Source organism: Enterobacter sichuanensis, from assembly GCF_002939185.1.
GTDB lineage: Bacteria > Pseudomonadota > Gammaproteobacteria > Enterobacterales > Enterobacteriaceae > Enterobacter > Enterobacter sichuanensis.
In genome coordinates, this window is record NZ_POVL01000042.1 from 1 (window position 1) to 46,688 (window position 46,688).

Genomic DNA, 46,688 nt, shown 5'->3' on the forward strand with positions numbered 1-46,688 from the left:
CTAACAAAGCCGCGCTGTTCCAGGAAACGAAATCCATTTTACAGCCGGAGAAACTCACCGCGTTCCTGATCGAGAAGATGAAGTCGCTCGGTACTGCAGCCTGTCCTCCGTATCACATTGCCTTTGTGGTCGGCGGCCTCTCTGCCGACCAGGCGCTGAAGGTCGCGAAGCTGGCTTCAACAAAATATTATGACAATCTGCCCACCAGCGGGAACGAGCTGGGTCAGGCGTTCCGCGACACGGCGCTGGAAACCACGCTGCTCAACGCCAGCCGCGAATTCGGCATCGGCGCCCAGTTTGGCGGCAAGTACTTCGCCCACGATATTCGCGTCATCCGCCTGCCGCGACACGGCGGTTCCTGCCCTGTCGCCATGGCACTTTCCTGCTCCGCTGACCGAAATATCAAAGCGAAAATCAACAAGCAGGGTATCTGGCTGGAGAAGCTGGAACATAACCCAGGGAAATACATCCCGGACGCCTGCCGTGAGGAAAACGACGCCCGGACCGTACAGATCAACCTGAACCGCCCGCTGCGCGAGATCCTGCGCGATATGTCCACCCTGCCGATCGGCACCCGGTTGTCGTTAAGCGGCCCGATCGTGGTCGCCCGCGATATTGCTCACGCCAAAATTAAAGCGCGGCTGGATAACGGCGAACCGATGCCAGAGTATATGAAAAACCATATCGTTTATTACGCTGGCCCGGCGAAAACACCGGAGAATCAGGCCTGCGGTTCCCTCGGTCCGACCACCGGCGGGCGCATGGATGGCTACGTCGATGCTTTCCAGGCCGCGGGTGGAAGCCTGATCATGCTTTCCAAAGGCAACCGCGGCCAGCAAGTCACCGATGCCTGCCATAAGCACGGCGGCTTCAACCTCGGCAGTATCGGCGGTGCGGCGGCTCTGCTGGCGCAGCAGTATGTGAAAAGCCTGCGCTGCCTTGAGTATCCCGAACTGGGCATGGAGGCAGTGTGGATGATGGAGGTCGAAAATCTGCCCGCGTTTATGCTGGTTGACGACAAAGGAAATAATTTCTTCAGCCAGTTTGAGCAGCAGCATCGCTGCGCATCCTGCCCTGCCGGACATTAAGGAGCCATTATGGAAGCGCGAGCTAACGCAGACAGACACCGCCAACGGCAGCAAAAGCGTAAAGAGCAGGTTGAGAGCCGCGTAGCGGCGGCAACGGAGAAGAGAGGCATTCTGATCGTCTTCACCGGCAACGGAAAAGGAAAGTCCACCGCCGCCTTCGGCACGGCGACGCGTGCCGTCGGGCACGGTAAAACCGTTGGCGTCGCGCAGTTTATTAAAGGTCAGTGGGATAATGGCGAATACAACACTCTGCATCCGCTCGGCGTCGAATTTCACATTATGGGCACCGGTTTTACGTGGGAAACACAAAACCGGGAAACGGATATTCAGGCCGCAACGGCGGTGTGGCAGGAGAGCAAACGCATGCTGGCTGACCCACGTTATGACCTGGTGGTTCTGGATGAGCTCACCTATATGCTGGCTTATCACTATCTGGACAGTCAGGAGGTGATCGCGGCGGTGGAGAACCGTCCGGTACAGCAGACCGTGATTGTCACCGGACGCGGCTGTCACTCGCAATTACTGGCGCTTGCCGACACAGTCAGCGAAATGCGCCCGGTTAAACACGCATTTGACAGCGGTATCCAGGCGCAGGAGGGCATCGACTGGTAAGCGTGTCTGCACCGGATGGCGCGCTGCACTGCCGCCATCCGGCATTATGACTCAACCGGGGATACCACTGATTTTTGTAACAGCCACTCGCGGAAGACTTGTAACGGCTGTGCCTGAGACTTTTCTTCCCGCCATGTCATGATAAAGCGGTTGCCGGTGCGGATAGGCACATCACAGGGGATTACCATCTCGCCGCAGTCCAGGTCATGCTGGATGGCGAAGCGGGGAAGCAGCGCAACCCCAAGATTCGATCGTACTGCGGCAATCAGCATCGAGAGGAGGTCAAAACGCGGTCCCAGATTCACGTCCGGACTGGTAATACCGGAAAGCACAAACCACTCCTGCCAGCCATTGATGCGAGTGCTTTGATGTAACAGCGGGAACTCCCTTAGCAACTCCTCAACCCCCAGCTTCTGCTCCGCATGAGGAAGCAAGCTTCGGCTGCAGACCGGCAGGATCTCCTCTTCAAATAAATAATCGACTTCCGACCACGGAGAACAAAAATCTGCGCGCATAATAGCCGCATCATATTCACGATTCAAAAAATCGCCGATATTGGCCAGCGAGTGAATATTAACAATAATATCAGGATTTAATTTATTAAACTCCCATAAATTGGGGATCAGCCAATGCGTACTGAAGGTGGGATTGACCGCCAGTTCCACTACCTGAACAGCAGGCTGCCAATTCATTATCATATTTGTATCGCGTTCCAGCTTATTCAGCGTCTCTTTGACGATATTCAGATAATGCTTTCCTGCCGCATTCAGAAAAATCCGTTTTTTGGCATGGTTAAATAATGAGGTGTGTAAAAACTCCTCCAGGGCCGTCACCTGTCTGAACACTGCACTCTGCGTTAACGCCAGCTCTTCTGCGGCGCGGGTATAGCTTTCATGACGTGCCACCACTTCGAACGTCACCAGCAACTCGCTCTTGGGGATTTTTCCTCTCATCATGTCTTCCATTCATGGTGGGTAACAGTATTTTTTTGAAGCGAATAAACCCTGCTTCAGAAGGATACCGCCATTATATTTTAGTTAGGCTTTGTCGGCAGTGATCCATACCATGATTTAATCAGTTTTGCGGCTCAGGCCAAACTACTTGCAGAAAATGAAATGAAACATGAAAGATTATTAAGAACCTGTTCACTTTTGTGTCTCGGGTAATGGAGGCAGCGGTTTATTATACGAAAAAACGTATGGCCATTAAAATCAGGAATAACCAGGGACTGGATGTTAAAAAATATAAAACAAAACGTTGAGCTATAAATAGAGCAGGGTTTTGTGTGTCCTGCTGATAACGCTTTTCGCTCCCTGACAGCGCCAGCGTGACGGGTGTCAGAACGCCGTTCCTGCGCCTCATCAGCATGCATGCTGAAGCCGACAGAAAACAAAAAACCCAGGTCGCATAACGACCTGGGTTTCGAATTTGGCGGAAGCGTAGAGATTCGAACTCTAGAACCCTTTCGGGTCGCCGGTTTTCAAGACCGGTGCCTTCAACCGCTCGGCCACGCTTCCAAAGTGAGGCGCACTATAAACATCTATTAGCGCCTTGTAAAGCAGGAATTTTTCTATTTTTGACTACGGAGGGTTGATTGCTCAAAAAGCCACCGAGCCGGGGTCCCCGTTCTTTCTTCGCCCCCTTGTACATACCGTTACACAGCAACGCTCATCCTTTTAAAACACTCTGGTATAGAATGCCAAAAAAAATAGACCGCCATTTGTTGTGTAATTGTTATGAATTTGATTACCCACAGATTGTAGAAATTACTGCCATGTAGTCTTACTGGTTGATGATGAAAATCAAAAATACGCTTTGCTTACATATCCTGATGGCGACCCTGGCCATGTTGTTCCTTTGTGTTCATCCGTTCGTGTCGGGCGTTAATCCGCCCCTCACCTTCCAGCCGCTGATTAAATCAATGGCGGGCACGCCGAAAGAACAAGCGGAAAAAAAAGCGACTATTTCCCATGCCTTAGAAGGGAATGCGATTTTTTTCATTGGTGCGTCTGAGGTTGCAACCTCGGAAGATGAACATTACGCGGTATATAATTACTTTAATAAGCAATTGCATCAACCCGTTGTGGCGTATGGCGATGCCTTTGTCGATGACGAAACGCAATTTTTGCTGCTCTCACGTTTTAAAAATAGCCTTAACGCAAACAGTAAAGTTGTTTTGCTTCTGGCACCGGACAGCTTTTATTCAAAAGGTTTGCCTCCTGCTATCTATGCCGATAATTTCCCGGCCTCTGTTTTTAATCCGCTGATGCAGGATCCGCAGGCGCGCCCGTTGCTGGTAAATTACTTAAAGCATATTGATGCTCAAGAAATAAGTCATTTAACCTTTGGTCAAATGCGCGTCTTTGGCTGGCACCCCGGTCTGATGTGGGACGAGCTGAGTTACCAGTTTGCCAATATCTGCACCCTGATTAAAAACGACTGGCTGACGCTGCTCCACGTCACGCCCGGGACGGTGCAGCCCTGGCCGCAGCAGCCCACAACCCACATCACCCCGGACTGGGATAAAGAGCTGGCTCATGCACGCGAGCTCAATAAAAAACGCCAGCAGAGCGCGGCCACTCTGTGGATGGACAAAACGATTTACGAGGAGGACGGTACGCGACAGCAGTGGGATGACACGCCGGTCGTACCTGCGCAAATCGCCGCGTTCAGAAAAACTGTCCAGTTGCTGAAAGACCGTCACGTACAGGTGATTGCTATCGTCGACCCGGTGAATCCCTGGGCGCTTTACCATACCGATACCTTCCGTCCGGTTGATAAGCAAATTCAAACCATTCTGGAAGCGAACCAGATCCCTTATTTCGATATGTACGCCATGCCTTATCAGAATGGCTGGAACTGGGATCGTTTGCACCCTTCCGAGCTGGCCTGGGTTCCTATGATTCGCTTTATTGCACAGAGTTTTAAATAATGAAAATTGCGATCCGTCTTTTTTTCCTTTATCTCCTGCTGGCGATCACCATCGTCGCGTGGACCTCTGTCGATGACAGCATGAGTATGCAGCTGCATTTTGAATATCAAAAGTTCTGAGGCCGAATGATGTACAGCTCAGGCATGTTTTTTGTCTATTTATTTTCATCCGCCCTGGCGTTTGCGCTGATCAATCGCGTATTACGTCATCGCCTGACGTATTTATCGGCGTTATCCGTCCTCGCTGCATTAGGCTGGGGCTATATTTTTCAGGGTGATTACCGTGTTCCCGCGGTCGTTTTTTTCAGTTTTTACCTTGTCGCCACGTTAAAAGAAAAAGGCTGGTTAAAAACCTGGCAGGCGATTGTGTTAACGCTGCTGCCTTTATTTTTGGTGAAACTGCATCTTAATCATCATCTCGGCATGATCGGCCTCTCTTTTATGACGTTCCGCGCGGTGGACGTGCTGCTCTATCGCAGTAAAAAAGAAGGACAGAATTTCCTGCATTATTTCTGTTATCTGTTTATGCCCTTTATTATTCTGGCGGGCCCAATGTACCGCTGGCGGACATGGATGAGCGATGTCAGTAAGCCCGTCTTTGCCCTTAACCGCGAACAGTTTTTAGTGGCGCTGGAGCAAATCATTACCGGCATTGTCCAGAAGTTCCTGTTTGCCATGCTGGTTGATTCACTTGTCGTGCAGCCCTGGAGCCATAAGCCGTTTACGCTGACCGTGAGCGTGGTGATGTCACTGGCCTATAGCGCCTATCTCTATTTTGATTTTGCGGGTTACAGCAATATGGCCATCGGCGCAGGCCGCCTGTTTGGGTTGAACATTCCGGCAAACTTCAATATGCCGCTTCTGGCAAAGAATCCACAGGATTTCTGGCGTCGCTTCCACATCAGCCTGTCTGAATGGCTACGCGACGTGGTGTTTATGCCCGTCTATATGAACCTGATGAAGTTTACTTTTTTCCGTCAGAACAAAACGCTGGCGCAAAATATCGGCATTTTTTGCACCCTGTTCTGCATGGGCGCGTGGAATGGCCTGGAACGCCATTATGTCATCAGCGGCGCGCTGTTTGGCGCGATTTCGGTGGCCCATAACATGCTGTTGTGGTCAGCCAAACGCAGCCCGGCATTACAGCGCGGATTGCAGTATCCGGCTGTTGCTTTTTTGGGGCGAATTCTGACGCTGGGAAGCGCGGCAGGGTCCCTTTACATCTTTAGTGGAATGTCACCTCTATGAAAAATCACGCCGACCTTCAGGCACTGCAGGATTTCTTACGTGCGGCATTATGCGATCCCGCGCGTCCGCAACAGCTGGCCATCAGCGGCAGCGACGAATCTCTAAGCTGGGAACAGCTTTCCGCAGCCGTGACGGACTGGGCGCAGCGCTATCAGCGCTGCCGGCCTGTTGCAGGTACGCCGGTCGTCTTGTACGGACACCAGCAGGCGGAATTTGCCGTGGCGATTTATAGCTGCCTGCTGCATAACATTCCGTATATCCCGGTCGACTGCATCTATCCGCAGGAAAGGCTGAAGGAGATCTGCCATCTGGCCAGTGCCCCTTACTATTACGACGTGGCGACCCGGCAGTTCACCGCCACCGGTGAGACAGGCAAGGTGCTGGAGGAGCAAGATCTGGCCTATATCATGTTTACCTCGGGCAGCACCGGCAAGCCTAAAGGCGTGCAGATTGGGCGTGAGAGCGTATGGCACTTCATGAAATGGGTCAGCAAAGATTTTTCACTGCCGGAACAACCGGTGCTGATGAACCACGCGGTATTCAGTTTTGACCTCTCCCTGATCCCGTTACTGGCGAATCTGGCGATGGGGGGACACATCGTACTGAACGCCAAAGAGGATATTCAGAAAGCGAACTGGCTGGCGCGGCTGAAAAGCAACGCGGTTTCCGCCTGGGTTTCCACCCCCTCTTTTGCTTACCAGCAGCTGCTGTCCCCGCAGTTTAACAGCGAGTATTTGCCAGCACTCAAGGTCTTTATCTTCATTGGTGAGGTGTTAAATAAAGCGCTGGTTAAGCAGCTACGCCGCCGTTTCCCGCAGGCCAACATCATTAACGCTTATGGCCCGACGGAAGCGACCATTGCGACAACCGTGGTGGAAATAACGGATGAGATCCTCAACAGCGACAGCGCCGTGCTGCCGGTGGGGGTCATGATGCCAGAGAGCAAAATGGAAATTACCGCCGAGGGCGAGCTGATTATCTGGGGTAAGAACGTTATGCGCGGCTACCTCGGCCTGCCGCAGGAGAACGCGGCAAAATTGCTCCACCGTGAAAATGAAGCCTTTCGCGGCTACCGGACCGGCGATCTGGGTTATGAAGCGGGGCTCATCTATTGTCAGGGCCGCAATGACAGCCAGATCAAACTGAATGGTTACCGTATTGAAATCAACGAGATCGAAAACCGTCTGCTGGCCATGTCCGGCATCAACGAAGCGGTGGTACTGCCGCTGAAGAAATCCTGTGGCAGCGTACTGCGCATTGCCGCCTTCTGCGTGACGGAGCTGGCACCGGATACGATCAAAACCGCCCTGTCGAAGGTGGTTCCACCCTATATGGTACCGTCACAAATTATCGTCAAAGACGCTTTACCGTTGAATCCTAACGGCAAAATTGACCGCAAACTGCTGGACGCTTACGCCCGCACACATTAATGACACCAGGAAAAAATGATGGAACAAGAAATTCTCGCCCTGTTCGAAAACGTATTATCCCGTAAGGTCGGTTTCCACGATGAACTGATTGACTCAGACATTCTCGACTCCATTCTGGCTGTCGATATGGTACTGGAAGTGCAGGACGTTTACGGCTGTATGATCCCGCCAACAGACGTGGCGACGGTGCTGAAAACCCCGGCGGACCTGGCCCGCTATATTGAAGAACACCGTTAACAAAAATGAAACCGCCTGCTTTTACACTTTATCCTACACTTTAGGAGTACTGTCGGTACGGGAAACAGAAAAAAGCCAACTTAATTAAGGCATTACTGATCTGCACTGCGTTCAGTCGGCACGCGTTTTGCCTTTAACAGAGGAGTCAGCGGTATGGCATTCGTTACCACGAAAGATGGCGTCAACATTTACTACAAAGACTGGGGTCCAAAAGAGGCGCAGCCCATCGTCTTCCACCACGGCTGGCCGTTAAGTGCCGATGACTGGGATAATCAGATGCTCTTCTTTCTTGCGCAAGGCTATCGCGTTATCGCGCTCGATCGCCGCGGTCATGGACGTTCGGATCAGGTGAGCGAAGGGCATGATATGGATCACTATGCGGCCGATGCGTCAGCCGTTGTTGAAAGCCTGGACTTACGCAATGCCGTGCACGTCGGTCACTCCACCGGCGGCGGTCAGGTCGCCCGCTATGTGGCGAAGTACGGCCAGCCGCAGGGACGCGTCGCCAAAGCGGTGCTTGTCAGCGCCGTCCCTCCTCTGATGGTCAAAACGGACGCTAACCCCGGCGGCACGCCGATTGAGGTTTTCGATGGTTTTCGCCAGGCGCTCGCGGCTAACCGCGCCCAGTTTTACCTCGACGTCGCCAGCGGTCCTTTCTACGGTTTTAATCGCGATGGCGCCGAGGTTTCGCAGGGAACGATTCAGAACTGGTGGCGTCAGGGCATGATTGGCAGCGCCAAAGCGCACTACGAAGGGATCAAGGCGTTTTCAGAGACCGACCAGACGGAAGATCTGAAAGCCATTACGGTTCCCGTTCTGGTGATGCAGGGCGACGACGATCAGGTCGTGCCGTATAAAAATGCCGCCCTTCTGCAGGACCAGTTGCTGGCGAACAGCGTACTGAAAATTTATCCGGGCTTCCCACACGGGATGCATACCACCCACGCGGATACCATCAACGCGGATATTCTGGCTTTTATCCGCTCTTAACGCCGCGTTTCTTGCCGGGTGGCGCTGCGCTTACCCGGTCTACATTCCGTTCAATGTATGAACGCCACCCGAGGGTGGCGTTATTTCTTCCGCTTAGCGATTGTCCAGCTGGGCGCGAACGTTATTCAGCCCGGTGGTATTGATGCGGTAAGGCTGCCCGTTCACGGAACGGATCAGCTTTTTAGTGCGGAGTTTTTTGAAGACACTGAGCGTGCAGTCGCTCAGCACCAACCCTTCACGGGTATAACACTCAACGGACGTGACGCGGCCAGAACTGTCGCGGACGTGCACAATACGTCCACCTTTGGCGAGAACGTGTAAGGTACGTTGTTCCTGACGGGATAAATTCATACTGGAAAACCTGTGTAATCATCATGCGTAAAAACGAGCCCACACCAGCAGGTGCGTGCGTAAGGTTTAAGCGCAGCGATAACCAGTCCGTCCTGAGAAGGGCGGGAAGCTGATTATCTGATGAAAACATTCTCCAGCATCAAAGCCTCGGTAAGAGTTGAAAAGGTATTTACGGGGTGAATGATAACGCCTGATTTTGACCGGGAAACAGCGGAACCTGAAAAGTGTGACCTGAATCATTCAATCCAAAAGAAAAACCCCAGGTTAACAAGTAACCTGGGGTTTATATCTGGCGGAAGCGCAGAGATTCGAACTCTGGAACCCTTTCGGGTCGCCGGTTTTCAAGACCGGTGCCTTCAACCGCTCGGCCACACTTCCTGAGTGAGGCGAACTATAAACACCTCACCGCGCGCTGTAAAGAGTCGCGGCATTCGTTCGCTGTAAAAATAGTCAAAACGTGTTTAATCGGTTGAACTGACAACACATCGACGATTTTATCAGCACAGGCTTAGTGTTTTTTGGTGTACATGTCCTTCGTGTAATAGTACCCCAGCTTATCCGGCGTAAATCCGCCCACCCACGGTTTGACCAGATGCGTACGGACGTAGTGATACACCGGAATGGCGGGCACATCACGTCCCAGCAGATCTTCCGCCTGCTGGTAGAACTTACCCCGCTCTTCCGTTGTTTTGGCTTTTGCGGCATTCATCAGCGCCTGGTCGTATTCCGGATTGCTGTACTGACTGGTGTTTTCGCTGTCGCCGGTGCGGAAGTTGTTCAGGAAGGTCGCCGCGTCGTCGTAGTCGGCAATCCAGGCGTAACGCACCGCGTCAAAGTTGTGGGTATGCATGGTATCCAGCATGGTTTTCCACTCCTGATTTTGCAGCTTCGCCTCCACGCCGAGGTTCTTTTTCCACATGGAGCTGGCCGCAATCGCAATACGCTGGTGCGATTCAGAGGTGTTATAGAGCAGGTTGAAGCGCAGAGGATGGCTGGCGTTATACCCGGCCGCTTCGAGCAATTTTTTCGCCTCAGCGATGCGCTTGTCCTGCGGCCAACTGGCGTAATCCGGGTTCTGTAACTTAACGCCACCGATATCCGGCTGGCTGATGAGCCACGCCGGACGCTGCCCCTGCCCTAAAACTTTCCCGGCAATGATGTCTTTATCGAGCGCCATGTTCAGCGCCTTGCGCACGCGGACGTCGTTGAACGGCGGCCGGGTGGTATTAAATTCGTAGTAATAGGTTGCCAGCTGCGGAGAGACATCCAGCTCGCTGCCGAGCGTTTTTTTGAGCTGAGCGAACTGGTTGATCGGCACCGTGTAGACAATATCAATTTCGCCCGCTTTATAGCGGTTCACATCTGCGGCCTCGGAGGTGATAGGCAGATACGTCACCTTATTAATCACGGTATGGTCATTATCCCAGTAGCGCGGGTTGCGCTCCGCCACAATGCGTTCGTTGACCACCCACTGGGACAGCTTATAGGCCCCGCTGGTGACGATATGTTCAGGCTTGGTCCACTTGTCGCCAAAGCGGCCAATCAGCACTTTGTCCACCGGTACCAGTGACGGATGCGCCAGCATGGCCAGGAATGCCGCATTAGGCTGTGTCAATGTGACTTCCAGCGTGGTGTCGTTTATCGCTTTCACGCCCAGCGTATCGGGGGCTTTTTTCCCCTGCGCAATATCCGCACCATTCACAATGTGCATGTTGCCGGGATAGCTGGCATACGGTGAAGCGGTTTTAGGATCAACCAGACGCTGCCAGCTCCAGACAACATCTTCCGCGGTGATGGCAGTGCCGTCGCTCCAGGTGATACCCGGGCGCAGATGGAACGTCCAGACGGTGTTGTCCTTGTTCTCCCATTTTTCCGCCAGCCGTGGCTGAATGTCCCCCGCCGGGGAGACACTGACCAGCCCATCGAATAAATCACTGATAATATTGAATTCGACGTCGCTTTCGACTTTATGCGGGTCGAGCGAGGCCGGCTCATTACCGTTGTTCCTGACCAGTTCCTGCTTATCTGCCAGCTGCGTTCCTGCCGGCACGTTCGCCGCCCAGGTTGCCGTGCTGGCGCACAGGATCCCTGCGGTAAGTAAAGAGAGCGTAAAGCGCGTGCGTGTTTGTGGTTTCATTTCCTTCGCCTTATTGTCTGTTTTTGTGACGATCCGGAAATAACTCTTAGCGGCCTTATGGTAATAACGCAATAATTTTCAGTAACCTATAAGAGGTTGATCTGATTAATCGCGTCAAACCGCTGTTCATACTGGTGAAACGTATTTATGCAGAAGAAACAACCAGCTTCCGCCCTAACCTGCTGAGTAAAGATGGGTAAAACCACTTTGAGAGTGACGCGCCGTTTCCTATTCTTTCCGTTAATTACATCTGTCATAAGAGAGTGACTCATGGATCGTATAATTACTTCTTCGCGCGACCGCACATCGCTACTCAGCACCCACAAGGTGCTGCGCAATACCTATTTCATGCTCAGCCTGACGCTGGCGTTTTCGGCGATCACCGCCACTGCCAGCACCGTGCTGATGCTGCCGTCCCCGGGGCTGATCCTGACGCTGGTGGGGATGTATGGTCTGATGTTCCTGACCTACAAAACCGCTGATAAACCGGTCGGTATTCTTTCCGCGTTCGCCTTCACCGGCTTCCTGGGCTACATCCTGGGGCCAATCCTGAACGCGTACCTGTCCGCCGGCATGGGCGATGTGATTGGTATGGCGCTGGGCGGAACCGCGCTGGTGTTCTTCTGCTGCTCGGCCTACGTGCTCACCACCCGCAAGGACATGTCCTTCCTCGGCGGTATGCTGATGGCGGGTATCGTGGTGGTGCTGATTGGTATGGTGGCTAACATCTTCCTGCAGCTCCCTGCCCTGCACCTGGCGATTAGCGCGGTGTTTATCCTGCTGTCATCCGGCGCAATCCTGTATGAAACCAGCAACATCATTCACGGCGGTGAGACCAACTATATCCGCGCCACCGTGAGCCTGTATGTCTCGCTGTACAACATCTTCGTCAGCCTGCTGAGCATCCTGGGCTTTGCCAGCCGGGATTAAGCCGCAACGCTGTGAACCTGGCCCCGCTTATGCGGGGCTTTGTTTTTTGCTACACTGCAGCGTTTTTGACTGACGCGTGAATGACTATGTTGAGTTTTGAAGGCAAAGAGATCGAGACCGATAACGACGGTTATCTTAAAGAAAGTGGCCAGTGGAGCGAAGCACTGGCAGAAGTCATTGCTGAGAAAGAAGGCATCGCCCTCTCCCCCGAACACTGGGAAGTGGTGCGTTTTGTCCGTGAGTTCTATCTCGAATTCAACACCTCTCCGGCCATCCGCATGCTGGTCAAAGCGATGGCCAATAAGTTCGGTGAAGAGAAAGGCAACAGCCGCTATCTCTATCGCCTGTTCCCGAAGGGCCCGGCAAAACAGGCCACCAAAATTGCCGGCCTGCCTAAACCGGTGAAGTGCATTTAATAGCGAATACCGAAGTTAACGTACTCCCGGCCGGGTTGATGCGGTTCCGTTAAGACCTTATCAACCCGCGCGCTGCGCGGCCCACCTGCTTTCAGCCACGCCACCAGCTTGTCGACCTGCTCCGCTTCGCCACAGGCGACCACTTCAACGCTGCCGTCATCCATGTTACGCGCATATCCCGTTAATCCAAGCTGAACGGCCTCGCGCTGAGTGCTGTAGCGGAAACCCACGCCCTGAACGATGCCGTGAACCCAGGCAATAGTGCAGACTTTTGCCATTTTTTCTTCTCCTTAACGTAGCGTTTTCGGTAAACAGCCGTAGTGTTGCCGAAAACGGGCGGTGAAACGAGAGCTGGACAGATACCCACATTGTAATGCGATTTCGCCAATCGGTAATCGGGTTGACTGTAGCTGTGACAACGCCACGGCCATCCTTACCTCCTCGCGGGCGGATTTTTCCACGCCAGCTGTGGCGAGGTATTCCCACCGTGGCAACCAAATCCCTCAAACACCTGCTGTGGCGCTAACCGCCGTTCGCCGGAAATGTCCGGGCTGGTCATGCTGAAAGGCGTTGCGGCGAAAACCTGAAAACTCATTGCCGTCAGAGCGGCTATTGCTATCACACTGTGCTTTTTCATGGGGGCTCCCTTTGCTGTACCGGAAGCCCCACTGTATATCCCTCGGCAATCTTGTAATGTGCCTAAGCGGTTTGATTTTGTGCCGAAACGCTCAAGGGTATCCGCAGATGATTGCGCCCTGCTGAAAGTGCTACTCTACGCGCAGTGAGTCTGTTCGTGAACAAACAGTAAATGGAATGCTATGCGCGAAAGGAAAACGATATGAATGTTACTGATGAAGACCTGTTGCGTTCTGGTTTTACACTGTCTGATTTGCAGAAGATAAAAAATAACGTTGAGAGGTACGGGGGAACGCCTGAAGAAGCAGTTTACGATCTCGCCCGTCGATTCAATACCCTACTCTGGGTAATCAGCGTATGCTTCATGTTCCTGATTGTTCTTGTCGTTTTCAGTTCACCTGTCAAGGCATTGGCGTGGGGGCTGGCGATCATCGTAGGGGTTAGCATTATGACTCTCGCACAACCTCCTGTACTGTCGTATAAATCCTGGCGTTATCGAAAAATCATCAGAGATTTTGAGAAGCTCTGATCCGTTTTGATGTGCTACTCTACGCGCCATTTCCCTGAAATCGACAGAACAGCAAATTATGAGTGTACGTTTAGTGTTAACCAAAGGGCGCGAGAAGTCTTTACTGCGCCGTCATCCCTGGGTCTTTTCCGGCGCGGTTGCCCGCATGGAAGGCAAAGCCAGCCTCGGTGAAACCATTGATATCGTTGACCATCAGGGGAAATGGTTAGCGCGAGGCGCCTACTCGCCAGCGTCCCAAATCCGTGCTCGCGTCTGGACCTTCGATAAAGATGAAACCATTGATATCGACTTCTTCGTTCGTCGTCTGCAGCAGGCGCAGCAGTGGCGCGACTGGCTGGCCAAACGCGACGGGCTGGACAGCTACCGCCTGATTGCCGGTGAGTCCGATGGTCTCCCGGGCGTCACCATTGACCGCTTCGGCAACTTCCTGGTGCTGCAGCTTCTGAGCGCCGGGGCGGAATATCAGCGTGCCGCGCTGATTAGCGCCCTGCAGACGCTGTTCCCACAGTGCGCCATTTACGACCGCAGCGATGTGGCGGTGCGCAAAAAAGAGGGTATGGAGCTGACGCAAGGTCCGGTGACCGGTGAACTGCCGCCTGCCCTGCTGCCGATTGAAGAGCATGGCATGAAGCTGCTGGTGGATATTCAGGGCGGACACAAAACGGGTTATTACCTCGACCAGCGCGACAGCCGCCTGGCGACGCGTCAGTACGTTGCCGACAAACGCGTACTGAACTGCTTCTCCTATACCGGCGGGTTTGCCGTTTCAGCGCTGATGGGCGGTTGTGCCCAGGTGGTGAGCGTGGACACCTCACAGGAAGCGCTGGACGTGGCCAAACAGAACGTCGAGCTGAATAAGCTTGATCTGAGCAAAGCCGAATTTATTCGTGACGACGTCTTTAAGCTGCTGCGTAAATATCGCGATCAGGGCGAGAAGTTCGACGTTATCGTGATGGATCCGCCGAAGTTTGTCGAAAACAAAAGTCAGCTGATGGGCGCCTGCCGCGGCTATAAAGATATCAACATGCTGGCCATCCAGTTGCTGAATCCGGGTGGCGTCCTGCTCACGTTCTCCTGCTCTGGCCTGATGACCACCGATTTATTCCAAAAAATCATCGCCGATGCCGCAATAGATGCTGGTCGTGATGTACAATTTATAGAGCAGTTCCGTCAGGCAGCCGATCACCCGGTGATTGCTACCTACCCGGAAGGGCTCTATCTGAAAGGGTTTGCCTGTCGCGTCATGTAACTTGAAAAGAGAAATATTGCCCGCACATAACGTGTAAGTCGTATTTCCCGGGAGGTGACTATGATTGCCAGCAAATTCGGTATCGGCCAGCAGGTCCGCCACACTTTGCTAGGGTATTTGGGTGTGGTCGTGGATATCGACCCGGAGTATTCCCTTGTAGAGCCGTCAGCAGACGAGCTGGCGGTGAACGCCGAGCTTCGCGCCGCGCCCTGGTACCATGTGGTAATGGAAGGTGATGACGGACAACCCGTTCACACCTATCTTGCTGAAGCGCAGCTCAGCAGTGAACTGCGGGAAGAACATCCGGAGCAACCTACGATGGATGAACTGGCTCAGACAATCCGCAAACAGTTACAGGCTCCGCGCCTGCGGAACTAAGCGTGTAAAAAAAGCCCGATGAACGGGCTTTTTTTTATTACTTCGCCAGCCCCAGACGGGGGATTTCAATGGCCGGGCAGCGGTCCATGACCACCTTCAGACCCGCCTCACGCGCCAGCACCGCGGCCTGCTCGTTAATCACACCCAGCTGCATCCACAGCGTTTTTGCCCCAATCGCAATGGCTTCCTGAGCCACGCCCCACGCTGCTTCCGAATTACGGAAAACATCCACCATATCGATTTTTTCCGGTACGTCGTTGAGCGTGGCGTAGCCCTGCTGGCCCAGTAAACTTTTACCGGCTACTTTCGGCGAGACAGGGATAACGTGATAACCCTGATCGAGAAGGTATTTCATGACCCGATAGCTTGGACGATCGGGTTTATCGCTCGCGCCCACCAGCGCAATGGTGCGCGTGGATGTCAAAATCTCGGCAATATCGTTCTCTTTCATGGTTTTTCTCCTGGCTTTTTTCAAAGTGTACGCCAAAGGGCACAACTCAACCATCCATCCCATACAGATGTATGAGGGCAAAACGGCCAAATATGTCTATATGTTAGTAAACGTGATTATCGAAAAATTTAGATACATTCATGCGCCGACAGAATTTCTGACAGGAGCCTTCTATGAAAACCGGTATTGCCACTGCTCTGATTGCATTAGTGATGCCGGTCTGCGTCTTTGCTACCACGCTTCGGCTCTCTGGCGATATTGATCTCCTGGTGCTGGATGGAAAAAAGGTCTCCAGCTCCTTATTGCGTGGTGCCGACAGCATCGAGCTGGATAACGGCCCGCATCAGCTGGTATTCCGGGTAGAAAAATCGATCGGCCTCGCCAATCATGAGCAAAGGATGTACATCTCCCCGCCGCTGATTGTCAGCTTTAATACCCGGCAAATCAGTCAGGTCAATATTACCCTGCCGCGTATTGAAACAGAGAAAGAGAGTGCGACCTTTGACGCGTCACCGCGTATTGAACTGCTGGACGGGGATGCAATGCCGATTCCGGTAAAACTGGATATTCTGGCGCTGACTACCTCACCGAAAGGACCGGATTACGAGGCCGCAGCCCAGGCCTATAACAAAGCAGGTAAACGCGCCTCGCTTCCGCAGTTTGCCACCATGATGGCTGACGACAGTACGCTGCTATCGGGTGTCTCTGAACTGGACGTTATTCCTCCTCAGTCACAGACCCTGACGGAACAACGCCTCAAATTCTGGTTTCAGCAGGCCGATCCTGATACGCGCGCCCGGTTTTTACAATGGGCAAAACAACAACCTTCCTCATAAGCCACATTTTTTACGCCTTGCTCTTGCAGCGTCAGGCGGTTCCCGTCATCGTGTAGTCAGTTAACCTGATGGATATGATTATGGAACTGACAACACGCACGCTACCGGAACGTAAACACATTGCTCTGGTTGCGCACGATCACTGTAAACAAATGCTGCTTAACTGGGTTCGCCGCCATCAGTCTTTGCTGGAAAAGCACGCCCTGTCGGCGACCGGCACAACCGGTAACCTGATTCAGCGCGAAACGGGTCTGGAGGTAAATGCCATGCTGAGCGGCCCGATGGGCGGCGATCAGCAGGTCGGGGCGCAGATTTCCGAAGGAAAGATTGATGTGCTGATCTTCTTCTGGGATCCGCTGAACGCGGTTCCGCACGATCCGGATGTCAAAGCGCTGCTGCGTCTGGCGACGGTGTGGAATATCCCGGTGGCGACCAACCTGTCGACGGCGGATTTCATTATTGAATCCCCGCAGTTTAACTCCCCGGTTGAGATCCTTATTCCGGATTATCAGCGTTATCTTTCTGAAAGACTGAAGTAGCTTTTTTTGCCGGGTGGCGGCTACGCCTTACCCGGCCTGCTCCTCTTTGCCCGTCATCGTTAAGGCTTTCTCGCCACCGGCACATCAATACTCTTCAGGATATCCACAAATACGGATGGCTCTTCTTTGTTGAACAGCAGCCACACGCGGTGACGCGCGCGGGTCATGGCCACATACAGCAAACGCCGCTCTTCGGCGTCCGGGAAGTCTTCCGGTTCCGGCAGTAAGGCCTCCTCCATCACCGACTCGCGAGCCGGGGCCGGGAAACCATCGCTCCCCTCTTTCAACCCCACCACGATGACATAATCGGCCTGCTGCCCTTTGCTGGCGTGAATGGTCATAAATTCAATCTGCAGCTTCGGCCAGCGGGTGGCGGCTTTTTCCAGCGCCGCAGGTTTGAGGTGATGGTAACGCGCCAGCACCAGGATACGTTCATCGGGCTTCGCATAGCCGCTGAGCTTGTCCAGCAGCGGCTCCAGCTGATCATCCGCCAGCAGGGTGACGGCTTTTTTATCACCAGACCGCAGGCTATTGAGCGGCTTGGCCAACTGATGCGGGTTCTGCTGGATAAAGCGGTTAGCAATCTCACCGATTCGGGAATTGAAGCGGTAGGTCGTGTCCAGATCGCTGCGATCCCCCTCACCAAAATAGTGGTGAAACGCGGTCGTCAGGGAGAGCTGCGCGCCGCTGAAGCGATAGATGGCCTGCCAGTCGTCCCCCACCGCAAACAGTGAGGTATGCTTATTCTGCGCCCGCAGCGCCGAGAGCAGCGCGGCACGCTGCGGGGAGATATCCTGAAACTCATCCACCAGAATATGTTTCCACGGGCTGACAAAACGCCCTTTCTCAAGAATGATAATGGCCTGGTGGATTAACCCGGAGAAGTCGACGGCGTTTTCCTCCTTCAGCGCCGTTTTCCAGGCTTTCAGCAGCGGCGCCATCAGTTTGACGCGCTTTGAAAACAGATCGCGGATCCCCTCCGGCGCGCTCTCAATCATCTCCGCCTGCGACCCACCGTGCATTCGCATCAGACTTACCCATCGGTCAAGCCGCGACCCCAGCCGGCGCGCCAGTTTGTCATCCTGCCAGAAACTGCCCTCTGACACCGTCCAGTTGAGCTCGTCCTCCAGCCACTGACGCCATCCTTTCGCCTGCGCCTTTTTCTCGCTGCACTGCTGGCGCCAGGTTTTGATAAACAGCGCCTGACGCGCCTGCGTATCGTTTTCCAGTTTACTGATGGAAGGCACTTTTTTACTGCCCTGCTGAATAATATGCAGCGCAAGCGCATGGAAGGTTCTGGCGGTGATATCCCGGGTATGCAGGCGCGCCTGAATACGCTCGTCCATCTCCTCAGCCGCCTTGCGGCCAAAGGCCAGGAGCAGAATTTGATCGGGTACGGCTTCTCCGGTCGTCAGCAGCCAGCCAGCACGCGCCACCAGCACCGACGTTTTACCGCTTCCGGCGCCCGCAAGCACCAGCAGCGATTGCTCACCATTCACCACCGCACGCGCCTGCGCCGGATTGAGGGGGGAAGATTCCACCGTACTGAAGAAATCAGCGTATTGGGTAAGCATGGCGTCCGTCCAGGCCTGGTTATGGGCAAGCCGGCTTTTATCCACGTCATTCAGCCAGGCCTGACACTGGCGCCAGGCGTCACGACAATTGTCAAACTCATCGAGACGCGTCACGGATATCGGCAGCGCCGAGAGTGCCTGCCTGATCTTTTGCTGTAGCCCGGCCGTCTGCTGACGGGTCAGCCAGGTTTGCTGTGCGTTGCTTTGCGCGATGTCGTCCAGCACCTGCTGCAGCACCTGGGACGCAATCACGCTCATCTCCTGGCTCCACTGCTGCCAGAGCGCGTTCAGGTGATGATGAAAGCGCTGGGTTTCCGCCCACTCGGTGCCGTGAAGTCGCACGACTTTATCGTCTGGCAGAACGAACTCCAGTTCGCCCCACACCAGCCCGCGTTTGCAGTGGATAGCCAGAAGCTGATTAAACGGAATAAGGTATTCGTGGCGTTCTCCGGAGACTTTCACCCCGGCATTAAGGAGAACTACCCTGTCGTAAGGGTGTTGCGCCAGGCGTTTGCCCATTGAAGTTGCTTTCAGTTCCATGTCCCGCCAAATCCACGAAGAGATAATTTGTCTGATAGTTTAACTGCCAGTTTTAAGGTGCTCCAGCCTAAAAAAACGTTACAATCATTGGGCGTTAATTTATCGAAAGGAAGTGAGGGTTTATGCGTACCGTTCTGAATGTGTTGAATTTTGTGCTGGGCGGTTTTGCCACCACCCTTTCCTGGCTTTTTGCCACGCTGGTGAGCATCGTTCTGATTTTTACGCTTCCCCTGACCCGTTCCTGCTGGGAGATCACTAAACTCTCGTTTGTCCCCTACGGGAATGAGGCCATCCACGTCGACGAGCTGAATCCGGAGAGCAAAAACGCCCTGATGAATACGGGCGGAACCCTGCTGAATATTCTGTGGCTGATCTTCTTCGGCTGGTGGCTGTGCATCATGCATATTTTTGCGGGGATTGCGCAGTGCGTCACGATTATCGGTATTCCGGTGGGACTTGCGAATTTCAAGATCGCCGCGATCGCTCTCTGGCCCGTCGGGCGCAGGGTGGTTTCGGTAGAAGTGGCCCAGGCCGCGCGTGAAGCAAATGCTCGTCGTCGTTTTCAGTAAATAAGGACTGGCCGCGTTTATGCTAAGCCCACTGCTTCGCCGTTATACCTGGAACAGTACCTGGCTTTATAACGTCAGGATTTTTATCGCCCTTTGCGGCACGGTTGCCCTGCCCTGGTGGCTGAATGATGTCAAACTCACCATCCCGCTCACGCTGGGCGTGGTAGCCGGGGCGCTGGCGGACCTGGACGATCGTCTGGCCGGGCGTTTACGTAACCTGGTCATTACGCTCATCTGCTTTTTTATTGCTTCCGCATCCGTTGAGCTGCTTTTCCCGTGGCCCTGGCTGTTTGCCCTGGGTCTTACGCTCTCCACCAGCGGGTTTATTTTGCTGGGCGGCCTTGGGCAGCGCTATGCCACCATCGCGTTTGGCGCATTGCTGATCGCCATCTATACCATGCTGGGCGTGTCGCTTTACGATCAGTGGTATCAACAGCCTGTCCTGCTGTTGCTGGGCGCCATCTGGTATAACCTGCTGACGTTAACCGGTCATCTGATCTTCCCGGTTCGCCCTCTGCAGGATAACCTTGCCCGCAGCTTCGAGCAGTTAGCCCACTATCTTGAACTGAAATCCCGGCTGTTTGACCCCGATATCGAAGAAGAAAGCCAGGCGCCGCTCTACGATCTGGCGCTGGCAAACGGTCAGCTGGTCGCCACCCTTAACCAGACCAAAGCCTCGCTGCTGACCCGTCTGCGCGGGGATCGCGGCCAGCGCGGAACGCGACGAACCTTACACTACTATTTTGCAGCCCAGGATATTCATGAGCGCGCCAGCTCCTCGCACGTTCAGTATGCCGCCCTGCGCGAGAAGTTCCGCTACAGCGACGTGATGTTCCGCTTCCAGCGCCTGCTCTCCATGCAGTCCCAGGCGTGTCAGCAACTCTCGCGCTCTATTCTGCTGCGCACGCCCTATCAGCATGACCCACGCTTTGAACGCGTATTCAGCCACCTGGATGCGGCGCTCGACCGCGTTCAGGCCAGCGGAACCTCACCGGAACACATCAAAGCCCTGGGTTTCCTGCTGAACAACCTGCGGGCGATTGATGCTCAACTGGCGACTATTGAGTCTGAACAGGCAATGGCACAGCCGGGCAGTGAGGTAGATAACCAGCTCGCGGATGACAGCGTGCACAGCGTGAGCGATATGTGGCTACGGCTGAGCCGCAACTTTACGCCCGAGTCGGCGCTGTTTCGTCACGCGGTGAGAATGTCCCTGGTGCTGTGCGTAGGTTATGCGCTTATCCAGATTACCGGGTTACATCACGGTTACTGGATCCTGCTCACCAGTCTGTTTGTCTGTCAGCCCAACTATAACGCTACCCGGCACCGGCTGGCGCTGCGTATTATCGGTACGCTGGTGGGCGTCGCGATTGGCCTGCCGGTGCTCTATTTCGTGCCGTCCATTGAAGGTCAACTGATTCTGATCGTGATCACCGGCGTATTGTTCTTCGCGTTTCGCAACGTGCAGTACGCGCATGCCACCATGTTCATTACGCTGCTGGTGCTGCTCTGCTTTAACCTGCTGGGCGAAGGGTTTGAAGTCGCCCTGCCCAGGGTGATCGATACCCTGATAGGCTGCGCCATCGCCTGGGCGGCAGTCAGCTTTATCTGGCCGGACTGGCGTTTTCGTAATTTGCCGCGCGTGATTGAGCGGGCGTTGAACGCCAACTGCCGATACCTTGACGCCATTCTGGAGCAGTACCACCAGGGGCGCGATAACCGCCTGGCCTACCGGATTGCACGCCGCGATGCACACAACAGCGATGCTGAGCTGGCTTCTGTTGTCTCGAACATGTCAACGGAGCCTCGCGCCACCGCAGAAATTCGTGAGACAGCCTTCCGCCTGCTGTGCCTGAACCATACCTTTACCAGCTACATTTCGACGCTGGGTGCCCACCGCGAGAAACTCACCAATCCGGGTATTCTCAACCTGCTGGACGACGCCGTATGCTATGTCGATGACGCACTTCATCACCGACCGGCGGATGAACCGCGGGTGCAACAGGCTCTGGATGAACTGGTTCAGCGCATTGCGCATCTTGATCCAGGTAACGACAGCAAAGCGCCGCTGGTTCTTCAGCAAATCGGCCTGCTCATCGCTTTGCTGCCTGAAATTTGCCGGCTGCAGCAGCAAATCGCTACCTGGAGGAGTGATTATCCTGTGGCTCAGGTAGCGCATTAAACCACTCAGTCAGCTCCCGGCGAATGCCTGCCGGGAGCGCCGCCTCATGCAGCCCCTTAATCGCCCCTTCCAGCGCGAAGAGCACTTTTATACTCAGCGCTTTATTTTTCGCCCGCATCTTCAGCCAGCTGGCTCTGGCACCCAGCGCCCGGAGTGTCTCTTCATTGGTGATACCAGCTTCAAACAGCAGGACTTCAAGCTGAAAAGTCAGGTTCGGCAGATCCTTAAGCCGGTTTCGTTGATGCCGCTGGTTGCGCTCTTTTCTTGCGGCACTGAGGGCATACGAGGAGAGCTGAAGCAGCCGCTCTCTGTCCTGCCATAAGCCGTCGTCCACACGATAATAGTTGAGCAGTACCGGACGACCTCGCTTCATCAGCGTTAAAAACGAGGCGGCATTTTTTACACAGTATTTTGCACTTTCCTCACACGCACGAAGATAAAGTTCGCCGTCTGACACCATGGCAAAGACCGCATCATCCACCGCCAGGGTGTAACCGCCAAACAGCGCACGATGATGAATTTCGCCCAGCGGAGAGAGGTATTCCTGGGATTGATAAATCCGTTCATAAGATATCTTTTTCATGATATTTCCCTTGAAAATCATATGCTAACCACGACTCTTCTTACTAACGGATCCGTTAGCAGGAAAATAGGCAACTTGTCGCCGTTGAGCAAGATGATTTTTCGAGGGGCATCAAGATTGAATGAATTTTGCGAGTCGCTTTCCGAAAATGAGGTTGATCTTTATGCACACAGGGGTTACTGTATATTCATACAGTAACTACAGGGCTGGAATGAATATGTACACTTCAGGCTATGCAAATCGCTCAACCTCTCTCTCTTCTACCGCAGGCAATGTCGCGCAGAATTCCGTCGAGCGTGTGTCCACGGGGCTTATCAGTGAAGTGGTTTATCGTGAAGACCAGCCCCTGTTGACGCAACTTCTGTTGTTGCCATTATTGCAACAGCTCGGCCAGCAATCGCGCTGGCAGCTCTGGCTCACGCCTCAGCAAAAGCTGAGCCGTGAGTGGGTTCAGTCCGCGGGCCTCCCGCTGACAAAGGTTATGCAGATTAATCAACTCTCGCCTTGCGATACCGTTGAGTCGATGATCCGTGCGTTACGCACTGGAAATTACAGCGTGGTAATTGGCTGGTTGCCAGAAGAACTGACGGAAGAGGAACATTTCCGTCTGACGGAAGCGGCTGAAGAGGGGAACGCGATCGGGTTTATTATGCGTCCGGTTCGTTCGGATTCTTACCGCAGAGGACAACTTTCTGGGCTAAAAATTCACTCAAATTTGTATCATTGAGTGAAATTAAGATTATTCCTGGAATTTTTTTTGACAGCGAGATGGGATTTTAGTTCCCCACCTCAAAACTGCGGCAAGGCTTGTCTGGTGCGGTTCTCCTTAATTTCATTGCACAAAATTCGTTCAGAAAATGTTAAATATTAGGTATACGGAACTTTTTTTTTCATATGCCTGACGGACTTCACACTTGTAAGTTTTCAGCTACGTTGTAGACTTTACATCGCCAGGGGTGCTCGGCCTAAGCCGAAGATATCGGTAGATTTATATTTGACCACGCCCCCCGGTGAAGGATTTAACCGTGATTCTCTCTTGAGACTTTCATGGCGAATTTTGGATGATAACGAGGCGCAAAAAATGAAAAAGACAGCTATCGCGATTGCAGTGGCACTGGCTGGCTTCGCTACCGTAGCGCAGGCCGCTCCGAAAGATAATACCTGGTATGCAGGTGGTAAACTGGGCTGGTCTCAGTTCCACGACACCGGCTGGTACAACAGCGCAAACAACAATGATGGCCCGACTCACGAGAGCCAGCTTGGTGCAGGTGCGTTCGGTGGCTATCAGGTTAACCCGTATGTTGGTTTTGAAATGGGTTACGACTGGTTAGGTCGTATGCCATACAAAGGCGACAACACCAATGGCGCTTTCAAAGCACAGGGCGTTCAGCTGACCGCTAAACTGGGTTACCCAGTAACCGACGATCTGGACGTATACACCCGTCTGGGCGGCATGGTATGGCGCGCTGACTCCAGCAACAGCAACGCTGGCGACGACCATGACACCGGTGTTTCCCCAGTATTCGCTGGTGGCGTTGAGTGGGCTATGACCCGTGACATCGCTACCCGTCTGGAATACCAGTGGGTTAACAACATCGGCGACGGCAACACCGTTGGTGTTCGTCCAGACAACGGCATGCTGAGCGTAGGTGTTTCCTACCGTTTCGGCCAGCAGGAAGAAGCAGCACCAGTTGTTGCTCCAGCGCCGGCTCCAGCTCCAGAAGTACAGACCAAGCACTTCACTCTGAAGTCTGACGTTCTGTTCAACTTCAACAAAGCTACCCTGAAACCAGAAGGTCAGCAGGCACTGGATCAGCTGTACACCCAGCTGAGCAACCTGGATCCTAAAGACGGTTCTGTAGTGGTTCTGGGCTTCACCGACCGTATCGGTTCTGACGCTTACAACCAGAAACTGTCTGAGAAACGTGCTCAGTCTGTTGTTGATTACCTGATCTCTAAAGGTATCCCAGCTAACAAGATCTCCCCACGTGGTATGGGCGAAGCTAACCCAGTTACTGGCAACACCTGTGACAACGTGAAAGCTCGCGCTGCACTGATCGACTGCCTGGCTCCAGATCGTCGCGTTGAGATTGAAGTTAAAGGCATCAAAGACGTTGTAACTCAGCCAGCGGCATAAGTTATCGTCTTATAAAAAAACCCCGCAATGCGGGGTTTTTTATTGTCTGAAGAAAATAAAATCTATTTTTTGCCCAACAGAGCCTGAAGATCGTTCTTTATTGACGACATCTGGTTGGCGTACTTCTCTTTATGTTCGGCATCCTCAATCAGCTGCACGATGGTTTCCGACAGCGTTTTGCCCCGGCGCTGTGCCAGCCCTGCCAGGCGTTGCCAGACAACAAACTCCAGATCGATTGATTTTTTGCGCGTGTGTTGATGCTCAGCATTAAAATGCCGTTTTCGTCGCGCGCGGATAGTTTGCTTCATCCGGTTTAACAGCGCAGGATTAATGTGTTTTTCAATCCAGCCGTTAACCTGTACCGGTTCATTTTCGAGGGTCAGCAAAATATCCACGGCTTCTTGCGCCGCGCTGGCTTCGATATAGCAGGTGATCAGCTCCCCTTCACGGTGCTTTTTGACCAGGTACTTCCATTTCCAGCCGCTTTCGAGATTTTCCAGTTGTTGATATTTCATTGCGATCTCAGTGTTACCACGTAACTCTGTTCAGAATATCAGTTTTTTAGCAATCTGCTGAAAAGAAATCATATCCTGTGATGGAATGCAGCCCGTCCCGCATTCGAAATCCCCAATCCTGCTTGGGTAGAGCCCCCCGCTTACGGTATACTCCCCCCTTTTACATCTGACTAAAAAACATCAACTTTGACCATTACGAAACTTGCATGGCGTGACCTTGTTCCGGATAGCGAAAGCTATCAGGACGTGTTTGCACAGCCAGATCTCGCAAAAGAACACGAATTCATCCTTAGCGATACGCAGCCACGTTTGCATTATGCGCTGGAGCAGGTGTTGAGCCCATGGGCAACAGCGCCCTTCATGTTGCTCAAAGCCCCGGAAGAAGCGGAATACCTGACGCTGATTGGGGATGCTGTGCGCCAGTTACAGCCGGAATCGAACGCAGTCTTTGGCGGCCAATATCGTATCGCGGGACATGATGTCACTTTCGAACCCTCAACCCAGGCTGATGACCGTTTTGCCGCTAAGGGCGAGGTGATTACCGCTAACTGGGTCGAGGCTGAACAACTCTTTGGTTGTCTGCGCCAGTTTAACGGTGAGCTGTCCCTGCAGCCTGGGCTGGTGCATCGCGCAAATGGCGGTGTCCTCATCATCTCACTGCGTACCCTGCTCTCGCAGCCGCTGTTGTGGATGCGTCTGAAAACCATCGTAAACCAGCAGCGCTTCGACTGGGTTGGCTATGATGAGTCTCGTCCCCTGCCGGTCGCTGTGCCATCTATGCCGCTGTCGTTGACCGTCGTGTTGACGGGAGACCGTGAATCGCTGGCGGATTTCCAGGAAATGGAGCCGGAGCTGGCTGAGCAGGCGGTGTATAGCGAATACGAAGATAACATCCAGATTGCCGATGCCGATGATATGACCCAGTGGTGTCAGTGGGTGATGACGGTGGCGGAACGTTTTGCATTGCCAACGCCTGCGGCCGACGCGTGGCCGGGCTTAATGCGCGAAGCGGTGCGCTATACCGGCGATCAAGAAACCCTGCCTCTCTGCCCGCTGTGGATCAGCAAACAGCTGCGTGAAGTGGGTGTTATCAGCGGTAACGGTACCTTCACCGGAGAACAGCTTGCTCAGATGCTGGCGCAGCGCGAGTGGCGAGAAGGCTACCTTGCTGACCGTATGCAGGATGAAATCCTGCTGGAACAAATTCTGGTGGAGACCGAAGGCGAACGCGTCGGGCAGATTAACGCCCTGTCGGTGATTGAGTTCCCTGGCCACCCACGCGCGTTTGGGGAGCCTTCCCGTATCAGCTGCGTGGTGCATATTGGTGATGGTGAATTCACCGATATCGAACGCAAAGCCGAACTGGGCGGGAACATTCATGCGAAAGGCATGATGATCATGCAGGCGTTTTTAATGTCTGAGCTGCAGCTTGAGCAGCAGATCCCCTTCTCCGCCTCGCTGACGTTTGAGCAGTCCTACAGCGAAGTGGATGGCGATAGTGCCTCGATGGCAGAGCTGTGTGCCTTAATCAGCGCCCTGGCGGACGTGCCAATCAATCAGAACATCGCAATCACTGGTTCGGTGGATCAATTTGGTCGCGCTCAGCCTGTAGGAGGCCTCAATGAAAAAATCGAAGGCTTCTTTTCCATCTGCCAGCAGCGTGGTTTAAACGGCAAACAGGGTGTGATTATTCCTGCGCCTAATGCACGCCATTTAAGCCTCAGTCAGGATATTCTGGATGCGGTTGAACAAGGGCAATTCACTCTCTGGGCCATCGAAGGGATTGAGGATGCACTACCCTTACTGACAAACCTGGTTTGGGATGGCGAAGGACAAACAACCCTGATGCAGACCATCCAGGAGCGAATTGCTCAGGCGACACAACAGGATGCTCGTCATCGTTATCCATGGCCGTTACGCTGGTTAAGCTGGTTTAGTTCGAACTGATCGGACTTGTTCAGCGTACACGTGTTAGCTATCCTGCGTCCTTCACTAAAATAAGGCTTACTGAGAACATGGTAGATAAACGCGAATCCTATACAAAAGAAGATCTTCTTGCCTCTGGTCGCGGTGAACTGTTTGGCGCAAAAGGCCCGCAGTTACCGGCCCCGAACATGCTGATGATGGACCGTGTCGTGAAAATGACCGAAACCGGCGGCAACTTCGATAAGGGTTACGTAGAAGCAGAACTCGATATCAACCCGGACCTGTGGTTCTTCGGTTGCCACTTTATTGGCGATCCGGTAATGCCTGGCTGTCTGGGCCTGGATGCCATGTGGCAGCTGGTTGGCTTCTATCTGGGCTGGCTGGGCGGCGAAGGTAAAGGCCGCGCGCTGGGCGTGGGCGAAGTGAAATTCACGGGTCAGGTACTGCCTACCGCGAAGAAAGTGACCTATCGTATTCACTTCAAGCGCATCGTGAACCGCCGCCTGATTATGGGCTTGGCAGATGGCGAAGTGCTGGTAGACGGTCGTCTGATCTACAGCGCGAGCGACCTGAAAGTGGGTCTGTTCCAGGACACCTCCGCGTTCTGATAGTGCGTTTCGCAACGCCAGACCAGAAAGGCGAAACCTCCGCATTGCGGAGGTTTCTTTTTTTAAAGAGACGTTATCAGGCTATGAGTGCCCTGTCGCCGATGGCTTCTCGCCAGCCTCCAAGCCATTGTGACCTTTGATTTATCGTCTGATAAGGACACATTTCTTTAGAACGTCCAGCGATGCCGGCCTGATAACCACGTTGATGAGCCCGTTCCAGGCGATCTCGTTTCTGTCTCTTCATGCCTCGTTTCCCTCATTCTTTTGTCTGGTGGAAAGAAAACAGTGTCTGCACTCTATGTACAGGCACAGATAACGAATACCCCGAATTAGTCGCAGCGTCAATGTTCAAAATTCATACGGGTGTCATATTTGTGAGCTAGCCAGAAGATCATTTGTACAAAAAATGTGATGCGGCACAAGTAACAAACTGAAGTGAAAACGAAAAAAAACCGCAATCAGCGACGGGCCGGTTGCGGTTTTTGATGATGAATTTTACTTATGGCAGTCGAGAAATTTCCCTGGCGATACTGGCCGACTCCTGTGCCCAACCCTGAGCCAGGACTTTCACCATTTCGTCATAACCATCTTTCTGCTGTTTCAACTCCAGATGGAAAGGACGCTTGATCAGTTGCCCCTGATGATTCAGCAACCACTCCCCGCTGATCACCACCGCACCGTCATAACGGCCATGGAAGCCCGTTACTGTAACATTCAGCGTATCCTGATCGTTACCCAGCGGCTGCGATGCGACAACCCAACCCGGAAGCTGGCTGCCCAGATTGGCCACCAGCGTGTTGCGCAGCTGCTGATCCAACGGGCTGGCCCAGAGATTGTTCGTCGCAATCACGTATTTAACGTCGCTGGTCTGATAAACCACGCCGTTTCCGGCGAGGTAATCCGGCACGTTAACCTGCTCAACCCACAGCTGGCGGCTTCCCAGACTTGCCGTGCTTTGCCCGCCACTCTGGGTCGCCACAGGAAGCTGATAGTAGCTTTTGTTATCTACGCCTGAACTGCATGCCGTTAACAGCAGAGCACTCACCATCACTAGCCACTTATTCATTCTTTTGCCCTCTTCGGCTCAGGATCCTTTTTATCTTTCGCTTCGAATACCAGCGCGTTGCTCTTCTCGTTGAGCGTTTTCAGAACGGGCTGCAGTTCACGCAAGACCTGATCAAGACGTTGCATATCCGCCACCATCTTGTTATAGGCCGCTGAGCCAGGCTGGAAGCCCTGCATACTGCGGTTCAGCTCACGCAGCGTTTTCTGCATGTCCTGCGGCAGCTGCTGCATACTCTGGCTGGCGGTGATCTTGTTGATATTATCCAGCGTGGTCTGCAGACGTTGCATTGTCTCCTGGCTCTGGTGTAACGAACCGGTCGCCGCTTCAATCATCGGATTCAGTGGCAGATTGTTAATCTTATCCAGGGTTTCCATCAGACGCTGCTGGATCTGAGCCAGACCGCTGCTCACCGTTGGGATAATTTTGTAGCCACCGAATTCACGGATACCGGTAATCGGCGGCGCTTTCGGATAGAAGTCCATATCCACATACAGCGCACCGGTCACCAGATTGCCGGTTTTCAGCGATCCACGCAGACCGCGTTCCATCAGCTGGGTGATATGGGCAACAATATCCCGATTTTCGCCAATCTGGTTAAGCAGACGCTCCGGTTCAATGCGGATCAGCACCGGGATGCGGTAATCATCATCCAGTACCTGCTGAAGGCCCGGGACGAAGAACGGAACTTGCCCCACCGTACCGAGACGAATGCCGCGGAACTCAACAGGCGCCCCCGGCTGCAGGCCGCGAACGGAATCTTTAAAGAACATCAGGAAGTCAACGTGATCGGTATAGAGCGCATCCTGAATACTTTTTTGATCATCAAAGAGTCGGAAGGCGGTGTTCTCTGTAACCGGCTGCCCCAGATCGAGGCCTTCCGGGACGTCAAAGCTTACGCCTCCGCCAAACAGCGTGGTCAGCGAGCCCATTTCAACGCGCATGCCTGCCGACGTCAGATCCACTGCGATCCCGCTGTCTTTCCAGAAACGGACATTGCTGGTGACCAGTCGATCGTTTGGCGCATTAATGAAGAGCTGATAGCTGATCGCTCTTTTCTGCGGATCAAAGGTGCTTTTCTCAACCGACCCGACGCGATAACCACGGAACAGTACCGGGTCGCCCGCCGTGAGCTGGCCTGCTTTCTTGCTGTCGAGGATCACGCGGATACCCTTGGCATCAGGCGGCGCAAGCGGTGGCGAATCCAGAAGCTGGTATTTGGCTGGCTGGTTACCCTTAGCGCCGGGCTGAAGCTCAATATAGGCCCCCGACAGCAGCGTCCCTAAACCGCTGATCCCTTCACGCCCCACCTGCGGTTTAACGACCCAGAACACGGAATCGCCATGCAGCAGTTTTTCCATGCCGGCATTAAGGCGCGCCTTAATCTCCACATGGGTCAAATCGTCGGTCAGGGTTGCGCTTTCAACCACCCCCACATCCACGCTACGGCTTTTGATGGTCGTTTTACCGCCCTCAATCCCCTCGGCATTGGTGGTTATCAGCGTCACTTCCGGTCCCTGATGACTGTAATGATAAAACAGGATCCAAGCACCGATCAGCGCCGTCACGATGGGAAAAATCCACACCGGTGACCAGTTTTTGACCTTCTGCACTTTCGCCTCTCCACTCTTATTTTCCATGCTCTTACTCTTCCTCATGGCTTGATTCAGGCTCACGATCCCACGATAAACGAGGGTCGAAGGTCATGGCCGCAAACATGGTCATAATCACAACCAGCGCAAACATTAAAGCCCCCATCGCGGGATAAATACTCATCAGACCGCCCATCCGCACCAGCGCAGAGAGTACGGCAATCACAAACACGTCAATCATTGACCAGCGTCCGACAAACTCGACCACTTCATAAATCAGATGCATGCGTTCACTGTCGCGTTTTCCGTGGCCTTTCGCATCCCAGCAGAGCCAGGCGATGGCGATCATTTTTAACGTTGGCACCATAATACTGGCGATAAAGATAACGCCGGCGACCGGGTAGGAACCCTCCCCCCACAGCAGTATGACCCCGGCGAGGATCGTTGAGGGCATTTTATCCCCGAGCAAATCAGTGATCATGATCGGCAGAATATTGGCCGGCAGATAGAGCATGATGGAGGTCACCAGCAGCGCCATCGTCCACTGCAGACTATTTTTACGGCGTACATGACCTTTCGTTTCACAGCGCGGACAAACGTCAAGATCGGCGGGCAGCACAGCGGTACAGCACGGGCACGAACGCAGCCCCTGCCGAATACCCGGTACGCCAACTTTCACCGTCTGCGCAAGCGTCGGTGCCGGCGCGATATCGTCCCACACCCAGCGCCTGTCGACGCACTGGAAGGCGCGCAGCTGCAGGACGCAGTACAGACACCAGGGAATAAAGCTGCTGCCGATCCCCACGTCACCGTACGCCATCAGCTTCACGAAACTGACCAGAATGCCCGCCAGGAAGATCTCGGCCATCCCCCAGCTTTTGAGCTGAAAAAGGATACGCGCGAGTTTGATTTTTAGTGATGGCGGCATCCTGACGCGGTTTACCAGCATCAGGATAACGACCAGACAAAAAGCCGGGACTATCTGAACGAAGAGCAGAAAAAAGGTACCGAGGCTGGCGTAATCTTCTGAGAACATCACGCCCGGAATTTCAAGCAAATCCACCTGGCTGGTCATCCCCCCCACCTTCATATAGATGAACGGGAAGAGATTGGAGAGCAGCAGCATGAACAGTGCCGCCAGTGCGTAAGCGGTGGGACGCTGCCGCGGCGCGTCCCACTCGGTTGTCAACGTCGTACCGCAACGTGGACACAGGGCTTTATGTCCGTGACCAAGCTCTGGCAACGCCACGAGCATATCGCATTGCGAGCATAATATATGCCTGTCGGCATGGTGCTGGTCACACATATGTTATCCCTGTTTATGCGCCGTTTTTAAGAGACTCAAGGTACTCCCAGCGCTCAAAGGCGTCTTCCAGGGCTTTTTCAGCCGCGGAGAGTTCAGCCAATACTTTCTGAGTATAGTCATGCGATTGGGTAAAGAATGACGCATCAGCAACCTGTTTTTGCAGATCCTCAAGCGCGGCCTCCAGTTCTTCAAGACGCTGCGGTAGCCCCTCCAGTTCGCGCTGCAGGTTATAGCTTAGTTTAGCCGAGGTTTTCTTGACAGTTTCTGCTTTTGTTACAACAGGTTCAGAACTTATTTTGGACTTTGCCTGTTTCTGCGCCAGAGACTGCGACTGCTGCCCTTTTGCATCGTGATAGCCGCCGACATATTGTCCAATTCGACCTTCACCTTCGAAAATCCAGCACTCGGTCACAGTGTTATCAACAAACTGACGATCGTGGCTGACGAGCATCACGGTTCCCTGATAGCCATCAATCAGTTCTTCCAGCAGTTCCAGCGTTTCGACATCCAGATCGTTGGTCGGTTCATCGAGGATCAGCAGGTTGCTTGGCTTCAGGAACAGACGTGCCAGCAGAAGACGATTTCGCTCACCGCCTGACAGGGCACGTACCGGCGTCATCGCACGTTTCGGATGGAACAGGAAGTCCTGCAGGTAGCCCAGCACATGGCGCGGCTTGCCGTTCACCATCACCTCCTGCTTACCTTCGGCGAGGTTATCCATCACCGTTCTGTCCGGATCCAGTTCCGCGCGGTGCTGATCGAAGTAGGCCACTTCGAGTTTCGTACCGCAGTGAATGCGCCCGCTGTCGGCCTGAAGCTGTCCGAGCATCAGTTTCAACAGCGTGGTTTTACCGCAGCCGTTCGGGCCAATCAGGGCGATTTTGTCGCCGCGCTGGACCTGAGCCGAGAACTCTTTCACCAGGACTTTACCGTCCACCTGATAGTTCACGTTTTCCATTTCGAAGACAATCTTGCCGGAACGGGAGGCCTCTTCCACCTGCATTTTGGCGCTGCCCATCACTTCACGGCGTTCGCTACGTTCACGGCGCATGGCCTTCAGGGCACGCACGCGGCCTTCGTTACGGGTACGGCGGGCTTTGATCCCCTGGCGGATCCACACCTCTTCCTGCGCCAGCTTGCGGTCAAACTCGGCATTCTGCAGCTCTTCCACGCGCAGGTTTTCTTCTTTCTCCAGCAGATAGGTATCGTAATCGCCTGGATAGGTCACCAGCTTACCGCGGTCGAGATCGACAATACGCGTCGCCATATTGCGAATAAACGAACGGTCGTGAGATATAAAGATGATGGTGCCGCTGAAGGTTTTCAGGAACCCTTCCAGCCAGTCAATCGCTTCGATATCCAGGTGGTTCGTCGGTTCGTCCAGCAGCAGCACCTTCGGCCCGCTGACCAGCGCACGTCCCAGGGCCGCTTTACGCAGCCAGCCGCCGGAGAGCGCGGACAGTTCCATATCCGCTTCGAGACCAAGCTGCGCCAGCACCTCATTAATGCGGTTTTCAAGCTGCCACAGACCGTGATGATCGAGCATCTCCTGCACTTTCGCCAGCTCGTTGAGATTCTTGTCGCTCGGGTCGGTCATCACCAGATGCGAAATCTCATGATAGCGCTTCAGGTATTCAGCCTGCTCAGAGATGCCTTCCGCCACGAAATCGTACACGCTACCGGTCACGTGGCGCGGTGGATCCTGCTGCAGGCGGGAGACAATCAGATCCTGTTCGTAAACAATCCGCCCGTCATCCAGGCCCTGTTCACGGTTGAGGATTTTCATCAGGGTGGATTTACCCGCGCCATTACGGCCCACCAGACAGACGCGCTCGTTATCTTCGATGTGCAGTTCGGCATTATCGAGAAGCGGTGCGTCGCTGAAGGAGAGCCACGCGCCGTGCATACTAATTAAAGACATTTATTTTTCCTTTCAGACCGCGGTAATCAACCAGCAGTTATGGATTTGACGGTTACGGGCAAAGTCCTGAGACAGCGTTTTTTGGCTGATTTCTTGTGCTTTCAGTCCCAGGGCTGCTAAGCCGTCATGATCCATACGGAAGCCGCGTTTGTTGTTCGAGAACATAATCGTGCCGCCTTTACGCAGCAGGCGTTTCAGGTCGGTCATCAGGCGCAGGTGATCGCGTTGTACATCAAAGCTATCTTCCATACGCTTGGAGTTGGAGAAGGTCGGCGGATCGATAAAGATCAGGTCGAACTGCTCATCGGTATCACGCAGCCAGCCCAGCACGTCAGCCTGCATCAGACGATGCTGACGTCCGGTTAAGCCGTTCAGGCGCAGGTTGCGCTCTGCCCACTCCAGATAGGTGCGGGACATATCGACCGTAGTGGTGCTGCGCGCGCCGCCCAGCCCCGCATGCACGCTGGCGCTGCCGGTATAGGAGAACAGGTTGAGGAAATCTTTACCCTTGCTCATCTGGCCCAGCATACGGCGGGCGATACGGTGGTCAAGGAACAGGCCGGTATCGAGGTAGTCGGTCAGGTTAACCCACAGGCGGGCGTTATATTCGCCCACTTCGATAAAGTCGCCCTTCTCGCCCATCTTCTGATACTGGTTTTTCCCTTTCTGGCGTTCACGGGTTTTGAGCACCAGTTTGTTTGGCGCAATCCCCAGCACGGCGATGGTGGCTGCAATGACGTCCAGCATGCGCTGACGCGCTTTTTGCGCATCAATGGTTTTTGGTGGCGCGTATTCCTGAATCACCACCCAGTCCGCGTAGCGGTCAACCGCCACGTTGTACTCCGGCAGATCGGCGTCATACAGGCGATAGCATTCAATGCCTTCCTGCTTCGCCCATTTTTCAAATTTCTTCAGGTTCTTACGCAGACGGTTAGCGTAATCTTCCGCCACGCCCGACGGTTTGCTGTCCGCCGCCTTCTCTGCCAGATGGTAGTTTTTCTGCACGCAGTCCAGCGGGCCATTCTTCGCCTTAAACTGGCGATCGGCGCGCAGTTGCAGGCAGCTCAGCAATTCCGGTGAGGCGCTAAAGAGGGAGAGATTCCAGCCGCCAAAGTAATCTTTCATGTTGCGGCCGAGCAGGCTGTGCAGGGCAATCAGCGCCGGTTCGCTGTCGAGACGCTCACCGTATGGCGGGTTGCTGATAACCGTACCGTAAGGCCCTTTCGGCAGCGGGTTGGTCAGGTTGGCGACATCTTTCACCTCGAAGGTGATCAGCTCGCCGATACCGGCACGACGGGCGTTGCTGCGCGCACGTTCAATCACGCGCGGATCGCTGTCCGAACCGTAGAAGTGGGAGGTGTACTCCGCCAGGCCTTTACGTGCGCGGGCCTGAGCGTCCGCTTTCACCTCTTTCCAGATGGCTTCATCGTGCTGCGCCCAGCCTTTGAAGCCCCACTGGCCGCGGTGCAGTCCCGGCGCGCGGTCGGTGGCCAGCATAGCCGCTTCAATCAGCAGCGTACCGGAGCCACACATCGGGTCGAGCAATGGCGTGCCTGGCTGCCAGCCGGAGCGCATCACGATGGCGGCGGCCAGGGTTTCTTTGATCGGTGCCATACCGGTGCGATCGCGGTAGCCACGCAGATGTAAGCCCGCCCCGCTCAGATCGAGAGAGATACTTGCTGTGTCGCCATTGAGCCAGACGTTAATGCGCAGATCCGGGTTTTCACGATCGACATTTGGTCGTTCCTTATTTTTACGCGTGAAACAGTCCACAATGGCGTCTTTGACGCGCAAGGCACCGTACTGGCTGTTGCGGATCTCGTCGTTCACGCCGTTGAAATGCACCGCGAAGGTGGCATCTGGAGTGAAGATCTCTGTCCAGTCGATCATCTGAACGCCGGTATAGAGGTCAAGGTCACTGTAAACCTTACACTCCTTCATCGGCAGCATGATGCGCGATGCCAGACGGCTCCACATCAGGCTCTGGTAAATAAGCCGTGTGTCGCCCTCAAAATGGACACCACCCTGAACCACCTGGCACTCTTGCGCACCCAGGGCTTCCAGTTCAGTTTTTAACAGCTCTTCCAGCCCACGGGCCGTACTGGCAAACAGAGAATTCATATCGTCACTTTTACTCTAAGAAAATTGTCGCGCATTATAGCTAATATGGCGTGTATGTCATAAAGTTGAAGGCTTATTTTCATTCGAGGGACTGTGCAGTGGCGACCTTATCCAGGCTTTTTATTCATCCGGTGAAATCCATGCGCGGCATCGGCGTTTCTCACGCCCTGGCCGACATGAGCGGATTTGCCTTCGATCGTATCTTCATGGTCACCGAGCCGGACGGGACGTTCATTACCGCACGCCAGTTCCCGCAGATGGTTCGCTTTACCCCTTCTCCGCTTCATGACGGTTTGCACCTGACCGCACCGGATGGTGAAAGTCGGGTGATCCGCTTTGCTGATTTTGCGCCTGTCGATGCGCCAACGGAAGTGTGGGGCAATCATTTTACCGCACGCATTGCCCCGGAAGAGATTAACCGCTGGCTAAGCGGCTTTTTCTCCCGCGACGTGCAGCTTCGCTGGGTTGGGCCGGAACTGACGCGTCGCGTGAAGCGTCACGACGCAGTTCCGCTCTCCTTCGCCGATGGCTTCCCGTTCCTGCTGACCAATGAAGCCTCGCTGCGTGATTTACAACGCCGCTGCAAAGCCAGCGTTCAGATGGAGCAGTTCCGTCCGAACCTGGTGGTGACGGGAGCAGACGCCTGGGAAGAAGACACCTGGAAAGTAATCCGCATTGGCAGCGTTATTTTTGACGTGGTGAAGCCCTGCAGCCGCTGCATTTTCACGACGGTGAGTCCGGAGAAAGGCCAGAAGCACCCTTCCGGCGAGCCGCTGAAGACCCTGCAGTCCTTCCGTACCGCGCAGGATAACGGCGATGTCGATTTTGGCCAGAACCTTATCCCACGCTCCAGCGGCGCGATCCGTGTCGGTGACGAGGTAGAAATTCTTGCCCGTGGACCCGCACGCGTTTACGGCGCAGGCCAGGAAGAGGAGGCTGTCGATATTGAGACGCCAGTCAGCTCGGCGGTGGATATTCACTGGTAGGGCAGCGTCATTCGGGGAAATAATCAGCAGGTTTTACTTGAGCAACTGGAACAAGCGGGGATCCGCATACCCTATTCCTGCCGCGCGGGGATCTGTGGCTGCTGTCGAATCAAACTGGTGGAGGGCGAGGTCAGTGCGCTGAAAAAATCAGCGATTGCCGAAGACGGGACCATTCTGTGCTGCAGCTGTATCCCAAAAACGTCGGTACAGCTGGAAGCTTAAACCGCCTGCTCAAGGCTGAACGAGTCCATACGCAACTGCGGTTTCAGCCTGTCGTTCATTACCTTTATGGCATCCCCAAGCTGCATCGTCCGCCCGGCAATGGTCACGCCGGGCTGGGCCAGCAGACAGAGCGCGGCATTTTCGCCAGGCTCAACCACCAGCAAACTGACCTCTTCTGCCGTATCGCTCAGATTGACGCAGGCTGCGTCACCCGTTGCCGGGGTCCAGTTCATGTTGTGCGCAAGAAAGTGCCAGCTTTTCGGCATCTGTGGTTTCAGGAAACGGATCGCGACCAGCGCATTTAATACCAGTTCGGCACGCTGCTCTTTAGAGAGAACCAGATCGCGACATTTCTCCTCAAAGGAGAAATAAAGCGCAGCGTCATCCACGCAAAAGCCAGACGGGGAAAACGCATCCGGGGTTAACATTCGGCGGGCAAAACGAGAACGAAACAACATGCCATTGGCTAAATCGAGCATCATTCGATCATGCTCGTCGCAAAAATACCAGCGCCAGTTATCGTCAGGTTTAATTCGCATGTTTCTCTCCCGTACCCAAACGTCCTGTACTAAAAATGTCCTGATTGCCGCTTCGTTTATAACACCATTAATAAAAGACCATAATGTCTAAATAAGCAACAGTGACGGAATATAAAACAACCAGGGCTGGAAATAAAGCCCTGGTTGTCTGATTAGGAGAAAAGATTAGATATGAGTAACGATTTCTTTAATCAGCGGCGGCCCTTTAAAAATAAAGCCGGAATAGATTTGCACCAGTGACGCACCTGCCGCCATCTTCTCGCGCGCAGCTATCACGGAGTCAATGCCACCGACGCCAATAATCGGCAGGCGTCCTTTTAATTCCGCAGACAGGGCACGAATAATTTCGGTGCTTTTTAATTGTACTGGACGACCGCTTAACCCACCCGCTTCATCACAGTTTTTCATTCCCTGTACGAGGGAGCGATCGAGGGTGGTATTGGTCGCAATCACGCCATCAATATTATGGCGAACTAAACTGTCAGCAACCTGGATCAATTCTTCCGCAGAAAGATCCGGGGCGATCTTAACCGCCACCGGAACATATTTATGGTGGATCGCCTGCAGGGCATTTTGTTTATTTTTAATGGCGCTCAGAAGATCGTCCAGCGCTTCACCATATTGTAAGGATCGCAGGCCCGGAGTATTGGGTGAAGAAATATTCACCGCGATATAACCGGCGTAGGCGTAGACTTTTTCCATACAAATCAGGTAGTCATCTTTACCCTGCTCGACTGGCGTATCTTTATTTTTGCCGATATTGATGCCTAATACCCCATCAAAATGGGCTTTTTTTACGTTCTCCACCAGGTGATCCACACCGTGGTTGTTAAAGCCCATGCGGTTGATCAACCCTTCGGCTTCGACCAGGCGGAACAGGCGCGGCTTGTCATTTCCCGGCTGCGGACGCGGGGTGACGGTACCAATTTCGATGGAGCCAAATCCCATCGCGCCCAGGGCATCAATGCACTCGCCATTTTTATCCAGACCTGCCGCCAGACCCAGCGGGTTTTTAAAAGTCAGTCCCATGCACTGCACAGGTTTTTCCGGCACGTTCTGGCGCACCAGCGCGGCCAGCGGCGTTCCGGTAATACGACGTAATTGCTGGAATGTAAATTCATGAGCGCGCTCAGGATCGAGCTGGAAAAGGGCTTTACGAACGAAGGGGTAGTACATGAACTCTCCTGGATTCCCGGTGTGCAAACCGGGAGGGGATTATGGGCGATCCCGGCGCGAAAGGGAATTGACCTGTGGCAAAAAAAGCCGCGTAAAACGCAATCGTTTACCTGCCCGGGGATTTCTTATGCTCTTTTTCGCATTTTAATTGCAGATAAATCATTTAGTGGAATAACCGCGCGATGTCACACTCCTGAAAATTGTTATGAATGTTAGATAAAAGCAAACAATTGGTTATAAGGAGGAAGTATGCGCGTCATTACTCTGGCCGGAAGTCCACGATTCCCTTCGCGCTCCAGCGCCCTGCTGGAATATGCCCGTGAAAAGCTCAATGCCCTGGATGTGGAAGTGTGCCACTGGAACCTGCATAACTTCGAACCTGAGGATCTGCTCTACGCCCGTTTTGACAGCCCCGCGCTCAAAACCCTGACAGAACAGCTTAAAGACGCGGACGGCTTAATCGTCGCCACGCCGATTTATAAAGCCTCTTTTTCCGGCGCGCTGAAAACCTTGCTTGATTTGCTTCCTGAACGCGCACTGGATGGCAAGGTGGTGTTGCCGCTGGCCACAGGCGGCACAGTCGCCCATTTACTGGCGGTGGATTACGCCCTGAAGCCGGTCCTGAACGCGCTGAAAGCGCAGGAGATCCTCCACGGCGTCTTCGCGGATGACTCCCAGGTCATTGACTATCAGCACAAACCACACTTTACGCCTAATCTGCAAACCCGCCTCGATAACGCTCTGGAAACCTTCTGGCATGCCCTGCATCGCAGGGATATTCAGGCCCCGGCGTTTGGTCAGCCTCAAGGAGTCGCTCATGTTTAAAATCTTATCCCGCGTCGGACTGGCAGGTCTGATGGCACTGACGTCGCTGGCCCATGCCGCAGATAACGCCCCTGAGAGCTTACGCATCGGTTACCAGAAAGGCAGCGTGAGTATGGTGCTGGCCAAAAGCCACCAGCTTCTGGAAAAACGTTTCCCGGACACCAAATTCTCCTGGGTTGAGTTTCCCGCTGGCCCCCAGATGCTGGAAGCCCTGAACGTCGGCAGTATTGATCTGGGCAGTACAGGCGATATTCCGCCAATATTCGCCCAGGCCGCCGGAGCGGACCTCGTCTACGTGGGCGTTGAGCCGCCTAAACCGAAGGCCGAAGTGATTCTGGTACCGGAAAAGAGCGACATCAAAAGCGTCGCCGATCTTAAAGGACATAAAGTTGCGTTTCAGAAAGGTTCCAGCTCGCATAACCTGCTGTTGCGTGCCCTGCAGGAAGCCGGGCTGAAGTTCACCGATATTCAGCCCGGCTATCTGACCCCGGCTGATGCGCGCGCCGCCTTCCAGCAAGGGAATGTGGATGCCTGGGCCATCTGGGATCCGTACTATTCCGCCGCACTGCTGCAGGGCGGCGTGCGGGTACTGAAAGACGGTACCACCCTGAAACAGACCGGCTCGTTCTACCTTGCCGCAAAACCGTATGCGGAAAAAAACGGCGCATTTATTCAGAACGTACTGGATACCTTTACACAGGCCGATGCCCTGACTCAAAGCCAGCGTCAGGAGAGTATTGCCCTGCTGGCAAAAACCATGGGCTTACCTGAACCGGTGATCGCGAGCTATCTCAGCCACCGTCCACCGACCACCATTTCCCCCGTAGATGCACACGTTGCCGCACTTCAGCAGCAAACCGCTGACCTCTTCTATCAAAATCACCTGGTTCCTAAGCAGGTGGATATTCGTGAACGTATCTGGCAACCCGCAGGCAAAGAAGGAACAAAATCATGAGTCTGAATCTTTTCTGGTTTTTACCCACCCACGGTGATGGACACTATCTTGGTACAGAAGAGGGTTCACGCCCGGTTGACCACGGCTATCTGCAGCAGATAGCGCAGGCGGCGGATCGCATCGGTTTCACCGGGGTACTGATCCCAACCGGACGATCCTGTGAAGATGCCTGGCTGGTCGCCGCCTCGATGATCCCGGTGACTCAGCGGCTAAAGTTCCTGGTTGCGCTGCGCCCGAGCGTCGTCTCCCCCACCGTGGCGGCGCGTCAGGCGGCAACACTCGACAGACTGTCCAACGGCCGTGCCCTGTTTAACCTGGTGACGGGCAGCGATCCCCAGGAGCTGGCGGGCGACGGCGTGTTCCTCGACCACACCGAGCGCTATGAGGCCTCTGCCGAGTTCACCCGCGTCTGGCGACGTCTGCTGGAGGGTGAGACCGTGACCTTCGAAGGCAAGCATATTCACGTTCGCGACGCGAAGCTTTACTTCCCGCCGGTGCAGCAGCCGCGCCCTCCCCTCTATTTTGGCGGATCGTCAGATGTGGCGCAGGACCTGGCGGCAGAGCAGGTCGATCTGTATCTCACCTGGGGCGAACCGCCTGAGCTGGTAAAAGAAAAAATTGACCAGGTCCGCGCCAAAGCGGCCGCCCATGGCCGCAAGGTGCGCTTCGGTATTCGTCTGCATGTGATTGTGCGTGAGACCAATGAAGAAGCCTGGCAGGCGGCCGACCGTCTGATTTCTCATCTGGATGATGAGACTATCGCCAAAGCGCAGGCCGCGTTTGCCAAAACTGACTCTGTAGGACAGCACCGGATGGCTTCCCTGCACAACGGCAAACGCGAGAATCTGGAGATCAGCCCGAACCTGTGGGCAGGCGTGGGTCTGGTGCGCGGCGGTGCGGGTACGGCGCTGGTCGGCGACGGTCCAACCGTGGCCGCGCGGATTAATGAATACGCAGAGCTTGGGATCGACAGCTTTATTCTCTCAGGCTATCCGCACCTGGAAGAGGCGTATAAGGTGGGTGAACTGCTGTTCCCGCATCTGGATGTGGCCATCCCGGAAATTCCCCAGCCCCGCCAGCTGCAGCTGCAGGGCGAAGCCGTGGCCAACGAATTTATCCCGCGAAAAGTTGCGCAAAGCTAAGGAGTAACCATGTCTGCCACCTCACAAAAATGGTTGCTGCGCGCCGCGCCGTGGTTTTTACCCGTCGGTATTGTGGCTATCTGGCAGCTCGCGTCGTCCACCGGCTGGCTGTCGAGCCGCATTCTGCCCTCCCCGGAGGGCGTTATCGAAGCGTTCTGGTCGTTAAGCGTCAGCGGCGAGCTGTGGCAGCATCTGGCGATCAGCTCCTGGCGCGCGGTGATTGGTTTTTCCATCGGCGGTAGCATCGGCCTGGTGCTGGGGTTGATCAGCGGCCTGTCCCGCTGGGGTGAACGGCTGCTGGATACGTCCATTCAGATGCTGCGCAACGTGCCGCATCTGGCGCTGATCCCGCTGGTGATTTTATGGTTTGGTATTGATGAGAGCGCCAAGATTTTCCTCGTGGCGCTGGGCACGCTATTCCCGATTTACATCAACACCTGGCACGGCATCCGCAACATCGATCGCGGTCTGGTGGAGATGGCGCGCAGCTACGGTTTATCAGGCTTCGCGCTATTTACTCACGTCATTCTGCCCGGCGCCCTGCCCTCGATTATGGTCGGGGTGCGTTTTGCGCTCGGCCTGATGTGGCTGACGCTGATCGTCGCGGAAACCATCTCTGCCAACTCCGGCATTGGCTATCTGGCGATGAACGCCCGCGAATTCCTGCAAACGGATGTGGTCGTGGTCGCCATCATCCTTTACGCCCTGCTCGGCAAACTCGCCGATGTCAGCGCCCAGTGGCTGGAACGCAGCTGGCTACGCTGGAATCCAGCCTATACCACTTCGGAGGCGAAAGCATGAATACAGCCCGACTGACTCAGGGTACCCCGCTGTTGCTCAGCGGTGTCACCAAACGCTACGGTGAAAACACCATTCTTAACGGACTGGATCTGCACATTCCCGCCGGGCAATTTGTGGCCGTTGTCGGCCGCAGCGGCGGCGGCAAGAGCACACTGTTGCGTCTTTTAGCGGGGCTGGAGTCCCCCAACGGCGGCGACATTCTGGCGGGCACGACGCCGCTGGCCAATATTCAGGACGATACCCGTATGATGTTCCAGGACGCACGGCTGCTGCCGTGGAAAACAGTCATCGACAATGTCGGGCTCGGTCTTAAGGGCAACTGGCGGGATGAAGCCCGCCAGGCGCTGGCCGCCGTCGGGCTGGAACATCGAGCCGATGAATGGCCTGCGGCGTTGTCGGGTGGACAGAAGCAGCGTGTGGCGCTGGCGCGGGCGTTGATTCACCGTCCGGGCCTGCTGTTGCTCGATGAACCGCTGGGCGCGCTCGATGCCCTGACGCGAATCGACATGCAGGATTTGATTGCATCCCTCTGGCAGGCGCACGGCTTTACGGTGCTGCTGGTGACGCATGACGTGAGCGAAGCCGTCGCAATGGCCGACCGGGTGCTGTTAATAGAAGACGGGAAAATTGGGCTGGATCTGACGGTAGACCTTCCACGCCCTCGTCGCGTCGGTTCCGCAAGGCTGGCGGAGCTCGAAGCTGAAGTGCTGGATCGGGTGATGAAACGGGGGGGGAATGAGCACGCATTGATCAAAGCTAATGCCTGATGCCCTCACCCCGGCCCTCTCCCACGGGGAGAGGGAGAAAACCCTATGTAGGCCCGGTAAGCGTAGCGCCACCGGGCTTTTACATCAGGCCAACGCTTTAGCAATCTTCTCGTACAGATCGCCTGACAGGTTTTCCAGCCCTTTCAGTTGCTCAAGCGCGGCACGCATCTTCGCCTGACGCTTCTCGTCGTAACGTTTCAGACGGATCAGCGGCTCAATCAGACGCGATGCCACCTGCGGGTTACGGCTGTTCAGCTCGGTCAGCATTTCAACCATAAACTGATAACCGCTGCCATCTTCGGCGTGGAACGCCGCCGGGTTGCTGCTGGCAAACGCGCCAATCAGGGAACGCACGCGGTTGGGGTTGCTCATGGTAAAGGAGCGATGCTTCAGCAGGCTGCGAACGGTGCTGAGGGCATCGGCCGCCGGACTGGTCGCCTGCAGAATGAACCACTTGTCCATCACCAGACCATCCTGATGCCATTTGTCGTCGTACTCCTGCATCAGCGCATCGCGGCAAGGCAGTTCGGCTGCAACGCTTGCGCCCAGCGCGGCAAGCGCGTCGGTCATGTTATCCGCGTCGTGATACTGCTTGCTCACCAGGGTGTTCGCCAGCCCGGTTTCACCAAACGCCAGATAGCGCAGGCAGGTGTTACGCAGAGAACGTTTACCGATGTCCGCATGCTCCACGCGATACGCGTCAAGCTTATTGGCGTTGTAGACCGCCAGGAACTCATCGGCCAGCTCGGTCGCCAGCGTGCGGGTCAGCGCTTCACGCACCGCCACGATGGCGATCGGGTCAATAATGTCAAACAGCTCCGCAATTTCCGTCGCGGACGGCAGAGTCAGGATTTCAGCCGCCAGTGCCGGATCAATCTTCTCGTCCAGCAGGATGGCGCGGAACGCGTCAGCCACATGAACCGGCAGCGTCAGCGGCTGGCCCTGCTGGTAACGGTTCACGTTCAGCTTGATGTAGGTTGCCAGCAGGCTTTGTGCCGCATCCCAGCGGGAGAAGTCGTTGCGCGCGTGACGCATCAGGAACGTCAGTTGCTGATCGCTCCACTTGTACTCCAGCTTCACTGGCGCAGAGAATTCACACAGCAGCGCAGGTACCGGCTGGAAATAGACGTTATCGAAGATAAAGGTCTGCTCGGCCTGGGTCACGTTCAACACGTGGTGCACCGGGTGGCCGCCCTTCTGCAATGGGATGACTTTGCCTTCGTTATCGTACAGCTCAATACTGAACGGAATGTGAAGCGGATATTTCTCTTCCTGCTCTGCCGTCGGCGGCGTGCGCTGACTGATGGTCAGCGTGTACTGCTCGGTTTCCGGATTGTAATCGTCTTTGACGGTGACAATCGGCGTACCGGCCTGGCTGTACCAGCGGCGGAAATGAGAGAGATCGACATTGGAGGCATCTTCCATCGCCTGCACAAAGTCGTCGCAGGTGGCCGCACTGCCGTCATGACGCTCAAAGTACAGCTGCATCCCTTTCTGGAAATTCTCCTCACCCAGCAGGGTGTGGATCATACGGATAATTTCCGCCCCTTTTTCATACACCGTCAGGGTGTAGAAGTTGTTCATCTCAATGACTTTATCCGGGCGGATCGGGTGCGCCATTGGGCTGGCATCTTCCGCAAACTGCAGGCCACGCATGGTACGCACATTGTTGATGCGGTTTACCGCACGAGACCCCAGATCGGAGCTGAACTCCTGGTCACGGAAGACGGTCAGGCCCTCTTTCAGGCTCAGTTGGAACCAGTCGCGGCAGGTGACGCGGTTACCGGTCCAGTTATGGAAATACTCGTGGCCGATGACGCGCTCGATATCAAGATAATCTTTATCGGTGGCGGTATCGGTACGCGCCAGCACATATTTGGAGTTAAAGACGTTAAGGCCTTTGTTCTCCATTGCACCCATGTTGAAGAAGTCGACAGCGACGATCATATAGATGTCGAGGTCGTATTCGAGGCCGAAGCGCTCTTCGTCCCACTTCATGGAGTTGATGAGCGAGGTCATCGCCCATGGGGCGCGGTCCAGGTTGCCGCGATCAACAAACAGCTCAAGCGCCACCTCGCGACCCGAGCGCGTTTTGAAGGTGTCGCGCAGCACGTCGAAATCTCCCGCTACCAGCGCAAACAGGTAGCACGGTTTCGGGAACGGATCCTGCCACTGAACCCAGTGACGGCCATTTTCCAGCTCGCCTTCACCGACGCGGTTACCGTTGGAGAGCAGGAAGGGATAAAGCTTTTTATCGGCGATGATTTTGGTGGTGAAGCGCGCCAGAACGTCCGGGCGGTCCAGATACCAGGTAATGTGACGGAACCCTTCCGCTTCGCACTGGGTGCACAACGCCACGCCAGACTGATAAAGCCCTTCCAGCGCCGTGTTGGCGGCCGGGCTGATTTCATTCACGATGCGCAGCGTAAACTTTTCCGGCAGGTTGTCGATGACCAGCTGGTTGTTTTCTTCTTTATAGTCAGACCACGCTTCATCATTAATCTGCAGGGAGACCAGCGTCAGGTCTTCACCATCCAGACGCAGCGGCACGGCTGTTGCGCTGTGGCGCGTCACCTGGCTCACCGCCGTCACAACGGTTTTAGTGGCATCCAGGTCAAAAGTCAGATCGATATCGCTAATCAGGTAATCCGGCGCACGGTAGTCGTGGCGGTATTTGGCTTGTGGCTGTTGTGTCATAGAAAACCTTATGCATCGTTTGTCGAGTAACGTTTCAATATATTCCTGTTGTGTAAAACGCGCTACGCAGAATGTTCATCTTTTCAGGAACAAAACCCTTTTTTGCTACATTTATATAATATGAACTCATAGTTTTTAAAATCGATAAAGATCGTCCAGGAGCGCTTTAAACAAGGGATGAGCGAGATCGAGACAAATCAAGATTTACGAACTTTAACGAACTTCATAGACCACTTTTGCCCCATCCATGCCCCACAACCCTTTTCATCGGATCGCTTATGCCATCTGGTCTACAGTCCATTTTCGCTTCGCAATACCTACCAAAAACCACCGAAAATCTAATCACTGGCTTTCATCTTCCTTGACAGACTTTATCATTGCGGTGTAAATACTGTATATAAAACCAGTACTCATGAGGTGCGTTATGTTCGTTGAACTCGTTTATGACAAAAGAAACGTTGAAGGGTTGGAGGGCGCTCAGGAGATCATTCTTGCAGAGTTGACTAAACGTGTTCATACCGTCTTCCCGGCCTCCTCTGTCCGCGTAAAGCCGATGCAGGCTAATGCAGTAAATAGCAACTGCACAAAGACAGAGAAAGAGAAGTTGAACCGGTTAATTGAGGAGATGTTTGAAGAGGTCGATATGTGGCTGGTCAAAGATTAACAAACCGATTATCTACCGTTCCGTAGATAACATGACCTGCCCCCACGATTAGATACAACACTCAGTTAGTAACGTCGGAATCTTCATTCTCAGAATGACCCTTTCTCCAGCCCGCTGCAAATTCAGACGGTGTCTGATAATTCAGCGTGGAGTGCGGGCGGCATTCGTTATAATCCTGCCGCCAGTCATTAATAATTTTCCTGGCATGAACGATATCGCTGAACCAGTGCTCATTCAAACATTCATCGCGAAATCGTCCGTTAAAGCTCTCAATAAATCCGTTCTGCGC

At 54.3% G+C, this 46,688-nt stretch carries 45 protein-coding genes, 2 tRNA genes and 2 pseudogenes; 27 read left to right on the forward strand and 22 right to left on the reverse strand.

From position 1 onward, the window contains the following. A partial coding sequence (locus C5687_RS17360) for a FumA C-terminus/TtdB family hydratase beta subunit (protein WP_104557444.1) occupies positions 1 to 1,088 on the forward strand: 1,088 nt, incomplete at its 5' end. Between the two features lie 9 nt (positions 1,089 to 1,097). After that, positions 1,098 to 1,700 (forward strand): cob(I)yrinic acid a,c-diamide adenosyltransferase, encoded by a 603-nt coding sequence (gene cobO / locus C5687_RS17365; RefSeq protein WP_045284690.1) that lies wholly within the window; start codon positions 1,098 to 1,100, stop codon positions 1,698 to 1,700. Positions 1,701 to 1,744: 44 nt separating this feature from the next. Here cobO and C5687_RS17370 read toward each other — a convergent pair whose 3' ends face one another. After that, positions 1,745 to 2,653: a LysR substrate-binding domain-containing protein gene (locus C5687_RS17370; protein ID WP_104557445.1), complete on the reverse strand. Its 909-nt coding sequence runs from the start codon at positions 2,651 to 2,653 to the stop codon at positions 1,745 to 1,747. A 476-nt stretch (positions 2,654 to 3,129) separates the two neighbouring features. After that, positions 3,130 to 3,217, reverse strand: a tRNA-Ser gene (locus C5687_RS17375). A 278-nt stretch (positions 3,218 to 3,495) separates the two neighbouring features. On the opposite strand from C5687_RS17375, the gene C5687_RS17380 reads away from it, so the two are divergent. The 5 genes from C5687_RS17380 (at position 3,496) to C5687_RS17400 (ending at position 8,536) form a co-directional block, all read left to right on the forward strand. Then, a complete protein-coding gene (locus tag C5687_RS17380) occupies positions 3,496 to 4,632 on the forward strand; it encodes a D-alanyl-lipoteichoic acid biosynthesis protein DltD (protein WP_104557446.1) in 1,137 nt (378 codons plus the stop codon). 128 nt (positions 4,633 to 4,760) lie between these two features. Beyond that, complete coding sequence (locus C5687_RS17385; RefSeq protein ID WP_104557447.1) at positions 4,761 to 5,879, forward strand: MBOAT family O-acyltransferase; 1,119 nt, start codon at positions 4,761 to 4,763, stop codon at positions 5,877 to 5,879. Next, positions 5,876 to 7,309 carry an AMP-binding protein gene (locus C5687_RS17390; protein WP_104557448.1) on the forward strand — a complete coding sequence of 478 codons (1,434 nt, stop codon included), beginning with the start codon at positions 5,876 to 5,878 and terminating at the stop codon, positions 7,307 to 7,309. The genes C5687_RS17385 and C5687_RS17390 overlap by 4 nt, the downstream gene beginning before the upstream one ends. A gap of 18 nt (positions 7,310 to 7,327) precedes the next feature. After that, a complete protein-coding gene (locus C5687_RS17395; RefSeq protein ID WP_025755960.1) occupies positions 7,328 to 7,546 on the forward strand; it encodes an acyl carrier protein in 219 nt (72 codons plus the stop codon). A 153-nt stretch (positions 7,547 to 7,699) separates the two neighbouring features. Continuing rightward, positions 7,700 to 8,536 (forward strand): alpha/beta fold hydrolase, encoded by an 837-nt coding sequence (locus tag C5687_RS17400; RefSeq protein WP_047958184.1) that lies wholly within the window; start codon positions 7,700 to 7,702, stop codon positions 8,534 to 8,536. Positions 8,537 to 8,629: 93 nt separating this feature from the next. On the opposite strand, the gene C5687_RS17405 is transcribed toward C5687_RS17400, so the two are convergent. The 3 genes from C5687_RS17405 to C5687_RS17415 form a co-directional block, all read right to left on the reverse strand. Beyond that, positions 8,630 to 8,887, reverse strand: a complete 258-nt coding sequence (locus C5687_RS17405) for a YjhX family toxin (RefSeq protein ID WP_021240841.1) — start codon at positions 8,885 to 8,887, stop codon at positions 8,630 to 8,632. Between the two features lie 290 nt (positions 8,888 to 9,177). Then, positions 9,178 to 9,265, reverse strand: a tRNA-Ser gene (locus C5687_RS17410). A gap of 130 nt (positions 9,266 to 9,395) precedes the next feature. Continuing rightward, on the reverse strand, positions 9,396 to 11,024 hold the full coding sequence (locus C5687_RS17415; RefSeq protein WP_104557449.1) for an ABC transporter substrate-binding protein: 1,629 nt from the start codon (positions 11,022 to 11,024) through the stop codon (positions 9,396 to 9,398). 270 nt (positions 11,025 to 11,294) lie between these two features. Between C5687_RS17415 and yccA the strand changes: the two genes are divergently transcribed. Both yccA and tusE read left to right on the forward strand, forming a co-directional pair. Continuing rightward, complete coding sequence (yccA, locus tag C5687_RS17425) at positions 11,295 to 11,954, forward strand: FtsH protease modulator YccA (RefSeq protein WP_013097244.1); 660 nt, start codon at positions 11,295 to 11,297, stop codon at positions 11,952 to 11,954. A gap of 86 nt (positions 11,955 to 12,040) precedes the next feature. Continuing rightward, a complete protein-coding gene (gene tusE / locus C5687_RS17430; RefSeq protein ID WP_059386452.1) occupies positions 12,041 to 12,370 on the forward strand; it encodes a sulfurtransferase TusE in 330 nt (109 codons plus the stop codon). Here tusE and yccX read toward each other — a convergent pair. The 3 genes and pseudogenes from yccX to C5687_RS17445 all read right to left on the reverse strand — a co-directional run bounded on the left by yccX (position 12,367) and on the right by C5687_RS17445 (position 13,007). Continuing rightward, complete coding sequence (gene yccX, locus C5687_RS17435) at positions 12,367 to 12,648, reverse strand: acylphosphatase (RefSeq protein WP_025755965.1); 282 nt, start codon at positions 12,646 to 12,648, stop codon at positions 12,367 to 12,369. The genes tusE and yccX overlap by 4 nt on opposite strands. 12 nt (positions 12,649 to 12,660) lie before the next feature. Then, positions 12,661 to 12,813: pseudogene (locus tag C5687_RS17440) on the reverse strand (helix-turn-helix domain-containing protein); the annotation flags it as partial. Further along, entirely contained in the window at positions 12,804 to 13,007 is a 204-nt protein-coding gene (locus tag C5687_RS17445) for a YbhB/YbcL family Raf kinase inhibitor-like protein (protein WP_231584294.1), read from the reverse strand. The pseudogene C5687_RS17440 and the gene C5687_RS17445, both read right to left, overlap by 10 nt. A 201-nt stretch (positions 13,008 to 13,208) precedes the next feature. Here C5687_RS17445 and C5687_RS17450 point away from each other — a divergent pair, with 201 nt between their 5' ends. The 3 genes from C5687_RS17450 to hspQ are packed head-to-tail and all read left to right on the forward strand — an operon-like array spanning position 13,209 to position 15,162. Then, the gene (locus C5687_RS17450) at positions 13,209 to 13,535 is read left to right on the forward strand and encodes a hypothetical protein (protein ID WP_025755967.1); all 327 of its coding nucleotides are present in this window, start codon (positions 13,209 to 13,211) and stop codon (positions 13,533 to 13,535) included. A 58-nt stretch (positions 13,536 to 13,593) separates the two neighbouring features. Next, a complete protein-coding gene (gene rlmI / locus C5687_RS17455; protein WP_104557450.1) occupies positions 13,594 to 14,784 on the forward strand; it encodes a 23S rRNA (cytosine(1962)-C(5))-methyltransferase RlmI in 1,191 nt (396 codons plus the stop codon). 60 nt (positions 14,785 to 14,844) lie between these two features. Continuing rightward, positions 14,845 to 15,162 (forward strand): heat shock protein HspQ, encoded by a 318-nt coding sequence (gene hspQ / locus C5687_RS17460; protein WP_047958180.1) that lies wholly within the window; start codon positions 14,845 to 14,847, stop codon positions 15,160 to 15,162. Between the two features lie 37 nt (positions 15,163 to 15,199). Here the strand turns inward: hspQ and C5687_RS17465 are convergent, their stop codons facing one another. Further along, on the reverse strand, positions 15,200 to 15,613 hold the full coding sequence (locus C5687_RS17465) for a CoA-binding protein (RefSeq protein WP_025755969.1): 414 nt from the start codon (positions 15,611 to 15,613) through the stop codon (positions 15,200 to 15,202). Between the two features lie 173 nt (positions 15,614 to 15,786). Between C5687_RS17465 and csgI the strand changes: the two genes are divergently transcribed. Next, on the forward strand, positions 15,787 to 16,449 hold the full coding sequence (csgI, locus tag C5687_RS17475; protein ID WP_047958179.1) for a curli synthesis inhibitor: 663 nt from the start codon (positions 15,787 to 15,789) through the stop codon (positions 16,447 to 16,449). 80 nt (positions 16,450 to 16,529) lie between these two features. Beyond that, a complete protein-coding gene (mgsA, locus tag C5687_RS17480) occupies positions 16,530 to 16,988 on the forward strand; it encodes a methylglyoxal synthase (protein ID WP_025755971.1) in 459 nt (152 codons plus the stop codon). 59 nt (positions 16,989 to 17,047) lie between these two features. Here mgsA and helD read toward each other — a convergent pair whose 3' ends face one another. Next, positions 17,048 to 19,102 carry a DNA helicase IV gene (gene helD, locus C5687_RS17485; protein WP_095451645.1) on the reverse strand — a complete coding sequence of 685 codons (2,055 nt, stop codon included), beginning with the start codon at positions 19,100 to 19,102 and terminating at the stop codon, positions 17,048 to 17,050. A 122-nt stretch (positions 19,103 to 19,224) separates the two neighbouring features. On the opposite strand from helD, the gene C5687_RS17490 reads away from it, so the two are divergent. Beyond that, positions 19,225 to 19,671, forward strand: a complete 447-nt coding sequence (locus tag C5687_RS17490; protein WP_025755973.1) for a YccF domain-containing protein — start codon at positions 19,225 to 19,227, stop codon at positions 19,669 to 19,671. Positions 19,672 to 19,690: 19 nt separating this feature from the next. Further along, the gene (gene yccS / locus C5687_RS17495) at positions 19,691 to 21,853 is read left to right on the forward strand and encodes a YccS family putative transporter (protein WP_094918180.1); all 2,163 of its coding nucleotides are present in this window, start codon (positions 19,691 to 19,693) and stop codon (positions 21,851 to 21,853) included. Here the strand turns inward: yccS and C5687_RS17500 are convergent. Then, the gene (locus C5687_RS17500) at positions 21,810 to 22,436 is read right to left on the reverse strand and encodes a TfoX/Sxy family DNA transformation protein (RefSeq protein WP_095451644.1); all 627 of its coding nucleotides are present in this window, start codon (positions 22,434 to 22,436) and stop codon (positions 21,810 to 21,812) included. The two genes, yccS and C5687_RS17500, sit on opposite strands and share 44 nt — an antisense overlap. A gap of 217 nt (positions 22,437 to 22,653) precedes the next feature. On the opposite strand from C5687_RS17500, the gene sulA reads away from it, so the two are divergent. Beyond that, positions 22,654 to 23,163, forward strand: coding sequence for an SOS-induced cell division inhibitor SulA (gene sulA / locus C5687_RS17505; protein WP_025755976.1), 510 nt, complete (start codon positions 22,654 to 22,656; stop codon positions 23,161 to 23,163). Between the two features lie 354 nt (positions 23,164 to 23,517). Beyond that, entirely contained in the window at positions 23,518 to 24,573 is a 1,056-nt protein-coding gene (gene ompA / locus C5687_RS17515) for a porin OmpA (RefSeq protein ID WP_025755977.1), read from the forward strand. Between the two features lie 62 nt (positions 24,574 to 24,635). On the opposite strand, the gene matP is transcribed toward ompA, so the two are convergent. After that, positions 24,636 to 25,088, reverse strand: coding sequence for a macrodomain Ter protein MatP (gene matP / locus C5687_RS17520; protein ID WP_104557451.1), 453 nt, complete (start codon positions 25,086 to 25,088; stop codon positions 24,636 to 24,638). A gap of 186 nt (positions 25,089 to 25,274) precedes the next feature. Between matP and C5687_RS17525 the strand changes: the two genes are divergently transcribed. Together C5687_RS17525 and fabA are read left to right on the forward strand one after the other, a co-directional pair. Next, positions 25,275 to 27,035: an AAA family ATPase gene (locus tag C5687_RS17525; protein WP_104557452.1), complete on the forward strand. Its 1,761-nt coding sequence runs from the start codon at positions 25,275 to 25,277 to the stop codon at positions 27,033 to 27,035. 68 nt (positions 27,036 to 27,103) lie between these two features. Further along, positions 27,104 to 27,622: a 3-hydroxyacyl-[acyl-carrier-protein] dehydratase FabA gene (fabA, locus tag C5687_RS17530; protein WP_008499931.1), complete on the forward strand. Its 519-nt coding sequence runs from the start codon at positions 27,104 to 27,106 to the stop codon at positions 27,620 to 27,622. 76 nt (positions 27,623 to 27,698) lie between these two features. Here fabA and rmf read toward each other — a convergent pair whose 3' ends face one another. The 6 genes from rmf to rlmKL all read right to left on the reverse strand — a co-directional run bounded on the left by rmf (position 27,699) and on the right by rlmKL (position 35,625). Beyond that, positions 27,699 to 27,866: a ribosome modulation factor gene (rmf, locus tag C5687_RS17535; protein ID WP_013097261.1), complete on the reverse strand. Its 168-nt coding sequence runs from the start codon at positions 27,864 to 27,866 to the stop codon at positions 27,699 to 27,701. 255 nt (positions 27,867 to 28,121) lie between these two features. Beyond that, positions 28,122 to 28,688, reverse strand: coding sequence for a membrane integrity-associated transporter subunit PqiC (pqiC, locus tag C5687_RS17540; RefSeq protein ID WP_025755979.1), 567 nt, complete (start codon positions 28,686 to 28,688; stop codon positions 28,122 to 28,124). Beyond that, positions 28,685 to 30,325: an intermembrane transport protein PqiB gene (pqiB, locus tag C5687_RS17545; RefSeq protein WP_047958173.1), complete on the reverse strand. Its 1,641-nt coding sequence runs from the start codon at positions 30,323 to 30,325 to the stop codon at positions 28,685 to 28,687. The genes pqiC and pqiB overlap by 4 nt, the downstream gene beginning before the upstream one ends. A 4-nt stretch (positions 30,326 to 30,329) precedes the next feature. After that, complete coding sequence (gene pqiA / locus C5687_RS17550) at positions 30,330 to 31,583, reverse strand: membrane integrity-associated transporter subunit PqiA (protein ID WP_025755981.1); 1,254 nt, start codon at positions 31,581 to 31,583, stop codon at positions 30,330 to 30,332. 13 nt (positions 31,584 to 31,596) lie between these two features. Beyond that, positions 31,597 to 33,504 (reverse strand): ABC transporter ATP-binding protein, encoded by a 1,908-nt coding sequence (locus tag C5687_RS17555; RefSeq protein WP_047958172.1) that lies wholly within the window; start codon positions 33,502 to 33,504, stop codon positions 31,597 to 31,599. Between the two features lie 12 nt (positions 33,505 to 33,516). Beyond that, positions 33,517 to 35,625 (reverse strand): bifunctional 23S rRNA (guanine(2069)-N(7))-methyltransferase RlmK/23S rRNA (guanine(2445)-N(2))-methyltransferase RlmL, encoded by a 2,109-nt coding sequence (gene rlmKL / locus C5687_RS17560; RefSeq protein ID WP_045284707.1) that lies wholly within the window; start codon positions 35,623 to 35,625, stop codon positions 33,517 to 33,519. 98 nt (positions 35,626 to 35,723) lie between these two features. On the opposite strand from rlmKL, the pseudogene C5687_RS17565 reads away from it, so the two are divergent. Further along, a pseudogene (locus C5687_RS17565) lies at positions 35,724 to 36,833 on the forward strand (YcbX family protein). Here C5687_RS17565 and zapC read toward each other — a convergent pair. After that, complete coding sequence (gene zapC / locus C5687_RS17570; protein ID WP_025755985.1) at positions 36,830 to 37,372, reverse strand: cell division protein ZapC; 543 nt, start codon at positions 37,370 to 37,372, stop codon at positions 36,830 to 36,832. The pseudogene C5687_RS17565 and the gene zapC sit on opposite strands and share 4 nt — an antisense overlap. A 165-nt stretch (positions 37,373 to 37,537) precedes the next feature. Beyond that, a complete protein-coding gene (gene pyrD / locus C5687_RS17575) occupies positions 37,538 to 38,548 on the reverse strand; it encodes a quinone-dependent dihydroorotate dehydrogenase (RefSeq protein WP_045284708.1) in 1,011 nt (336 codons plus the stop codon). 249 nt (positions 38,549 to 38,797) lie between these two features. Here pyrD and ssuE point away from each other — a divergent pair, with 249 nt between their 5' ends. Genes ssuE through ssuB form a run of 5 tightly spaced genes read left to right on the forward strand, consistent with a single transcriptional unit; the run spans position 38,798 to position 43,038 of the window. Continuing rightward, a complete protein-coding gene (gene ssuE / locus C5687_RS17585) occupies positions 38,798 to 39,373 on the forward strand; it encodes an NADPH-dependent FMN reductase (RefSeq protein ID WP_025755987.1) in 576 nt (191 codons plus the stop codon). Next, positions 39,366 to 40,328 carry a sulfonate ABC transporter substrate-binding protein gene (locus tag C5687_RS17590; RefSeq protein ID WP_104557453.1) on the forward strand — a complete coding sequence of 321 codons (963 nt, stop codon included), beginning with the start codon at positions 39,366 to 39,368 and terminating at the stop codon, positions 40,326 to 40,328. The genes ssuE and C5687_RS17590 overlap by 8 nt, the downstream gene beginning before the upstream one ends. After that, positions 40,325 to 41,470: an FMNH2-dependent alkanesulfonate monooxygenase gene (gene ssuD / locus C5687_RS17595; protein WP_047958169.1), complete on the forward strand. Its 1,146-nt coding sequence runs from the start codon at positions 40,325 to 40,327 to the stop codon at positions 41,468 to 41,470. Before C5687_RS17590 ends, ssuD begins: the two co-directional genes overlap by 4 nt. 9 nt (positions 41,471 to 41,479) lie before the next feature. Further along, positions 41,480 to 42,271, forward strand: a complete 792-nt coding sequence (ssuC, locus tag C5687_RS17600) for an aliphatic sulfonate ABC transporter permease SsuC (protein ID WP_025755990.1) — start codon at positions 41,480 to 41,482, stop codon at positions 42,269 to 42,271. After that, the gene (ssuB, locus tag C5687_RS17605) at positions 42,268 to 43,038 is read left to right on the forward strand and encodes an aliphatic sulfonates ABC transporter ATP-binding protein (RefSeq protein ID WP_095451638.1); all 771 of its coding nucleotides are present in this window, start codon (positions 42,268 to 42,270) and stop codon (positions 43,036 to 43,038) included. Before ssuC ends, ssuB begins: the two co-directional genes overlap by 4 nt. 84 nt (positions 43,039 to 43,122) lie before the next feature. Here ssuB and pepN read toward each other — a convergent pair whose 3' ends face one another. After that, complete coding sequence (pepN, locus tag C5687_RS17610; RefSeq protein ID WP_094918159.1) at positions 43,123 to 45,735, reverse strand: aminopeptidase N; 2,613 nt, start codon at positions 45,733 to 45,735, stop codon at positions 43,123 to 43,125. Between the two features lie 424 nt (positions 45,736 to 46,159). Here pepN and C5687_RS17615 point away from each other — a divergent pair, with 424 nt between their 5' ends. Next, positions 46,160 to 46,399 carry a DinI-like family protein gene (locus tag C5687_RS17615; protein WP_045617085.1) on the forward strand — a complete coding sequence of 80 codons (240 nt, stop codon included), beginning with the start codon at positions 46,160 to 46,162 and terminating at the stop codon, positions 46,397 to 46,399. Positions 46,400 to 46,460: 61 nt separating this feature from the next. On the opposite strand, the gene C5687_RS17620 is transcribed toward C5687_RS17615, so the two are convergent. Then, positions 46,461 to 46,688: integrase core domain-containing protein (locus tag C5687_RS17620; RefSeq protein ID WP_146086291.1), on the reverse strand; the 228-nt coding region annotated here is incomplete at its 5' end.

Excerpts from the sequence above, each read along its gene's own strand:
- pyrD (WP_045284708.1), bottom strand. The coding sequence starts at position 38,548 with ATGTACTACCCCTTCGTTCGTAAAGCCCTTTTCCAGCTCGATCCTGAG.
- matP (WP_104557451.1), bottom strand. The coding sequence starts at position 25,088 with ATGAAATATCAACAACTGGAAAATCTCGAAAGCGGCTGGAAATGGAAG.
- sulA (WP_025755976.1), top strand. The coding sequence starts at position 22,654 with ATGTACACTTCAGGCTATGCAAATCGCTCAACCTCTCTCTCTTCTACC.
- C5687_RS17450 (WP_025755967.1), top strand. The coding sequence starts at position 13,209 with ATGAATGTTACTGATGAAGACCTGTTGCGTTCTGGTTTTACACTGTCT.
- C5687_RS17490 (WP_025755973.1), top strand. The coding sequence starts at position 19,225 with ATGCGTACCGTTCTGAATGTGTTGAATTTTGTGCTGGGCGGTTTTGCC.
- cobO (WP_045284690.1), top strand. The coding sequence starts at position 1,098 with ATGGAAGCGCGAGCTAACGCAGACAGACACCGCCAACGGCAGCAAAAG.
- ssuB (WP_095451638.1), top strand. The coding sequence starts at position 42,268 with ATGAATACAGCCCGACTGACTCAGGGTACCCCGCTGTTGCTCAGCGGT.
- C5687_RS17465 (WP_025755969.1), bottom strand. The coding sequence starts at position 15,613 with ATGAAAGAGAACGATATTGCCGAGATTTTGACATCCACGCGCACCATT.
- rlmI (WP_104557450.1), top strand. The coding sequence starts at position 13,594 with ATGAGTGTACGTTTAGTGTTAACCAAAGGGCGCGAGAAGTCTTTACTG.
- pqiB (WP_047958173.1), bottom strand. The coding sequence starts at position 30,325 with ATGGAAAATAAGAGTGGAGAGGCGAAAGTGCAGAAGGTCAAAAACTGG.
- C5687_RS17555 (WP_047958172.1), bottom strand. The coding sequence starts at position 33,504 with ATGTCTTTAATTAGTATGCACGGCGCGTGGCTCTCCTTCAGCGACGCA.
- yccS (WP_094918180.1), top strand. The coding sequence starts at position 19,691 with ATGCTAAGCCCACTGCTTCGCCGTTATACCTGGAACAGTACCTGGCTT.
- tusE (WP_059386452.1), top strand. The coding sequence starts at position 12,041 with ATGTTGAGTTTTGAAGGCAAAGAGATCGAGACCGATAACGACGGTTAT.
- C5687_RS17395 (WP_025755960.1), top strand. The coding sequence starts at position 7,328 with ATGGAACAAGAAATTCTCGCCCTGTTCGAAAACGTATTATCCCGTAAG.
- C5687_RS17385 (WP_104557447.1), top strand. The coding sequence starts at position 4,761 with ATGTACAGCTCAGGCATGTTTTTTGTCTATTTATTTTCATCCGCCCTG.
- yccX (WP_025755965.1), bottom strand. The coding sequence starts at position 12,648 with ATGGCAAAAGTCTGCACTATTGCCTGGGTTCACGGCATCGTTCAGGGC.
- C5687_RS17445 (WP_231584294.1), bottom strand. The coding sequence starts at position 13,007 with ATGAAAAAGCACAGTGTGATAGCAATAGCCGCTCTGACGGCAATGAGT.
- yccA (WP_013097244.1), top strand. The coding sequence starts at position 11,295 with ATGGATCGTATAATTACTTCTTCGCGCGACCGCACATCGCTACTCAGC.
- helD (WP_095451645.1), bottom strand. The coding sequence starts at position 19,102 with ATGGAACTGAAAGCAACTTCAATGGGCAAACGCCTGGCGCAACACCCT.
- C5687_RS17590 (WP_104557453.1), top strand. The coding sequence starts at position 39,366 with ATGTTTAAAATCTTATCCCGCGTCGGACTGGCAGGTCTGATGGCACTG.
- C5687_RS17500 (WP_095451644.1), bottom strand. The coding sequence starts at position 22,436 with ATGAAAAAGATATCTTATGAACGGATTTATCAATCCCAGGAATACCTC.
- csgI (WP_047958179.1), top strand. The coding sequence starts at position 15,787 with ATGAAAACCGGTATTGCCACTGCTCTGATTGCATTAGTGATGCCGGTC.
- pepN (WP_094918159.1), bottom strand. The coding sequence starts at position 45,735 with ATGACACAACAGCCACAAGCCAAATACCGCCACGACTACCGTGCGCCG.
- zapC (WP_025755985.1), bottom strand. The coding sequence starts at position 37,372 with ATGCGAATTAAACCTGACGATAACTGGCGCTGGTATTTTTGCGACGAG.
- C5687_RS17380 (WP_104557446.1), top strand. The coding sequence starts at position 3,496 with ATGAAAATCAAAAATACGCTTTGCTTACATATCCTGATGGCGACCCTG.
- C5687_RS17400 (WP_047958184.1), top strand. The coding sequence starts at position 7,700 with ATGGCATTCGTTACCACGAAAGATGGCGTCAACATTTACTACAAAGAC.
- C5687_RS17390 (WP_104557448.1), top strand. The coding sequence starts at position 5,876 with ATGAAAAATCACGCCGACCTTCAGGCACTGCAGGATTTCTTACGTGCG.
- rmf (WP_013097261.1), bottom strand. The coding sequence starts at position 27,866 with ATGAAGAGACAGAAACGAGATCGCCTGGAACGGGCTCATCAACGTGGT.
- ompA (WP_025755977.1), top strand. The coding sequence starts at position 23,518 with ATGAAAAAGACAGCTATCGCGATTGCAGTGGCACTGGCTGGCTTCGCT.
- pqiC (WP_025755979.1), bottom strand. The coding sequence starts at position 28,688 with ATGAATAAGTGGCTAGTGATGGTGAGTGCTCTGCTGTTAACGGCATGC.
- ssuC (WP_025755990.1), top strand. The coding sequence starts at position 41,480 with ATGTCTGCCACCTCACAAAAATGGTTGCTGCGCGCCGCGCCGTGGTTT.
- ssuD (WP_047958169.1), top strand. The coding sequence starts at position 40,325 with ATGAGTCTGAATCTTTTCTGGTTTTTACCCACCCACGGTGATGGACAC.
- hspQ (WP_047958180.1), top strand. The coding sequence starts at position 14,845 with ATGATTGCCAGCAAATTCGGTATCGGCCAGCAGGTCCGCCACACTTTG.
- ssuE (WP_025755987.1), top strand. The coding sequence starts at position 38,798 with ATGCGCGTCATTACTCTGGCCGGAAGTCCACGATTCCCTTCGCGCTCC.
- mgsA (WP_025755971.1), top strand. The coding sequence starts at position 16,530 with ATGGAACTGACAACACGCACGCTACCGGAACGTAAACACATTGCTCTG.
- C5687_RS17615 (WP_045617085.1), top strand. The coding sequence starts at position 46,160 with ATGTTCGTTGAACTCGTTTATGACAAAAGAAACGTTGAAGGGTTGGAG.
- C5687_RS17415 (WP_104557449.1), bottom strand. The coding sequence starts at position 11,024 with ATGAAACCACAAACACGCACGCGCTTTACGCTCTCTTTACTTACCGCA.
- C5687_RS17370 (WP_104557445.1), bottom strand. The coding sequence starts at position 2,653 with ATGAGAGGAAAAATCCCCAAGAGCGAGTTGCTGGTGACGTTCGAAGTG.
- rlmKL (WP_045284707.1), bottom strand. The coding sequence starts at position 35,625 with ATGAATTCTCTGTTTGCCAGTACGGCCCGTGGGCTGGAAGAGCTGTTA.
- C5687_RS17405 (WP_021240841.1), bottom strand. The coding sequence starts at position 8,887 with ATGAATTTATCCCGTCAGGAACAACGTACCTTACACGTTCTCGCCAAA.
- fabA (WP_008499931.1), top strand. The coding sequence starts at position 27,104 with ATGGTAGATAAACGCGAATCCTATACAAAAGAAGATCTTCTTGCCTCT.
- pqiA (WP_025755981.1), bottom strand. The coding sequence starts at position 31,583 with ATGTGTGACCAGCACCATGCCGACAGGCATATATTATGCTCGCAATGC.